Genomic DNA, 52,668 nt, shown 5'->3' on the forward strand with positions numbered 1-52,668 from the left:
GCTCATTATTTATCACGGATTGGATCTATATCAAAACATGGATAATTAAGTTAACGAGTAATTTTAATCGTCATAATAAAAACTTTTAATTGATCATTTAAATATTATTACATTCGATGATTGGCTGGGTAAATATTCGTATATTAATACCGAATCTAATAGCATTTAATTAATATTCGTTTACTATGCGCCCCCCCATAATTACGAATAAAATATAATCAATGCCAGTAAATGTTCTTTATACCGATCTTTCTCGTTACTATGATTTGATGTGCGAAGATATTGATTACCAATCGCAAAGTCATGCTATCCATCGTATGCACCAAATTTTTGGTAATGGTGGAAAGTTGCATCTTGATTTAGCTTGTGGAACAGGACCGCATGTTCGCTATTTTCTCGATAATGGTTATCAGAGTTCGGGCTTAGACATTAATCAACCTATGCTTGAACTTGCTAAAAAGCGTTGCCCTGAAGCTAAGTTCATCAAACAAGATATGAGCAACTTTACGGCAGAAACCCTGGTAGATTTGATTACCTGTTTTTTGTACTCCATCCACTACAATAGTGGGATAGATAAACTCATGGAGTGTATCCATAGTGCTCATCAAGCATTACAGGCTGGTGGTGTGTTTTGCTTTAATGTTGTTGATAAATCTAAAATAAAACGAGATTCATTTGTTCGACACTCTGTTAATCGAGAAGGTGCAGGTTTTACTTTTCAATCAGGTTGGCGCTATAGCGGTTCTGGTCAGAAACAATTTTTAGATCTTCAGATTGAAAAGACGACAGAAAACGGTTCTCAAAACTGGAAAGAGTCGCATCCAATGGTGGCTTTCTCATTCTTAGAATTGAAAGAGTTATTAGAAGATCGCTTTGACGTTCATATGTTTGAGCATGATTATCAAAAGATCATTCCTTGGGATGAACAGTCAGGTAATGCCATTTTTGTTTGCGTAAAAAAGTAGTCATCGACTAGTAATCAGTATTGGCAATCTGTATAAGGACTCCCTTAACAAAGTGAATGTAGGTGAGGTAATATTTTGGATTGTCCATCATGTGAAGAAACCCTTGGTTGGGACTGGGTTGAAGAGCAAGAGATCGAACCGAATGAAGAGTTTGATTGCCCTGAGTGTAACGAAACGCTGATGTATACTATCGATGAAGGCACTTATTACGGAGCCGAGCATAAAACGGTTGAAGTGGTTGATAAGTAAAGCTGCGGCTAATTAGATTAGCTTCATTAGCTTCGAGTCTACTATTATTTCTATTTGCTCTGTTCATTCTTTCTAGTGTTTGAATTTCATGAGCGTTATTTTCAATACGCATAACAACTGATAATGAATGGTTTATGAAAGCATGTAACCAGTGTGGAAAATGCTGCATTAAGTATGGTGATGGTGACTTAGCTGCCACGCAGGAAGAAATTGATCTGTGGGAATTATTTAACCCAGACATTTTTGAATTCGTTAAGGGCAACGAGATTTGGTTTGATCCTGAAACGGGTCAAAGGCTAACCTCATGCCCATTCTTAGGTATAGAACCAAAGAAAGATGAATCTGCACCTAATAAATATACATGCAGTATCTATCTAGATAGACCTGAAGATTGTCGACATTATCCAAGCCTCATTTCAGAGATGGTTAGGGATGAATGTGAGATGATTGAAGTGGTCGATCTACAAAACACGAAGAAAGCGCAAAGTAAGCTGGATTACTTAATGAGAGACAGTCGTCCCTCTAGCTATTCTTAATGTTAATCAGCTCTTTGGTTAATTACCATCTATAGGTTGTATTCAAAGGCTAAAGAGTTAATAGCTTCAGATACAGTAGGGAAGTGGATTTTAATAATACACATCTCTGCTTTACTGAATTCATGCTCTTGAATTAGTACTGTCACATCCTGAACATTCAGCCTCTTTCCGGTATCAGCTAATATCGGTTGGTTAGCTGATGAGCCTATGGTGTAACAAGCCCCTTCAGAATCCACTGCATAGTCATTATCGTCCAAAATAAGATCTTGGCATTCGGATATAAACGCTTGCTCATTTTGAAAGAACATCAACTCATTATCACCGTCGAGTTTTAAAATACAGGGCCATGAAATCATAGAAAGCCTTTAGTGTTGGTGTGTAGGCTATGCTGCTTAGAGCTAATAACCTGAAACGATTGGAATACAACTTAAAATAACTCAGCTAAACAACTTTGTTCAGCTGAATTGACATCTTCGAGCTTTTCTAAGGATGACGGTTTGTAGGCGTTACTTTGCTGATTTAAGCTTAACTCGATATAAATCATTGATTGGCTTGTCTACAAAATATGACCATACGTGATCATAAACTGCATGTTGATTTGGGAAGGGTGCTAAGTCTTTAGCTTCATCTAAAGTGCACCACTTATAGTCAGAATGTTCATGGTTCAGTTCGACGGCTTGATTTGGCGGGCATACCACCACAAATACAGGAATAAGCTCAATCACGTTAGAGTAGGCTTCATAAAATTGCTCAAGAAATTGAGCATTATAGAGGTCCGTGACTTCAATTTGTGTCTCTTCCTTAAACTCTCGAACAATGGCTTGCCAACCGGTTTCTTGCGCTTCAATTGAACCTGCAACATGGCACCAAAAGTTTCCTTTGGTACGATTCATAACTAACATTTTCATTTCACCATCTATTTCAGACAGTGCCACACCTGAAACAATAGAAGTATTTACTGGAATCATTTTTTATACCTATTAAAATTTTGTTGGCTGTTGGCTGTTGGCTGTTGGCTGTTGGCTGTTGGCTGTTGGCTGTTGGCTGTTGGCTGTTGGCTGTTGTTGGCGTGAATACTTATTGGCTACATGCGCTATTGACAGCGGGTATGTACTCTAATTTATTTGTTTGGAATAAAGAGGTACCTGTATTTAGGATGTTTATTACTTCATCTATTACAGCGCTATCTGTATTCACGTCTTGCGCGTTAACTTTATCGTCATGGATAGTTTGAGTTGTATTTAACGCTTCTTGAATGGAAGTGGTTAATGCTTGTTCAAATATCCAACCACCGCAACCGAACCCTACAAGTGGTAAATCTTGTGCGGTTAAATTAGGGTCTTCAGCTATTTCTAATATCATTGCTTTTGATGTGGACTTGAATAGCCAAGAGTGGCTGTTAATTGTCCCATGCCCAATGACTGTGTTACTTATCGTGATTGAGCCTTTGCAATCTTTATTATTTATCTGAATAGTCATCGATAAATCCTAATTAAGCGCTAGTGAATATTGCGCAACTTTAACATTATCAATACAAAACAACGAATAAATAGTAAATAATCAGTTACGTTATTTATGTTTTCTGAATGCATGGCTTCATTTAAGATGCTTTAGAAATATCTACAACACTATGAATGGGTAACTTTATGAAAAAATATATACCAGCAGCGATACTTGTGATGCTTTTAGCAGGGTGTGATGATGCATCAAAAGCTATCGACCAAGCTCAAGAAGCGGCAAATAAAGCGGTAGATAGTGTTCAAGACCAGATAGCTTCTATTGATTTGAATAGTATTGATATCAACCTAGAACAATTTGGTGATGCAGCAGACTCTGCAACAGAAGTCGCAGCTGCAGTACAAGAAGCTTTAGAGGCAGATTTCAGTGACCCTGAAGCTTTAATTGAGATAAAAGATCATATCGCTAATGCTTATAGCTGTTTGGTTGATGCTTCATCAGAATCGGTTGCTGAAAGGCTGATAAACAAAGTGACCTCATCGATCAATAATGATGAAGCTATGTCACTAATCGAAGATGGTATTGCCAAAGCTAATGAAGCAAAAGAGTGTGTAATGTAACTTCACCCATAAAAATTGTTGGTTAGCACAAGGAAGTGTATGAGTAAGGTAGTTTTACGAGGGTTCATTGTTGTTCCTGAAGCGGATTTAACTAAGGTTAAGGCTGAGTTAGTGAATCACATTGCACTTACTCAGGAAGAGGAAGGGTGCTTAACTTTTAATGTTCTTCAAAGTGCCGATAATCCATATCACTTTAGTGTTTATGAAGAGTTCACCGATAAGAAATCCTTTGAAGCTCATCAAGCGAGAGTGAAGCAATCCCACTGGGGAAAAGTAACGACTAATGTTGAGCGGCATTATAAGATTTCAGAAGAAAAGTGAAGCTTATACGCCGGCCAAAACACATTTCGATTATTAACAAAAAATTGAAACTCATTCGCTGGTTTACCTAATTATCATTTAAGTAAGTTTCTCTATACTACACAGAAGAGCCAAGCATTTGCTGGCTCTTCTCGTTTATGTATGGACACTTACTTAAGTTTTTCAGGTGACTATTGAAATGCCAATGATGTCTAAAACAATGAAACTTGTGATCAGCCGAACCATACCTCTCACGGTTGGCATGTTTGCTATCATGTTAGTCCAACTGGTAGATTCAATTTTTATTGGCATGTTAGGCACAGATGAACTGGCTGTGCATGGCATTACGCTTCCTTTCCAAGCCTTACTCATCGGTATTCAAGTTGGTATCGGAGTTGCGACAACCTCTATTATTTCTCAAGCTTGTGGTGCGAAGCTGGCGAGTAAGTCCACCGCTACTGCAACTATTTCGTTGGTGGCTGGCAGTATTTTTATCGCATTGATTTGCGTGACGCTTTGGTTAGCTAAATCCCCAATTTTCTGGTCTTTCACTTCTAGCGATACCAGCGTTGCTCAGCAGCAAATCTTACAGAGTTTATTTAATCAATATTGGCCATTTTGGTTGCTGAGTGCTCTTTCTGTCGCGGTGCTATACCTTACCTCTTGTATTTATCGAGCAAATGAAGACACCAAAGTGACAGGTAAAATGTTCATGCTCGCAAGTGTCATCAACCTTATCTTAGACCCTATTTTTATCTTTATGTTTGATCTGGGCTTAGTGGGTGCAGCTTTAGCGTCTACGTTGGGATACAGCGTGTGTGCTTTATACATGGTGATAAAAGCAAAACAAGCGGGTTGGCTGAGGGCGATTCGAAATGATCATGTTCATATTAAGTATTTTATTGAGCTTTTCAGAATGGTGGTTCCTACCACAATGAACCAAATGCTACCGTCTCTTAGTGCATTTATTTCTATGGTTTTGATTTCTCGTATGGGTACCGATGCTATTGCGTTTTGGAGCCTTTTGTCTCGAATGGAAAGCTTTTTATTGGTATTCACTTTGGCGTTAACTATGTCTATTCCGCCAATGATTGGGCGTTACCTTGGTGAAGGTAAATCTGCCGAGATTACTGATTTATTGTTGAGTACAGCCAAATTCTTACTTATTTTCCATATGGGGTTGGCAGTCTTATTGATGATTAGCTCTGATGCCCTTATTCCGCTCATCAGCCAAGACGAACATATTTCAGCATGGTTAAAATTCGCATTATTGGTTGTGCCATTTAGTTATGCGCCACTTGGTTTATGTATGCTACTGGTATCGGTATGTAATGCCTTGAGGCTACCTAAAGCGGCGTTGTTGATTTCGTTTGTTCGCTTGATAGTGCTGTATGTACCTGCGGTACTGATTGGTTCATTGTCTCACGATATCAAAATGACTATCGTTGCGGTGTCGGTCGCGCACGTTCTAGCGGGTTGTTACGCTTGGTTCAAATTGAAGCAGCACCTTAAAGCTGGTGAAAGCCAGTTCATGATCCCTGCAAATCAAAACTAAGTTTAGCTCTTATATCCCTTTCCATTCATTGTGTTTTACTTGTTATTTTTTATAATCAACAATAAATCGCATGATTGCATAAAAGGTCGTTGATAATAAGTTATGAATATTGAACACCTAAAACTCTTTGTACGTTTAGCTTCCACCAACAATATTAGCTTGGCTGGACAAGAATTAGGCTTGTCTCCTGCTGTTGCTAGCGCCCATATTGGTAAGTTAGAAAAAGCCTTGAATGTCAGGCTTGTGCACCGTACAACACGAAAAGTATCCTTAACGGAAGAAGGGCTAGCTTTCTTGCCTCATGCAGAAGAAGTGCTAGAAAGTGTAGAAGCCGCTCAAGCTGCGGTAGGGGCGGGTAATCAAATGCCGAAAGGCGTGTTACGTGTATCGGCTCCCGCATCATTTGGCAGAATGCACCTTATTCCTGCTATGCAAGCCTTCATGGATGCTCACCCTGGTTTAAAGGTGGATTATCGACTTTCGGATTCCATCATCGATCTTGTGGAAGGCGGGTTTGATATTGCGATTCGAAATGCGGCATTAAAAGACTCAACCTTGGTGGCTCGTAAGCTAGCTTTTGATCAACGCATTGTATGCACATCTCCAGACTATATTAAAAAGCATGGTCAGCCGACTCATCCTAATGAATTGCTTAACCATAATTTTGTTAATCTAAGTGGTTTTGATAATTGGACATTTGAAACACCTGAAGGGCACGTGACTATTAAGCCAAAAGGTGAATTTAAAGCAGACAATGGTGAAGCAGTACGCGATGCTTGCGCGCACGGTTTAGGCATAACAGTCAGTTCAACTTGGTGTTGCCATGAGCATTTAAAGCGAGGGGAGCTAGTACCAATATTGGAAGAGTATCCATTAGTTTCTGACAGCGCTATTTGGGCAGTGTACCCAAGCTCACGCCTACTTGCGCCAAAGGTCAGAGCCTTTATCGACTTTTTCACAGATTATTTTGGTAAGACACCTTACTGGGATAAAAAGTAAAACTGATAGTCATGACTTATCTTGAATCATTACTAATCTTTGGATCTTCTAAAACATATAAAAACGGCTTCTATCATAGAAGCCGTTTTTGTTCTTGGAACCCACTGCCTGAATAATGTACTACCAAGAAAAGGTTTGAATAACATTATCTTGCGCCATTGGGTTAGCAGCAATGGTTTGGTTTAATCTTGTTAAGAATTGATCTTTAGAATCAAGCAAAAAACCTTTCTGAGGGACAAGGTTATTACCGTGATCACCCCAGTAGAAAGTATCAATATTCAAGTTTTCAAGTAAGTACTTCTCTTCTTCAAGCACTTGCATCTGAGTTGGCATAATGAACTCACCACGTTGTACTTCTTGTTCCATTACGGTTCCCGGTTGAACCGCTAAAGCCATAGGAGCAATTTGCTCAGGCTTTGTAATATTCAGAATTTCCGTCGTTGCCATGATGTGTTCTTTAGAACGGTCACGTCCACCCAAACCAAATATGAACGAAAGTAAGGTTTCAATGCCTGCTTCTTTCGCTAACGCCATACCTTCAATGGCGTGTTCAGCAGTCATGCGTTTTTTGATTCGCTCTAACACTATTGGGTCACCAGACTCTAAGCCTGAGTAACACATATTCAAACCCGCATCTTTAATCTCTTTAAGCTCTGAAACCGTCTTACGACGGAAGTCATTTAAACCGCTATACATCGAAATTTTAGTCGCTTCAGGAAAAGTATGACGAAGCTTATCTAATATTTTCACTAAGTAATCAGTACGTGCAGCCATTACATTACCGTCAATCAAAAAGATCGACTCAACAAATGGGTAGATCTGACGTGCTTCTTCAATATCTTTGAATACGTCTTCTATATCACGGACCTTGAAGCGTTTGTCATCGAACATACTGCAAAAAGTACATGTATTAATGCTGCATCCAAGAGTCGTTTGAATAAGGATACTGCGCGTTTCAGTCCAAGGACGGTAAACCTTACCTTCATATTGCATTATCGTTTCTCCAGCTTTCAGCACTAATACTGTGCTATGTGCTAATTGATGGAGTGATCTTAACGGTTGTTGGTTTTGTTGATAATACGCCCATATGAATAATTACTTTATAGTTTTTGTATATAGTTGATATTGGTGAAAGGTGAATTTCATTGGTAGGAGTGTTTGACTGCAATGATGCTTAAACTGAAATTTAAAACCTAGATTTGATCACGACTCGGATAAAGTACGCTATTCAATTTGCTGTATATTATTATAATACAAATGTATTCAAATGTATTCAAATGTTTCGGAGCCTCAAATCGATGAATGACATTATTCTGAATAAACCGCATGTATTAAAGAATGGCAGACCAACGATTGCAGTACTTGTTGGGTCTATGACTTCGCCTTATCAAGAAGGGATCATGCGCGGTGCCGCTTATATAGCCACAAAGATGGACTACAACATCATTGGGTTTTGCGGTGGCGTTATTAATTCAGATGATCATTTAACGTTAGCGAGAGATAAAGTCTTCGAACTTGTTGATATGGATCTTATATCAGGGGTAATCAGCCCATTTAGCTCACATACTCGCTTTATGGATAAGCAAGCCAGTGCCGATTTCATTAATAAATTTGAACGTGTACCTGTGATTAATATTGGCAGTCATATAGAAGGCTACACCAATGTAATGACAGATTACGAGACCGGCTTTTCTGATTTATTTGAACACTTTTACCATGTTCACGGCTACCGAAAAATATTGCTTGTTAGAGGTCCGAAGCAACATGCTTCCTCTGAAAAACGTATGGATATTTATCAGTCACTCTTAAAGAAATATGATCTAGAGTTTGATGAAAGCATGGTGGTTTACTCGGACTTAAAAAGGCGGTCAGCGAAAAGTAAAATAGAAGAATACATCGAGTGCCATGGAAAAAAATTTGATGCAGTCATTACCATTAATGATAACCAAGCCTTGGGTATTGTGGATGCTTGCCTCGAACAAGGCATTCGAGTTCCAGAAGAGGTTGCGGTGGTTGGGTCAATGGATACGCTCGAAGGTGCATTTACTTCCCCAGCTTTAACCAGTATTCAAGAACCTTTATTTGAACTGGGGCGAGCCGCAGCTATTGAGTTAATTGCTCAAATTGAAGGTAAGCCTGCACGAAGTGAAGTGAAAATTCCCACCTCTTTGATTACAAGAGAATCTTGTGGCTGCAGGCCATCAGAAACAAGCAAGCTACAAAGTGCGTCTCTTGAATTGGATTTTAAAAACTTGAATGCAGATGAAGACCCTATCTTTAAAGAAGCTCAACAGTCTTTTGAAAAGGTCATCGTCCAGCATAAAGGTGGGATAATAAGGGATGACGTCACTTCGCTGCTCTTTTCTTATCAAGATGCCATTTATAAACAGAAGTACGCGGCGTTTCTTTCTAAGTTGAAGCAACAGCTAGAGAAAGAGTTAAAGTCTGAAGATATTATGCTGTGGCTTGGCTTAGCTTCCAAATTGCAAATATGCTCGCTGCAGTATCTGGAAACTAAAGAGAGCTCCGCATCTTTGGTTCAATTCATTTCTGATCTTACAGCGTTGAAAAGTGAAATTGAGCAGCTGACCATCAAATTCCAAAGCTTTGAAACTGAGTACTACTTAAATTACTTCAGAGCTATCGTAAATAACCTTAACTCTTCTTTCGATTTATCGACGATAAAGAAATACACCGTTGATATTTTACAGCTCTCTGAACTCTATATTTCGCTATTCAAAAACGTTAACGACGAGAATATTTTGGCTGAAAATATTGTATCGGTCAGGGACAACAAGTTCATAGAGTTAGACAACACCATATTCAATGCTTCTGATATTTTACCGAGTGGTATTGAGCCTTATAAAGACAGGTACTCATTAGTTGTATTTCCACTTTCGTTTGCTAATAAACCCATTGGTTTTATGACGGTGAACTTAAGTAATCGAAAGGGTACTGCTTTTGAAAACCTGAGAGCAATTATCAGTTCCGCCCTTAAAAATGAAATGCTTATCCAAGATTTAAAAAAGGCAGAAGAACGATTCAGCGATATTGCACACAGCACTTCAAACTGGCTTTGGGAAACGGATGTAGATAACAACTTCACTTATTGCTCAAACTCTTCCACAGACATTATTGGTTACGCTCCCGAGTACTTGCTAGGTAAGGGAGTGAACGCTCTTAATATCGATAATGGTGATTTCTACATCAATATCATGGCGAATCATGAAAATCTGTCGGACGTTGAATGCTGGTATCAACACCAAAATGGCAATGTCATTTGCTTACTCATTTCAGCTAAGCCTATTACTAAAGAAGGTAAATTCAGCGGGTATCGAGGCATTTTTGAGGACATTACCGAACAGAAGCTTCAAGATGAAAAAATAAGAAACTTAGCTTATTCCGATATTTTAACAGGCTTACCCAACCGAACACTTTTCCAAGATAAGTTGGCTGAAACCATCGAGATTTTTACCAAGAATGATAAAAAGTTCGCACTCATGTTTATCGACTTAGATCATTTTAAAAATATTAATGATTCTATGGGGCATGCGGCTGGTGACTTGCTGTTGATTGAACTGGCAAAACGCTTGAGCAGTTCAATTCGAAGCCGAGACATTCTTGCAAGGCTAGGGGGAGATGAGTTTGTCATTATTGTTTCAGACATTAGCGATGAAGCCGAAGTGATTGATATTGCTCAGCGCATTTTCAATAGCTTTAAAGAACCAATCAACCTTTATAATAAGCCTGTATATGTGACTTTAAGTTTAGGTATTAGTGTGTTTCCGAACGATGGGCTGGATGCGGAAGAGCTGCTTAAAAAAGGCGATAGCGCAATGTACCAAGCTAAGTCGCAAGGTCGAAATGGCTATGTTTTCTACGACAAAGTGCTAGAACAAAAGAATCACTTAAGAAATATTTATGAGCAGGTGCTAAGAGATGCGATAGCAAACCAAGGCTTTATGTTGAATTATCAGCCTCAAGTGTCAGTTCGTACTCAAGAAGTGCTTGGGTTTGAAGTCTTGCTCAGAATTATTGATCCCAAGCTTGGCGTTGTTGCCCCTAATCTATTTATCCCTTTAGCGGAAGAACTAGGGCTAATTAATATACTGGACGAGTGGGTATTTGAGCATGCTTGTAAACAATACGCACAGTGGCACCAGTCTGGTTTAGGGGGCGTTCGTCTATCTATTAATTTGTCGGCCGTACAATTGCGAGATGATGCGGTACTCAATAAGTACATTAAGATTATCGAAAAGCATCATGTGAATCCGAATGATCTGCAGCTTGAGATCACTGAGAATGCATTAATTGATAACGAAGAAGTTGCGCTGAAAATTCTGAAAGGCTTTAAGCAATACGGAGTCAGTATTGCACTGGATGATTTTGGAACCGGTTACTCGTCTTTAAGCTGCATTAACTTGTATCCAATCGATACGATAAAAATTGACCGTTCATTTGTAAAAGATGCCGTCACCAATCTAAGGAATAAAGCCATTATTCAAGGAACGGTGCTTATCGCTAACAATTTAAATCTGAAGATCATTGCTGAAGGGGTAGAAACGAATGAGCAGTGTGTGTTCATAAAGCAGCTTGGGTGCGACGAAATACAAGGCTTTTACTACTATAAACCTTGCAGTGCTTTACATGCGAAAGCACTTTTAGAAAAGCAACAATCAATGGTTCGAGAGATTGAGTTGGGTGAAAAATGCCTCGCTTAGCCTTACTAAACTAAGCGAGACATTACTAAACTAGGTGAGACAAAATTCGTGGGGTAGATTACTGGTCAGATAAATTGATAGCCGCTCTACATTGTTCATCCCAATATGATGGGGTTCCGTAGTATTCAGCTAAATGATCGATAAAGGCACGAACCTTCGGCGCAAGGAGTCGAGAGCTTGGGTAAACTGCCCAGATTGCAGCGTCATCAACGAGTGGATACTCATCTAGAATTTGTACTAACGTGCCGGCTTCTAAATGTTGGTAAGTCAGCCAAGTCGCACACATGGCAATACCCATCCCATTTACAGCCGCATCCCTCACAGCTTCACCATGGTCGACACGAATACTACCTTTTACCTTTATTGGCTGTATGCCATCAGGTGTTTTGAATACCCACGAATCCAGATCAGTCTGGTTAATGCATTGATGATTTTTAAGATCCTTTGGCGAATTGGGTTCCCCATACTCTGCAATGTAGTCAGGAGAGGCACACATAATTCGTTTATCCTTCGCTAATTTCTTAGCGATGAGGCTAGAGTCTTTAAGTTCAGCGTTTCTAATGGCAACATCAAATCCGCCTTCTACTAAATCCACCATAGAATCAGTTAAACGGATATCAACAAACAGATCTGGGTACTTCTTGAGAAAGCCTTTCAAAGCAGGCATGAGGTGCATTCGACCAAAAGAGGCGGGCGCGGTAATTCGCAATGTACCTTTTGGCTGAGCTTTACCTGTGCCTACCGTTGCTCTAGCCGCATCTACGCTTGCTAAAATTTCTTCTGCATAAGGTAAAAGCGCTTCCCCTTCTTCAGTGAGCGATACTTTACGAGTTGTGCGATGAACAAGCCTAGCGCCAATACTTTCCTCTAACTTGTTGATATGCATGCTAGCAACAGGTGGAGACAAATCTAATTCTTTACCCGCAAGGCTGATGTTGCGCGTTGAAGCAACTCTTACAAACAGTCGAAGATGGTCGATGTTCATGGTTCAACCCCTTATTTTAAAATTCTTTATTGTTATAGATAAACATAGAATAGGGCAGTATTCCATATGATTATTTAATTATTATTAATACTGATTTCATGTTTGTCTCCATTATCAAGCCTCTTGGTTAGCGTTAAAGCCACCCCATCAAAATTACACTAGGCTGAGGAGCTTAATATGCATTATGAAGGTAAAATTTATCGCCCTTGGATGGAAGCGGAAAGTGTTCTAATTCAAACCACATTAGGCTGCAGTAACAACCAGTGTACATTCTGTACTATGTTCGATGATAAGCGCTTTAAAGTGAGAGATATTGAAGACATTTTTAAGGACATTGAAGAAGCAAGAGTCATCTACCCACACGTAGAATCCATCTTTTTGGTTGATGGGAATGTGATGGCAATGAGAACTGAAAATTTACTTAAGATTCTGGATAAAGTGAAATCAACATTCCCAGAATTAAAGAACCTTGCGCTGTATTCTGGCTTTAATGATTTCCGTCGTAAGAGTCTTTCTGAGCTTAAAGAGATCAAATCAGCAGGGTTAACAACGGCTTATTCTGGTCTTGAGTCTGGTGACCCTATTGTTCTTGAAAGAATTAAAAAAGGCATGACAAGAGAACATGCAATCGCAGGTATGAACTTAGCAAGAGAAGCGGATATTAAAGTGTTAGCTTCGTTTATCTTTGGGCTTGGTGGTAGAGACCGTTCAATTGAGCATGCTAAAAATACCACTAGTTTGTTGAATATCATGCAGCCAGATGCGATTGCCCCTATGGCCCTTGCTATTCAACCAGGAAGCGAACTGGAAAGAGAAGTTCAGCGTGGTGAGTTTATCTTGCCGACACCATTACAAATCTTAGAAGAAGAGAAATATCTTCTAGAAAATATGGTTGATTTCCCTTGTTATTATTGGGGTTACCATGGCAACAATATCGCTTCAATGCGAGGAGCATGGCCAGAAGCGCGTGAACCGTTTTTGAAAAATATAAATAGACACATCGACCATGATCCAATGGCGAAAAAGAACGTCATTGAAACTTACGCTTGGTAAGCAGTAATAAGTCTATGCAGTAAAAGATAAAGCTCCCGCGATAGCAGGAGCTTTTTTATGTACAGAGCTTTTTATATACAGGATATTTTTATATACAAGAGCTTTTATGTGCTGAAGCTTATTGTCTTGGCTGTGTTAAATAAACAGGAAGACGCATCACCCCTAAGTTTTTATCTGCAATGAAGTGGTTGTAATGGTTGTAGTAAAACTCTAAACCTTGTACTCGCCCTCCTTCATTGAAGTTCTGGTTATGGTCCACATCTGCTGCAATTACGTGGTAATCATACAAGTATGATGGTTGCTCAAAAACGGTATGACCGATGATCACTTGTGATGACCCAAAAGCTGTGAGCCCTCGCTCTAATTGCGCTTGAGTGAGGTCACCATCAGGAACTGAGCGATCCCAGTACAGACGTGAAGGTAAATAGTAAGCGTCTTTGATTAGCGAACCATTGTCATCATAGCGAACATAACCCTCATCAAGATGCCTTCTTCCGTAGGTATTAATGTCTTCCAGCAATAGTGTTTGGTTCTCTAGTGCTTCTATTACATCAAGGTTAAAGCCAGCATGTACAAATAGTGTATCTCCGGCAATTTCCATCAGGTTTTTTGAACGTAACCATTGACCTAAAACCGTACCTTTACTGTGCAGGTCAAAGAAGTCTTTGCCCATTAGGCTTAAGTTCTCAAAATAGCGTTGATGTACGTAGCGGAAATCACCGTAAAAATTCATCATATCGTGATTGCCGAGAATGAAATGTACATCTCCGCCCGCAACTTTTGCTTGGTTCTCTAAATGATAAAATAGCCACAAACTTTCAGTGACATATGCCCCACGGTCGAATAAATCGCCTAGGTGGAAAAGGTGTCCGTTTCCGTATACCCAGTTGTAGTCTTTATCCATAATGCCAGCTTCAATGAGCATATAAACTAGGGCATTAATCTGACCTTCAAAGTCAGACGTTACAAAAAATTGTTCAGGCTTTTCATACTGGAATTCAGGCGGAGTGTAGGTATTTTGCAACTCGACTGAGAAGCTACCTAACTCACCTGGTAACTCAACCGTCACTTGAGCTTCGCTAATATTGGTATAAGTATCAGAATACAGACCGTCACGGTTTAGCCCATCAATGGTTACTTCACCTGTATCACCTATGGTGACATAAGGACCATCAGGTTCACCTGTGTAGTCAAAAGTAGCGTTTAACGCGACATTAAATTGCACATCATTAGTTCGGTGGTTCACTTGATTAAAAAGAGCAACGGCAATGACGTTTTCACCTTGTGAAAAAGACTCAGAAGGCAGAATAAAGGTGTGTTCTGCATCTTCTCCGTATTTCGAATAGCGCAGAGGAGAAGTGGTGTGAGTGAGCACTTCATCTTTAGGCAGTAATGGAGAACGCGCAATTTCTTGACCATTCACATAGATAGCAGCGGCATCATCTATTTTCATGTTCAAGTACACATCGTCTAATGTGCTGATATCCGCGATATTCACTTCTTTTCTAAAATAATAAGCACTTGGTGTAGCATCGACAAAGCCCATCGCTTTATAGTCAGCGAGTATCGTGTTGCCTTCTACTGCATGGTCATACCCGTAAAAGAATATCCCTTGTCCATTTTTCCATTCAGAATCATCAAACCCAACTTGGTTCCATTCATTTGATATAGCCAAACCTTGGTCGAGATAGGACCATTGTGAGCCGTAATCAAAAAATAAAGACGGGTTTCTGTCTTGAGGAGCAATACTATTTTTTGATTGTTCATCATTATCACAAGCGGCTAATGCCAATAATGCAGAGAGTGCGATGATGCTTCTGCTTGGAGTGAACCCTAAGCGATTTTTCACTTTAATTATCCTTAAAAGTAGGTGATATAGCGGTGAAAATATTAGGATTTGAATATTTAATTCATGTGACGAATTTATAGCATGGAATATATATCGATTTATTTGCGACGCAATGCGTAAATGCGAATAATAACTAATGAAAATATTGATGTATAAGCGGTGACTTGAACTTTTAATGCGGGATAGAACTGAGGTCTAACTGAATTAAAATAATAGAGTGGCGAGAGAAGTAGACTAGTTTGGTGTACTATTTACTGTATATATCGCCATTTCCTATCACATAAAAAGTGCTTGCTGTAAGTAATAGGAATGTAAGCCAAATTGGCTATTCAAAATAAAAGGAAGTGTTATCAATGCCCGTGCTGCAACGCATTAGTGTAACTGTATTTTTAATCGCTGTTCTTGCAGGGTGTGCCTCACTCCCTGAAGAAGTGAACCATCCAACTGAACCTGTGGAGCAACAGGTGAGCAGTACTTTATCTGAACTATCAGATGCCTTTAGCCTCAATAATGCGAGTAAAGAAACAAGCGCCGTTTTATTACAAGACACAGGTTGGGATGCGCTCGCGCAACGATTAGCATTAATTGAAACCGCAGAACAGAGTATTGATATTCAATACTATATCTGGAACTCCGATGTCACTGGGCATTACTTGGCGAACAGGCTACTTGCTGCTGCTGATCGCGGCGTGAAAGTTCGTGTGATGCTAGATGATATAAACTTGAATGAACGCGAAGATCTGCTTGTCACTTTAGACTCCCATCCTCAAGTGGAAATCCGCGTATTTAACCCAATCCCAAGCCGAAAAGGTGTGTCTAAATGGCTTAATGTCTTGAGTGACTTCTCTCGTCTTAATCGCCGAATGCACAACAAGTCATTTACGGTTGATGGCGCTTTATCGATTGTGGGTGGGCGTAATATTGGTGATGAATATTTTGATCTGTCTGAAGATATCAACTTTAGAGATAGAGACGTACTCGTTATGGGTAGCGTTGTACCTGAAATCCAAAAGAGTTTTATCAATTACTGGGATAGCACCTGGTCATATCCGGTAGAACTTTTGGGAGGGGAGCCATCGGATTCACTGATGCTTGGTGAAATCGCGACACCAACGTACAAGAACTACCCAGTGTTACCTGAAGGTGCAGAAACGTCGAAGCTATTCATGAAGCAAGCAATGAGCGAAATGACATGGGTAGAAGCGCATTTTATTTCTGATCGCCCAGTCCCATTGGATTCAGACAATACCAGTGAGCCGAAAGCGACGGCTAAGCTACTAGGGAAACTATCCACTGAATCTGAACAAGAGGTTCTGCTGGAGTCGGCTTATTTAATTTTCGATGATGGTCAATTAGAACAATGGCAGAGCTTAGCGGATTCAGGCGTGCAAATTAAAGCACTGACGAATTCTATGGCTTCTAATGACTTAGCTACCAACCACTCTGGTTATGCGGCTCGCCGCCAAGATATGCTGGAACATGGTATACAACTTTTTGAATTAAAGCCGGAAGCGCAAGTATGTGAAGAATCGACTCAAGATATGTCGAAGTGTGCACCAAACATGCCTTATGGTCTTCACGCTAAATCAGTGGTTTTTGATAACAAAATTGCCGCAATTGGCTCTTTCAATTTTAATTTACGATCAACATATCTGAATACCGAATCGCTGTTAATCATCAATAGTTCAAGTGTGGCTAACCAACTGGCACAAGATATTGAGCATGCAATGAATGATGATAATAGCTGGCGCTTAGGTTTAAATGACGGTGAAGTTCAGTGGTCTTCTGGCTCACAAACTTGGGATAGCGAACCTGATACTGGAAATTGGGAGCGTATTAAATCCCGTTTGTTGCAGCTGCTACCAATAGAGAAATACTTATAACGTCGTTTTTCTAACAGGTTTGAATTCCCCCTAATGGTCGGGTGAGCTCTAAAAGCTGTTTTTTAAAGATAAAAGACAATGGGCAAAGTAACGTTTCATCGCTACTTTGCCCATTTTTATGCTTGTTTATAATTTCACGCTTGTTTATAGACGTTGCTTACACACGCTGTTTATCTAAGCACAAGCTTTACGTTACTTAGATTTAAATGGCGTTAGCATTTGCTTGCCAAAGACATTGATCAAAGCGCCTGTCACAATTAGCCCGCCACCTAAGTAAGTCCAAATGGATGGGACTTCATTAAATATCCACACACCTAGTAAAGCTGAAAAAACGATTTGTACGTAAGAGTAGGCTGAAGCTTTGCCTGCCGCTTGGGTTTGCATGGCTTTGGTTAATCCATATTGACCAATTTGGGTGAATATCCCAACTAAAATCAGCATGATGGTCAGGAAGACGCTAGGCCATACAAAGTCGTCCCAAATAAGAAATGTTGAGATAGGTAAAGCGACCAATGGGAAATAGAAAATGATGACAGAGCTGTCTTCGGTTTGGCTGAGTTTTCTTACTATCACATACGCAATAGAGCTGCCTAAGGCTCCACAAAGCGCAATCACAATGCTCAAAACAGGAAGGTCATTGGCGACATCAGAACCAACATCACTGCCTGAATTGGCTTGAACCATAACAAAAAGGCCAGCTAAGCAGAAGGCGATGCAAATCATAGTGGATTGCTGAATTCGTTCTTTAAGAAAAAGCACGCCGAGCAAAGCGGTAAAAATGGGGTGCACGTATTGCAAAATGGTGGCTTCTGCCAAAGGTAAGGTGGTCACTGCATAATACACACACATCAAAGCGGCTGTGCCTACCGCACCGCGAACAAACAATAGTGGTTTGTTGTGTCCCCAAGGTGAAATACCTTTCCGTTTTACGTCTAAATAGCTGATGACCAGAGACACTAACGCCCTTGCTGCCACTATCTCAAATACAGGAATCCCATATTGGCTGATGTACTTTACACACGCCGACATGAGTGCAAACCCAAAAGCAGAAAGAAGCATGAATCTGACCCCTACGGGGATCGTTGAAAAAGAAAATGCAGGCATAATAGACGCAATAAAAACGAAAGGTAGGCAATCATAACGCAGTTTGTGACAACAGCCTTAAGCAATTTTCAAATCAAAAATTGCTTAAGGCATAGAGTGGAATGAGCATAGAGTGGAATAGGCATGGAGCAGAGCAGGTATAGAGTAGAGAAACGTATTTAAGAACAGGGTAGAGAAAAGCCGCTAACTCTTGAGCGTGTTAGCGGCTATTGATTGGATCTTATTGTTAGTCGTTCAGGTGTCTTACTTAATTCGAGACATTACATGTTGTAGGTAAAGGCTCGTTGAGCAAACATCATTGTGGTTATGGCTGAGGTTATTTTTGGTGATTCTATTGCCAGCCTGCCTACTTACAAAGCGATCAGCGTGGTTTTTCAAGACTATAATACCTCCGTTAATCCAAGGCTCACGATTCGAGAAATAATCAGTGAACCACTTATCCTAGAAAAGTTGGATACCACTGAGCACGAACGCACTTTAACTAGCCTTGTTGAAGAGGTTGGTTTGCCGGCTGAAATGCTAGATCGTTATCCTCATCAACTCAGTGGTGGTCAACTACAACGAGTTTGTATTGCACGTGCCATTGCACCTAATCCTAAATTTATTTTATTGGATGAGGCGGTTAGCTCGCTAGATGTTTCTGTGCAAGTACAGGTTTTAGACCTTTTGCAAAAGCTAAAACTAGAGCGTGGTATTTCGTATCTGTTTATTACTCATGATATTGCGGTTGCAAGCTTCTTATGTGACCGCTTAGTGTTTTTCAAAGAAGGACAAATTGTAGAGCGTGTGGATGACATGACGCAATTAACCCAAGTCCAAGACCCATATACCCAAGAATTATTGGAAGCTGCAGGCTATCTCGATATTCCATTTGATCTAGAACAGAAAGATGAACCTTACTCATAAAGATTACTTAAAAATTGCTTTTCCGTTTATTGTTTCTACGGTTACCCAGCCGCTTTTAGGAGCAGTGGATACTGCGGTTATCGGGAAGCTAGGCGTAGCAGAGTTGATTGGTGGTGTCGCCATTGGCACTGTCATAATGAATACCTTGTATTGGTTATTTGGCTTTTTCCGTGTGAGCACCACAGGGCAGAGCGCTATTGCTCTAGGTAAGAAAAATCATGTTGACCAAGCGAGTAGTCTGTTTAGACCTTTCATATTGGCACTGTTTGTTGGCGTAGTCTTTATCATGCTCCAGGCAGTCATTTGGAGTGGTGCAGAACGCATCATTAACCCAGAAGCCGTGGTAGGTCAAAACGCGAAAGTGTACTTTGATATTATGATTTATGGTGCGCCTTTTGTACTGCTCAACTACACCGTCATTGGTTGGTTAATGGGACAGGCTAAAGCCAAAGAAACCTTATTCACACAGGTTTTCGGTAATGTATTAAATATAGTGTTAGACATCATATTTGTTCTTTACTTGGATATGGGCATTGCGGGTGTAGCTATTGCTACCTTAATTGCACAAATCACCACATTCTTGATTGGTGTTTGCTTTGTATTGAAAACGTGTCAGTTCTCTTTGTTTGACCATATCAACACGGCAAAAATGTCTGGTAAAGACCTGAAAATAATTATGTCTTCGAACATGGATCTACTGTTACGTACTATTTGTATACTGGTTTTTTTCAATATGATGGCGCGTGTTGGTTCTCAATTAGGGTCAGATGTATTGGCGGCAAATGCGATTTTGATGCAAGTGACATTTATTGCTAGCTACATGTTTGATGGTGTCGCGAATGCTTCAAGTGTATTTGCAGGAAAAGCGGTTGGTCAGAAAGATCCGACATTATTGGATAGTGTTCTTAAGCTCAATATGCAATGGACAACAGGTTTTATCAATGCATTGACTGCTCTTATTTTCTTGTTCCAAAATCAGCTCGTACTGCTCTTTACTACGTTGCCTAACTTGGTCGAACTGTACTTGGAAATGAGCCCTTGGCTGCTTATTTTCCCGTTAGTTGCGGGTTACGGCTTAACGTTTTACGGAATCTTTACGGGAACAGGAACGACTAGACCCGTACGTAACTCTAGCTTTTTAACGGTTATAGTTTTCTTAGCTTTACAGTATTTAACTGTGCAGCATATCGGGAACCATGGCTTGTGGCTAAGCTTTACCGTCTTTTACGTGGGGTGATTTGTCTTCTTGTACCCATACATTGGTCAAGTGAAGCAGAAGTGCTTGTGATGAAATAAATGCGCAATTGATTTATTGATTGATATTAAATGAGCTCCTGCATCTAGTCAGGGGCTTTTTTATGCTGGTTAACCTAAACCTAAACCTAAATCGGTTTTCTACTCTTCAGATTCCGCTTCATTGATATCCCACCTTCATAACCTTCAAGCATTAAATTGGCGTAACTTGTATAGATATTGACGCTATTTGCACTGCACCAAATTCCTTTCTTATTTAATCTACACGCATAGATGGCAGCAAGGAATACAAGCTGAACTTGACCAATAACGTCTTGATACATGGATAGTTGCTAGCCGAAATTAGAGGATAGACACTATGAAAAATGGCGAGAATGAGAGAAGAAACTTCCTAAAAGTGGTAGGTAAAAGTGTAGTGTCTGCTGCTGCGTTAACCATACCAACTGTGGCTGCTGCAGAAACATTATCTAGACCAGCTTTAAAATCTACCTCTCAATCCAATTCAAATCTTCCACCTGACTACAAAGTCTCTAGCAAGGTACTTGATGCGACTGAAATGGCTGATCTTGTTAGGCAAAAGAAAATAAGCCCTAAAGAGTTAGTCCAAGAGTCGATATTTAAAATCAAACAAACGAACAATAGAGTGAATGCTGTTGTTTCGGAGTGCTTTGATCTTGCTTTAGATCGTGCTGACTCTATCAATCCTTACTCACCATTTGCTGGGGTTCCTTTTCTAGCAAAAGATTGTGTCGATGTTGAAGGTCTAGAGTGCACTATGGGATCACCTTTGAATAAAGGCAGAAGACCTCAATCGACATCTTGGTTTATACAGGCGGCGCACAATGCAGGGCTTAATACTATTGGCATGACAAACATCCCAGAGATGATGACATTCGGTTGTACGCAAAACCCGCTGTATGGCGCGACTCGTAACCCTTGGGATCTCCGCAAAGGTGTGCATGCTTCTACTGGTGGTGGAGCGGCAGCCATTGCTGCTGGATATGTTCCAATGGTTCATTCTACTGATGGTGGCGGGTCTTCTCGCATGCCAGCATCCGCAACGGGCATTTTTGGTTATAAGCCAAGCCGAGAACAGTTAATTACAGGTTTGGTCAACGGCTCAACTAATGAAGATTTTACCCACCAATCTTTTATGTCTCGAACGGTTCGCGATACAGCATTAGCCGTTTCTGTAACTGAAAACCACGTTAAAGATAGCTTTAAAACGGCATTCCCAAGAACGCCGTTAGGAATGGTACATACTGCTTTGAATCGCCCGATAAAGGTTGGTGTCACAATGCGTGACATATATGGAAGACTTCCGGATGAAGACACTCGCGCTGCCATTCTTTCAACCTGTAAGCTATTAGAAGAGTTAGGTCATATTGTGGTGGAGGTTGATCAACCCGTCACAAATGGTGAGCAGTTTATGTATGATTACATGGGCGTATCAAATCTCATCCTAATTTATATATTGACTCGAAAATAAGTTGCCATAAATTCGCTCTTCAGCATAACCATGAATTTTTTAGAACGATTGATGTTTGGTTGACGCCTTGCTCCAACCATATCCCTCAAGAAATTAGCTATTTTGACCAAAAAAAGCATTCCGGTAAGGCGATTTGGGAACGATCCGAAAAGCTTATGTCTTACACCCCTATAGAAAATGTTGCGGGAAACCCTGCAATGTCAGTTCCTTTGTATTGGAATCACCACAATATGCCTGTCGGAAGTCATTTCTCGGCAGCGCGAGGGAATGATCGGCTGTTATTTGAATTGGCTTATCAATTGGAGAATGCAAAGCCATGGAGTCAAAGGAAGCCATCCATCGCCCTTTGATTTTCAATTCCGCCACCCACTGATGAATACACACTCAAGCACAAGTGGGTGTATCTAAATACATGTATCTGAATGCTAAACATAGAAGTGTTCATGCAAGTTACCGCTATTCCAATTAGAGCTTAAAATGAAATACATAATTACGCTGGTCATCTCGTTAGTAACCTTCACTCCTCATGCAAAATCAGCTTTAGCACCAAACCAAGACCTCACAGGTAACATCACCTTTTTAACCGGGGTGTTGGCAAACTCAAACAACCTAGATGTGAGCCAAAGTTACACTCAAATGCAGTCAGATCTTTCCGCGTCTGGTTCGACAGAAACAAGTGGCATGCTAGGCCTGTTAGGTTCTTTAAAATATACCTTTGGCGATACGCTCAATAAGCAGCTTTTTTTAGGAACATCACAAGATGATGTCATAACCGGAACTCTCGCATTTGAAGTGGGTTACAGACAGCAGTTAGAAGATGGAACGTTGGTTGATGTTTCTTTTTTACCGACTTTAATCTCAGGTGAAGTATGGGATGATCCTTATGCAATTGGTCAAAAAAGAAAAGAAACGGATCTTTCCGGTAATGTAGCTCGAATCCAGTTATCGAGAATCATGGGCTCTAACTTTCATGTAGATATGGCAGCAGGTGAGTCTGATGTTGAAAATGAGCAATCTGGACTTAAAGGTTTAGGTTTAACGGATGCTCAAAGAGCATTAATGAAACGCGAGCGTAAGTACTATTATTTCAAAACAAGATACCAGCATATGCTTAATAATGGTTCTGGTTTGCTTACTCCGTCTTTGAATGTTTTCTCATCGGATTCAGAAGGTGATGCGCTTTCATTTTTCAGTATAGGGGCGGAAATCAGCCTAGCAAAAAGATTCAATAAGCATGGCATTGCTTTAACCGTTAATGCCGATAATCGAGAATATGACGCTGTGAACCCTATTTTTAATAAGAAGCGTGAAGACAAAGATTTAGGTGTTTTTCTAGCGTACGAGTATTCGGGGATATTGGGGTATAAAGACTGGTCTGCCGTCTCGTTCATTGGCGCAAGATCGACCGAATCCAACATTGAATATTACGACTACTCTCAATACATGATGTCTGTTGGTCTTGATTTTAAGTTTTGATACTGCTTTTTGTAAACTGATTTTAGTTTGCTTTGTAAATTGACGTGTAGATCGCCTGTAACCCTTCTTGTAACCTGAGCTGAGATACTTTAATTTGGGATTAGTACAAAGGCTCAAGACAGCAGGCAGTGATGACACAAAGCTATAACTCTCAGTTACCTATTTTTTGGTTTCATATTTTAGATTCTGCATTGAAAGCACGAATGGGGGACACGAGTGAGCTTTGGGAAGGAGAGGGTTCATACCAAGCTCTATTGTCTTCAAATTCAGTATCGGCTTACCAACTTCAAGATGCCATCACGAATATTTATCAGCGATTTGGCTATGAACTCATTGATATATTTAGTGAATCTGCAGAATACTTTGATGAGCTTGAGCTTGAGCTTGAGCTTGAGCTTGAACTTGGCCCTCCTGTTTTGGCTATTCTTACCGCGCCTTCGTTAACGAGCTTTTGTGAATTGCTTAGCCGATATTCTATTCATATTCATCCGCTTCTTAAAATCTTTAGCCGTGAGGTGGATAACGGCGGGTTAGAGTTGTGGGTAGTAACACCAGAATACGTTGATGAAATCACATTGATGACTCACATGAGCTTAGGGCTGTATTACGGTTTGATCCTTAAACTCATCAGACGTTACCTCAATGCCCCAGACCAGTTAATCGCTATCCACTTCAATCGCCATACTGTAGGTGAGGAGTTTTTACCTGTTTTTGAACGGGTTTTTAATGTGCAAATGAAGCAAGGCTACCCAATACGTTATTTTCTTTTCGATAAAGACGTCGTGAATAGGCAAGGTCGTTCATTTTTACCTGACTTCCATTCAGGCTTAAAACAGATGGCTGATAAACAACTGGAAGATGTACTGGAATCAAGCATGTTGTTTAAAGTGAATGAAGCATTTAAAACGATGCCAGTAAAGGATGTTAGCCAAGATAATATTGCCAGCGCCCTGTATATGAGCGCACGAACCTTGAATAGAAAATTGCAGCAAGAGGGCATTAACTTTCGACGATTATTTGATAAATATCGTCTGGAATTGAGCCTTACTATGCTCAACAGTCACGATGCTAACATCACTCTCATTGCCCATGAACTGGGTTTTTCAGATTCCAGTGCTTTTAGCCGAGCATTCAAAAAGTGGACGGGTCACTCGCCTAGGCAAGTTAGACAAAGCAAGCTTGATGCCGGCCTTTAAAGGCTGAACTCTCGATAACGTCACTTGGTATTTTTTATTGGAAATACCACTTATCTAGAATGCCTTCCTTTCTGCTTTAGTATTCATTATCAATAAAAACTAAATTCTGTCTTATCGTTAGTGTTATTTATCATTAATAACAATTGCAATAAAGTCACTTCATCGCCGTTGAACAACGGTTCATCAATAATAAAGATCGAGAGACAGAGAGGAAAATATGACTATTGCTCACACGTCAAAAAGCCAATTAGAGCGCGCTCGTGCCTTGACTTTACCTTCACGAGAAGCAGTTCTGCAACGTGAACCATCAGTGTATAAATTTTGGGATTCTAACCAAGAGCTACTTACTGAAGCATGGGCTGAGTGGGAAGTGGCAAACAAGGATAACCAAGTTGCTCCGAATACAGACTTACTGGATTCTCGATTGCGAGAAGCGGTGATGCAAGCATGGGAGAATCCATCAGCAGAATTAGCAGTCAGTGATTTATGGGAAGAAGTTGCACCAGGTGTTTATAAAGGTCAGTTTTTTGATCCTGAGCGTTTATCTGAATTCCGTACATATTTAGAAAACGTGGCTGATTCGAATATACCTGTTCGTGCACCTTACGGAATTGTACTTAATCGAAATGGAGCAATGCTGGATAAGCGTTCTGAAGGTTTTCTTGCCGCTCCAGATTTTCAGGCTTTTTACCGAGAACTATTAGATGTTTACATGCGTCCAATTGCTCGTTTATTGTTCCCTGAGGTTCAAGGTTACGATACACAAACCTTTGGTTTCTCAATTCAATATCAAGCGGGTATGGATACATCTTTACGTTTACATACTGATGCATCGTCAACGACATTGAATATCAATTTAAACCTTCCTGGAGAAGAGTTTACAGGTTCAGAACTGGATTATTACGATCCGAAAACCGGTAATGTGACAAGGTTGAACTTTGAACCTGGGGTAGCGATGATCCACCGCGGTAGTGTTCCACATGCTGCTCATTCGATTAAAAGTGGTACTCGTACGAACCTTGTGCTTTGGTTGTATGGTGATCGTGGGCAAACTCCGCTGCTTCACGCACCTAAAGTCAATTACACCCCAGATCAACGCTGGACAATCCCAGCTGCAATCGCGGATAACTCTGTGCCGTTCTAGGTAAGTGATAACGTATTGAGATAATAAGAAGCCAGTGTATTCGTGCATTGGCTTTTTTGTTTTCTGCTTTTTGGCATTACTGGTTACTGATTACTGATACAGGGTGAAAGCGGTATCAGAAAAATTTGCACTAATCCTCATTCTTACAAAACAAAAGCACAAAAGTGCATGTATGCTTTTGTTTGTGTGTATACTCCACCAAAGAATATCTAGCTTTGGAAAATTGAGATGGTGAAATCTGCGATACAGAGTATGAGTAAGTGGTGTGCATACAGCCATATGATTAAGGTATTTTCAGTATTAATCAGCGGGGGAGATATATCCCAACAAACCAAAGGTGGCCGAAATATCGCGCTTCTCGGGCTGTTTTGTCCGTTTTTCTGGTATGCACTATTTACTGGTGCAAGTAAGACTGAATTGGCTTTTCATGCTACTCATTCTGGTGTGGTTTTTCTGATTGGTATGACGATTATGTTTGTTAGCTTGAGACAAAAGAAACAGAAATAATCGAATGTCAGGACATAGCTTAGATTGAACTACTATCACTTAATCAGATGATAACTAACTTTATTTATCACATTACTTGAAGATAATTCGCTTCATCGTTTGTAAAAATAGAGTTTAACCATGAGCAATACGACTAAAACTGAAATGTCTGATACACAAAAAGAATTAGCAGAGCTGAGAGCACGCTTACAAGAAAGTACGAATGCCATCACTAATGCCACTAAGTCTTCTAATTCAACGGAGAAAATGTCTAGCGTACTTAAAGTGGTGGCAACCTTCGAAAAAGATTAGACGTTGATATAGTTATAACCCTACGAATTTCCTCTGAATGTCCGCCTCCATTCTGATGGGGAAACATTAAAGCGCTTTTTAAAATGTTTGCGCAGCAAGCTTTCAGCCCCAATGCCAGACAGTTCAGCTACTGTGGCTATTGAGTAATCTGTGGATTCAAGCAATTGCTGGGTACACTCTAATCGATGATTCAACAGCCATTCACCAAATGTACATCCATAAGATGCCTTAAATTGTCGAGTGAAGGTTCTTCTGCTCATGGCACATCGGGCGGCAAGGGTATCTAAATCGTATTTTTCCGATAAATTCTGAATAACCTCATCAAGCACATAGCCAAAACTGGTCTCAGCATGAGGTTTGTTTTGAATTGGACTTGGAATGTATTGCTGCTGTCCACCGCTGCGAAATGGAGCAGTAACCATTGAACGAGCGATATGAGAAGCGGTTTCATTGCCACATAGTTTTCGAACTAAGTGCAAACAGCAATCTAGGGAAGCAGCTGTGCCTGCGGAAGTCAGTACATTTCCCTGTTCAATAAACAGATGCTCGCAATCCATGGTGACATTGGGAAAGGTTTCTTGGAAAGCATCTTTAAAGTCCCAATGCGTTGTGGCTTTCTTGCCATCGAGTAAGCCTGCTTTGGCAACAACGTAAACACCAAGGCATAGACCAACAATAGTGGCATTTCGTTGATAAGCTCTCTGAAGCTTTTCGATCAACGCTATGCTTGGTTCGGGTAGCGTGTTTGGCCAACTAGGAATCACTACAATATCCGCTTCGTCTATTGCTGAAAGGTCAGAATTAATGGTTGCGTTAAACCCTGAGCTTAATGCCACATCGTGCGCGCCTTCACTACAAATCGTCATTTCAAATGCTGGCTCTAGGTCAATGAAAACGTCCTGAAAAACCAAACAAGGAACGGATAAATGAAAAGCGCTGATGTTATCAAACGCTACCAAAGCGATAGTATGTTTCTTCATTCTATTTGACCCAATATGAGCGGTAAGTGTCCTTTTGGCTAGTGTCGCATATTCTATGATCGACCGATACTAGTCATCAGACAGCGATTATTAATTGGAAAGGCAGGACGGAATTATGAAAATTCATCACCTCAGAAGCGCAACGTTTGTTATTGAATCTGGCAAGCACTTTATCTTGATTGATCCAATGCTAGGAGGCCAAGGATCGCTGCCTCCATTTTCTGTGTTTCGCTTTAAAGCGGCGAAAAATCCTACCGTTGATTTACCGTCAAATGCACAAGACCTATTAGCTAAGGTGACTCACTGTTTAGTCACTCATAGCCAAACATTTGGTTTCAAGCCTTTGCAGCATGGAGATCATCTTGACTCTGCTGGAGAAGAGTTTCTAATTAAACATTCCATTCCAGTTACGACGTTAACTAAAGATAAAACTTATTTAGAGAAGTACGGCATGTCAGTTGAAAACGGTTTAGAACCATGGATTTCAACTGAGTTTTTGGGTGGAAAGATTACTGCAGTACCTGCACAGCATGGTCATGGTTGGATTCATAAAGTAATGGCAAATGGATGCGGTTTTTTCCTAGAGCTGCCTAATGAACCGAGTATTTACATCAGTGGTGATACCGTTTTAACGGCTGATGTAGAACGAGCATTAAGTGAGCTAAAGCCTGACATTACCGTTGTTGCCACTGGACAAGCTCAAATGGATGTAGGGCAGCCATTATTGATGTCGACCAATGAGGCAATGGAGTTTATCCGTTTGTCCCCTGGTAAAGTTATTGCTAACCATATGGAAGCGTTGAACCATTGCCCAGTAGATAGAGCAACGTTAAAACGCTCTCTTGAAGCGCAAAGCTTACATGAGAAAGTCTCTATACCTGAAGATGGCGAGAGCTTAACGTTTTAGGTTTGAGTTTTTTGGATTCAGTATCATCGAGATTGCTTGTTTGAGTTAATTAGTTTGTTTGAGTTAGCTAGTTTGAATGAGCTTTGTCGGGCACCTTTAAAAAAGTGCCCACGATTGTCTTCTCACCATTACAAGCTTGCTTAGCTAACGTCGATTTAATCCGCTAAAGTTGGGCGGTAAGGTTCTTCTCTTACACCGTGCGACAACACTAACTTAATCATGAATATAGGCGCTATCCACTCAAGGCCGAGAGGTGATGTCATGATGTTAGATAGAATAATCGACAACATTACGATCAGTAACGCAATCGGGCGGTGTAGGTACATAGGCATGAAGTGGATGAATACAATAGATGACATCATCGCGCCATACCAAAAGAAGGCGTAAGACCATGCAATATCAAAGCAAAGTGGTATTGCAAAAAGCTGGAAATGAATCATAGGAAATAAGAACTTACTGCCCACTAATTTACCTAACCAAGTGAGTTCCAGTGATTGGTCTGTATGCAGAAAGCGTTTCATCGAACTCAGCGAATTACTCAATACGCCGCCAATCATATCTAGGGTTAGCACAGATGCCACAATCACTTGTAACCAACTCCAGCCAAGAGAATCCCAAGCAAAAAAGTAAAGGATCACAGGAACGATAAACGTTGCATAGCTAGCAATCATTATTTCAGTTTTGGTTGCGCCAAACCCAGTGGTGAAGTTGAACTTTCCTTCACAATTCCAGTTGATATGGGCACCTTTAATCGTCGTTTTATCTTGTGACATCATTATTCCTTTCTCTTTTATGAACGAGCAGTTCTCAATATTTTCATCGATTAGTAGTCTTTAGAAAATTTATAAAGACCACTTGGTCTAAAAAAATAATATGCGATCATTTATAAGCCTGTCAAATTTTTTAGACCGACTGTACTAAAATAAATTTTAATTAGACTTAAGCTGTTGAAATTAATATAGTCCACACGGACTTTTAAGGAGGGTGGAATGCCAAAGATTGTTGACCGAGAAGCGTATCGTCGTGAACTTGCGATAAAAGCGGTAGATATTTTTACTGAACACGGTGTAAATGGCTTGGGAATGCGTGGTATTGCAGAAGCTCTTGGTATTTCTAAAAGCGCTTTATATCATTACTTTACCAGCAAAGAAGAATTATTTAAGGCGAGCACCGAGGTGTTTTTAGAGCCGACTTCACTCTATGGGCTAGCTGAAGGTGAAGGTGTCCCGCAAGACAAAAAAGAAATGCTCACAAAGCTCGTGATTGCATTGGACAGTCGCTTTAGAGGTGAACTCACCTTAATGCTTGATTACACCAAGGATAGGAGCGCCCAGCAGGTAAGTGAAGATAGCTTACTAGCCATCGCTAATCAAAAGTTTAAGGGGGAGCTCGGCAATATCGTTGGAGACAGTCATGCAGATCAGGCTTACGCATTATTGTTTGGTGGGCTAACAATGCGACTTTTGAATGGTGAACAAACAAAAATTGAAGACATTGTTCAGTGGGTTTTGGATATACCAAACAAGAATGGTCATTGATTGAATATTAAGGTTTAATTTTTGATTGAATAAGTTGAATGGCAGAGTTTTGCTTAGCTAATTTTAATGAAATATCAGCTAAGCAAATTATTGTGAACCGCTAGATCCACTTGTTCATTAACTCAGTTAAAAACTGTTTGTAGTTCTCAACTGGGTGAGCACCAGTAACTGCGGATTCACGGTTAAAAACAACAGTAGGAACGCTAGATACTCCATGTTGTTGCCATTCAGCTTCTTGCATACGGATCCTTTCTTTAAGCTTAGGCTTGTTTAACCAAGACATACCTTCATCGGCATCTAACCCAACTTCGGCTAATTCATTTCTCAATACTTCATGGTTTGACACGTCTTTTTGTTCACTGAAAAAGGCAGTGAATAATCTAAGTTTAAACTCGGTTTGTTTACCCTTGGTTTTCGCATAATCAAGGAGTACATGCGCTTCTAATGTATTGACCATTTTCATGTCGTCGAAGTAATTAAATTCGAAACCGTGTTCTGCGCCAGCTTGTGCTATGCGAATGCGCGCTTGTGCGCTTTCTTCTGGGCTAGAACCGTATTTTCTTTGTATATGAGATCGTAAGCCTTCACCTTCAATTGGCATGTCGGGATTAAGCTCGAAGGGCAGCCATTCAATATCAATTTTATCAGCAATGTTGAGTTCTTGGATTGCGGCTTGGAGGTTGTTATAGCCAATGATGCACCAAGGGCAGACAACGTCAGAGATGATTTCTAGCTTTATTTTATTGTTCATAACACACCACATGTTTTTTGCTATATTTTGAACGATCGTTCTTGCTGGTGTAGTGTTTATTCTATTGAAGGGCTACACAGGCCCGAATTTTTACTAAAACAAACTGAATGACAGTGCTAAATAAAGGGACACATTATGCTTAATTTCTACTTCCACCAGACACCAAATCCAATGAAAATCGCTTTATTTCTAGAAGAAACAGGTTTGGATTTCCAACTTGTACCTGTCGATACACTAAAAGGTGACCAGCATACTGCTGAATACCGTTTGATTAACCCAAACGGAAAAACACCTGCGATTGAAGATGACGGTCAGCGTGTTTTCGATTCAAATGCCATTCTCCTTTACCTTTCAGAAAAAACAGGAAAACTAGGTGGTCAGCCTGAAGACCGAGCTGAATTGCTTTCTTGGTTGATGTTTATTGCTTCTGGTCTTGGTCCATTTTCTGGTCAATCTGTTCACTTTCGTCACGCGGCGCCTAAAGGTCAAGATTACGCAGTGAACCGTTACTTACGTGAAGCAGAGCGTCACTATGAAGTGCTTGAAACTCATATGGAAGGTCGCGAATTTATAGTGGGTAATGAATTTACTTTGGTTGATGTGGCTGCTTGGGGATGGCTAGATAAAGCCGCTGTGGTATTGGGTGAGGAAGGGTTGGCGCCTTATCCGAATCTAAATCGTTGGTTTGATGCAGTGAATAGCCGACCAGCAGCACTACGTGCTCGTGATATCGCAAAAGATGTTGAATTCAAAAGTGAATTTGATGAAGAAGCGCGACGTGCATTTTTCCCTTCAAACTACCCAAAGCATAATTGCGAGAGCAAGTCATCCAGCTAAACAGCCCGCATCTTAGCGATGATTTAAATCTGTTGCATGGTTATTAAGAAAGCCGTTAGATCTCTCATCTAACGGCTTTTTAGTAAAATCAGCGGTTGTCGAGGCTAGAATAGTAAGGTGATTTATAGCAAAGTAGAGGACAGTTTATTAAGTCAAAGGGACTAATCTATGTTGGTTGAATTGGAACAACTTATTGATTCAAAAGATGTCATTGTGCTTAGTACTCCTGAAGAAGCCGCTGTAACTTGGTTGCTCGAACCATATAAAAACAGTGCGAATATTCGAGTCATAGAAGATGCACATAAGCTGGATACAACGATGATTTTGGAAGCTTGCAGCTTAAATCTTACCGAAAGTAAAAAAGTAATCCTTACCGCCCAGTTTCGGAGTCAGCTACCCGTTATCAATATTGCTTCTTTGTGTAATGAAAAGCGGAAAAAATTGGTAAACATAGAGCTATTAGGCTGGAACGAAGAGAAAGCAGAACCGGCTTCTTATAGTTATTTCTAACTACATGAATATTCAAAATATTATAACTCTTCGGCGATGCGGAATATTCACTCTTGCCACAATGAATGGAAGCATCATATAGCTTCAGTTAGTTCTGATAAACGTGAGCTTATCTATTTGTTTGTTGAAATTACTGAATAGTAATATTGGTTTCTTGCTACGCTCAAAAGCAAAATTACAAAGACCATCCTGATTTAGCTGATTCTTGGCAACAACTTCTGAACCATCGGTGTACCGGATCATGTTGCTTAGATGGGTGCCAAAACATGCTGACTTCAATATCTACTTCTAAGAAATCTGCTTTGACTTTCCTAAGGTTAAAAAAATCACAATATGAGTCAGCGATAGTAACAGGGGAAATGCCTATATAATCCGAACTTGCGAGAATAGGCATCATATCAATCATACTAGACACCTCCCAAATAACATTTCTTTTCGCTAGGTCTCTAAGGTTCGGGGCATCACTTAGATAGCCTGGAGATAACCCTGATCGAGTATGCACTACGTGTTTTTCAGAATAGAATTCGCTTTCCGTGATGTTCTCGGAGAGTCTCGGGTGGCTCTTACTGTAAATAATACATAGTGAATCGCTGCATAGTTTTTTTTGACTTAATGCTGGATGTGCTTTTGAGGTGGCTTCAATAATTAGGTCAATTTTTTCAAAGCGAAGATCCGATTCAATATCGTTATAAATCGGAAGTATCTCAACCGAGCACAATGGCGCTTCATTTTTTATTATGGAAGATAGCTTGGGAAGAAAAGTATGGTTAAAGACACTAAGAGATGAGATGGAAAATTTTCTTTCACATGTTTTAGGTTCAAAGCGGAATTTGCTTGGTGTTGTTGACTCTATAACCTGCATAGATTGAGACAGAGCGGGGTATATTTCTTTTGCATACGCTGTAGGAGTGACGCCGTTTCCTTGTCGAATAAATAAATCATCGTTGTAAATGGCTCTTAATCTATTCAAGCATTGACTTACTGCGGGTTGGCTAATATTTAATCGTTTAGCTGCTCTCGACATGCTGAGTTCCTGCATCACCATGACAAAAACAGGAATTAAACTAAATTCTGAATGCTTCATTGTTATAACCTTAGCCAAATCCTCAATTAATATAAGTTATCTTATATGCTATAAAAGCAAAGTTACATATCTTTTTGTTAATTTAGTTGCACAATAAAACTCGAAGGTATGGTTATGAAAAAAGCAATGTTAGCGCTATCTGTGTTGGTAGCAACTTCAGCTCTTGCCGCAAATAATGATGTTGAACGTTATGACGGTGTGAAAGTAAATATTGATACTCTGTCCCACAGTTACTACCACGGTGAAAATTCGAAATTTACGCATTATTGGCACGGTAACGCTACTGACACTAAGTTCATTCCTACTGGCGGTAACGATGCATATTTCCAAACGTCGAACAAAGTACACCCAGAGCTTACCGCGCATTCCCAAAAAATGGTAAAAGGTATATTTGTACACAAAGACAAATACTTTCAAATTTATGGTTATGGCTTAACTTCACCAACTATTGTTGAAGGTAACGATGGCCTGCTCGTTCTTGACCCAGTTGAGTCTGTCGACAAGATGCAAGATGCGATGGCTGCATTCCGAAAAGCAACGGGAATTAATAAACCTGTTGTTGCCATTATGTACTCTCACTGGCACCCAGATCATTATGCTGGAGTAAAAGGTATTGAAGGTGCAGAAAATGCACAAATCATTGCACATGATACCTTTATGAAAAACGTAGTGAGTGGCTCTATGGGCGGAACTGGACCTGCTCTTGGTTTCCGTGTTGATTATTCTTTAGGTACTTTACTTGAAGTTGAAGAAGGTGGACGCATAAATGGTGGGCTTGGACCTGATTTTGAAATCAGAGAGCACAGCCTAATTGCACCAAATACCCTAGTAGAAGGTTACAAGGGTGTGCTTAACATGGTCATCGCTGGAATTAAGGTCGAATTCAAACACGTACCTTCAGAAGCGTCGGATGAAATTATTGCATATTTCCCTGAAGATGAATTCTTGTTCGCTTCAGAAGTTATCCAAGGTGAAAGTTTCCCTAACTTACATACAATTCGTGGTACTAAATACCGTGACCCAAGCATTTGGTACCCTGGTATTGATGCTCTCCTAGAGTATGATGCTGACGTGATGATGGCGTCACATGGTCGCCCTGTGATTGGCGAAGAGCATGTGGAAGATACACTTACTGCCTATCGTGATGCAATTCAATTCACTTATGATCAGTCCATAAAAGCGATAAATGATGGTGCTACTCAAGAAGATTTAATTCGTCAAATTCAGCTTCCTGAGCATCTAAGAAATCACCCTTGGTTGGGCGATTTTTATGGTTCAATCCGTCATGCAGCAAAGCAGATCTTCGTTGGTGAAATGGGGTGGTTCGATGGTGATCCTACAACACTTAACCCAACATATTCAGTGGAAGTATCTAAGCGATTAGTTGAAATGGTTGGCGGAAAAGACAAGATGATGTCATTTGCTCAAACCGCAATGGATGATGGTGATTTCCAATGGGCTGCAGAACTAGCAACACACGCAATCCGTCTTGATCTTAAAGATATGGAACCACGTTTACTTAAAGCTGAAGCACTTCGTGAGCTTGGTTACCGTGAAACAAACAATAACTGGCGTAACTGGTACCTAACTTCTGCTCAAGAATTGGATGGTACTATCGATTATTCTAAAAAAATTAATCTCCAAGCACCAGATTTGATGGCGGAATTTGAACCATCTCAACTTGTTGGTGCATTACGATTTAGTTTAAACGCAGAGCGCAGTGCTGATGCACATTTCACGGTCGCTTTTGAGTTTTCTGACTCTCAAGAGGTTCATGCCATTGAAATTCGTCGTAGTGTCGCTCAGTTCCACGAAAACTACGATGACGAGGCTAAGTCTACAGTTAAGCTAACTAAGCCGGTATTCCTAGGTCTTTTGGTTGGTAAAGTTGACTTTTCTACAGCGGTAGAAAATGGTTTCATCGTCATTGATGGTGACGCGTCTGCTGTACCAGAGTTCTTCGGATTGTTCGACAAGCCCGCTGAGAACCCAAAAATCACGCTTCGATAATAAGTGAAAATTGCCCGATCCGTCGGGCAATCCTTTAGGAGGAATTAATGAACATACAAATTTCAGTAACATTGTTGTGCTTCATTCCAACGGTAACATTCGCTTGTGCTAACCACGTGAATACAAGTATCCCTCATATATACGACAAAGATGCTTACTTTGAAGCTGTGGATATGCAAAGCAGCAATAAAGTAAAATCAATCAGCCTAGACGATATTCTCTCAGGAGAAATCGCACCATCTCAAAAGACCGTGCAGAAAAATAAATTTTTGGCATATTATCAAAAAAACGTACTCAGTAAGGATCCAACCGCCGACTAAGAGATAAAGGTGAGGGTATTTTTGTATTACACTGATGTAGTGTTAAATCGCCACTGAAATCGAGCATGATTGGCAAAAGAAGCTAGAAGGAGCGAGCCTTGTATCTTACGCGGTCATTAGTTCTAGTAAAATTAAATCCCCCAAAACAACTAACATTCTCATAAGAGCCAAATCCAATTGGCCTTTTCTAATCTAGAAAAGACCAACTGTAACGATTCTTGATAAAACTAAGATAAGGTTGAACCTACCTGTGCTTGTGGATATGAGAACAAGAGCAAGAACCAAAACCTCAACGCTATTGGTTTGAAGGCTTACATTGAGTTAGGAAAACCCAAGCGAAGAACAACATAAACACGAAGTCATTTAATCCATAAATGCTGTAAAAAATGCCAGCAAATAGGTCTTGTTCATAAACAGTATTAAGGCTGTTATCTTTAAACCACTGTAACCAAGCAAGCACATATACAAGCTTCTCGATAGTAAATGCGCCAGCTAACCATTTAACACCAGATGTAATTGAGGCAGCTCCAAGATAAGCAAAACCCCATACAACGATCATCAATAAGCCAAAGTTTGACATAACTATAGGGTCAAACTCATTAATTACCGGATTATTAAATCCACGAGAGAAGGTAAGTACTCCACCAATATTCATCATCGCAGCAGCGATAAAACCTAACTTAACAGCATCATATTTCATCATTTACCCATCACTGAACACAATTACCTTTAGGGTAATTATTAACCTAAACATAAGCACTAGCATAGCGGATAGATAAACTCGCTAATGGAATAACGGATATAGCTTTTAGTTATTCATGGTTTTGTGGTGCTTAGCTCGAAATTGCTCAATCAGATGAGTGGGCTGGCTTTCCTTGTGGAGTTACAGTACAACAAGCATCGTTTTGTTCGAAAGCTTGGTAAAAGAACAACTGAATATCGACGTTTTCTATTTATCGATTGTAAGTGTTCTTATCATCTCGAATATGCATACGAAGTAAGTTTCTGGGCATTTCTGTATTACACGCCCGCTAGCACACCTTTGGACATTTATGAGTTATGAGGGACTAGATATGAAAGCTCGGACTAGAAGCTCATTTACTGAAAATTGCACATCGCTTACGTTAATTTACAGTACATAGCCTAATATATGCGTCAACTATTTATGTAGCTCAACATATTGATTTGTTGAGGCTGAAAACTACACTTAAACTTCATACTTGCTACTGGATTTTTATTGATGGGTACTACAAACAATCAAGTTTTCGCTCTTTCGTCTATCGCCTTGCTGCTGGCTGGCTGCTCTCCATCCTCCGACCTAACAGTAACTGGAGCAATTAGTGATTACAAAGGCTCAGCTAGCATTACCCAAGGTCTTGCAAAAACAGTAGAAGTAAACCTTTTTGAGTGTGCGAATGGTCGAAGCCGTGTTGCAGGCATCGGTGAAATTGCTGACGCTGATGGAAAAGTGTGGACAGTCCCTGCTCAAAACCATTTTACAACTGCGCCAAAAGCGGTCGATCTTTATGAAGAGTGCGCCAACATCACACCCGAAAGCATAGCCGATGTGGATGAAGCCTCTGTGCCTGTAGCTGTTATTGATCCTGATGGTGAAGAGATTACTGGTTACATCTTTGCTGACAACTATTTCGAGCTATATATTAATGGCCAGCTCGTTGCAGTAGACACTGTACCTTTCACACCGTTTAACTCTAGTATTGTAAAATTCAAAGTAAATAAGCCATACACTATTGCTGTAAAAGTAATTGATTGGGAAGAAAACTTAGGTTTAGGTACAGAAGACAACCGTGGTAAGGCATTCCACCCAGGTGATGGTGGCTTTATCGCCAGCTTTAGTGACGGTACTGTGACAGATTCTGATTGGCAAGCTCAAACATTTTATACTGCACCAATCTATGATTTAAGTTGCCTGAGTGAAGTTGGTGGTAAGCGATTATCGGAGAACTGTACAACACAAGGTACAGATAACGGTGAAAATGCTTATGCAGCTCACTGGGAAACTCCAAGTAACTGGATGGCAAAAGATTTTGACGCAGTTTCATGGCCGCGAGCAACTGAATACTCAGAAGATGAAATTGGTGTGAATAACAAGAAATCTTACATGAATTTTATTGAGAAATTCAGTGGTGCTGGAGCGAGCTTCATTTGGTCAACAAATGTTGTTTTAGATAATGAAGTTCTACTTAGATACGAAGTGAAATAGCGTTATCCTCTCAACATAAGAAGCAGTTATATCTCATCAGAGCCGATATAGCTGCTTACCTTTCTTTGTTCGTTACTTCTACAACTTCTTTCCCCTATCTAACAAACTTTAGGGAAAAATTGAGCCCAACTAAGGTAAATGCTGGGCTGCCAAGTTGCTTTAAATCTATGGCTTTTAACTGAACTGAGAGCAATTGGGTAATAAGGTGACTTAATAAAACGTCACCTTACAACGTAATTAAACTTAATAAGAGAAAGGATCGAGCATTCAATAGCTCTTATTTAAAGGTTAACGAAAACTCGGGATAATCGCCGGTATCCCTGGCAGAAGACCAACCAACGCCATCACACCACTCAGCACAATAAACATAATGCCAGGTAATACCCAACGGCTCATTCTACTCAGTTCACTGCTACGTTCTTTACAACCGACTAAGCCTAAGTTATCTAACAGCATGGTGAGAGCCCAGCCAAATGCTGGGTTAACGAGCGCTGAAGAAAATACAACAATCGCTGCCGACTGTGTGGTTTTCCCTTCACGCGTCATTTCCATCCCAGCTTCTAGCAATGGAACAAATACCCCAACAATTAGCGCAACACACAGTACAGGTTGCCATATAGCTAGATCCATTGGGTAGCCCCAAACCGCAGCGATAATACAGAATAAAGCTGTCAGCAAAGCGCCGGCAGGAATAGGGCGCTTAGCAATTGCCGCAGGTACGATATAAGTACCCCATGAAGAAGTAAAATTAGTACCACCAAGCAGAGAGCCGAACGTTTGACGAATTGACGCTGTGGTCATGGTATCGTCAATGTTCATATGTACCTTTTCTGTACGTTTTGGATAGCTGATTTTTTGAAACACTTGATGCCCTAAGAAATCTGGCGACCACATAGCTACGGCTAAAATAGCGAAGGGCAATACCACCATGAAATGTTCAATCGTAGGTAAGCCCAGCATCCAGCCTGTATCTTCTCCCCACCAATACATAGGGTTCATATTGGGTAAACCTGGCTCGGTTTGGAAAGAAAACGGGGCGCCCATGGCAAAAGCTAACGTACCACCCAGCAAACAGCTAAGAGGTACAGCTAGCCAACGCTTACGAAAGTGTTCCAATAAAGCGTATAAAATAATGGTGCAAAAGATCACGACAAAAGCAATATGACTCATGCCTATTCCCTCAGCCCAAGCGAACAGCTTTTTAACTTGAGAAGCGGTTCCAACAAAGCCAAGGTAAAGTAGTAAACCGCCACACACGCCTTTACTGGTGAGGTTAGCCAACATGCTGCCACCTTTACTGATGGCTAAGATTAAGCCAAAAGCGCCAATCAGCAACCCAAAAGCCATAGGGTGTCCGCCTGCTGCAACCACAATAGGGATTAATGGGATGAGTGGGCCGTGTGTACCTGCGAGGTTAGCGGTAGGCAATAAAAAACCAGAAAAAAGAATAATGAAAACAGAGGCGATGAGTAACTCATAACGAACATTTTCTAAAATGAAGCCTTCATTTAGCCCAAGAGCCCCGGCAAAGGTGGCTGCAATGGCGCCCACCATAACAATTTTACCAATGGTCGCTGCCATCGCTGGGATGGTATCTTCTATCTCAAATCGATAGTCTTTAAACGGCAAATTGGGACGCCAGCGTTTAGGCGCCATGATTTGTAATTCGTGTTCTAAATACTGTTCTCGGGAATCAAATTCCGAGCTTGGTTTATGTTGTTGTTCATAAGTGAGTTCATCCTCATTGGCTTGAGGCTTATCTGCTTGTATATGTACGGACTCTAAAGTACTGCTCATTTTGATTCCTTTCGTTCACACTCTAAGGCGTGTTTTTCCAACAGACGTTCTTTCTATGAAACTCTTGAAATTTACTATTAAATTAAAAGAGCCAATCAACCTGTTATTAAAAATAATGATTAAAATTCATTTGCTAGTACCTTATATCAAACCAAAAAAAACAAATAGTCTCAGGTGGTTAGACATTAGTCGTAGAGTACGGCTACTAGTATAAGAAAGTGTAGACAGTATTTATCAAGGGATTTATAGGTCATTCATTTCAGGTGTAATAAAGTAACGTTCAGCGAGAAATTGCTCGACTTAAAAGACCCTGAGAAAGACCATCGAACAGTGCTTTTTGCGTTCTTGATGTTATTTAATAGTGGACATCTGCTCCCGTTTTTTTCTGGATACATTGCACTCTGGTATTTGCAGGTTTTGGTAGCGTTAGTGCCATGCCTAATGAATCTATTAATAGGTGCGGCAAACCAAGTGAGTGAGCTTTCAAAGCAGTACCTACTATCTCTTTTATCAGTAGTAACAGCATATTGTGGTAGCATGTGCGAGGTATGCTGAACTCAGTTTTCATGGAAAATAAATGCAATTACAAACCTTAGGTAAAGGACGTTTCGAAGCAGAATGGAAAGAAGATAAACAGCTGATTGAACAGGCTATTCGTGATTGTATCTGCACACGTCGTATTTTCGATGAGAACGAAAAGCTCCTGACTCAAGGTGAGCATGTCGATAATCTTTACCTTGTTGAATCGGGCAGAATCTCTATGGGCGTGACAGCTCGCAATGGCAAGACATTTTTGCTTGGAACACTAGAGTGTGAACAGCAAGTATTCGGAGAGATGGAGTTTTTTACTGGCTATCGCTGCCAGATGGACATAGTACCCATTGAACCCGTTGAAGTGGCGATCATCGACTCACAAAAGTTGCAGCGTTGTTTGCTAGAACAACCACGTATCTCACTTTATTTCGCCAGTGCTATCGCGATTGATTATCAAGACACAGTGGAGATCCTTTCTCGAAGGTTGCTTCATCCTATCAGCGTCAATGTGGCGTATGACATTTACCATCAGTATCTAAATGATCTTCCTGTTGATGGCTTTCAAAAGAACTACCTTGAAGCGGAGCGATTTGCCACATCTGATCGTGTTTACAGGCGTGCAGTAAAAGATCTTGAGGCAAAAGGATTTATTGCTAAAGAAAAACATGGTTTTCGCATCCTAGATTTAGATGGTTTGCGGAAGTTCGTAGAAGACTAGTGCAAGATTGTAGAGAAAAGAGAAAAGAAGTCGTAATAGCTTCTAAAAAGCAGTGAAAGATTATTAGAGCGATTTAAGTAAAGGTCTACAACGTGTAGACCTTTCTCTTTTAACAAGCTGAATTATGGCGGGTTATGCCGCTTGCGTTTGATTCGCAACTGCTGGTTTGTATTTCATTGAAAAAACCAACATCACGAGAACCACTGCGTAAATAACAGGTATCGCATACATGACCGTTTGCAAGCCAACAATGCTTTTCATTACAGAGCTGATTGCTGGGCTAAACATCGCACCTGCGCTACCACTGATCAGAATGTAAGAAACGTTTTTACTGGTTGCATTGCGTACAAAAGACACACCATAAGCGATAAATGCGTTGTACAACGCGGCACAAGCGAATCCGTAACCATAGGTCAGATAGGATAACCATTCTAACTTACCCGTCGTCACGATAACGCTGGTGACAATCATTGCCAGTGAAATTATCGTCAATAGAAAGTATTGAATCTTCATGCGAGATACGATCACGGTCGAAATTAATGCACCAATCAGCGCAGCTGACCAATACTGTGTGATGATGTTACCCGCTTGCTCAAATGGGATATCGAACTTCTCTTTTACGAATATAGGTGCCCACGTTAGGAAGGTATACAATGCCAACATACCTAGAAATAGACCGACACCACCGCTGATAATACCGAAGTTCCACTCTGATTTAACTTCTTGTTCAGCGCCATTCTCACCATTGCATTGGTTAAAATTAGTCAGCAGTGCAACAAACATGGTTGCCAATGCCACAATACCTACGCTTAGGTAACTGATACTCCAGTTCATTGAGTTCGTGAGTACATAAGTGGTGATCATTGGGAACACCACACCTGCAATGTTAAAGGTCGCGTCTTGTACTACCAACATGGTGCTCTGGATTTTTTCTTTCCACAGTGCAACAACTAGGGTGCCCGCGATACAAAGACCTACACCGCCACAGAAGCCGATCACAGTCATGCATAGCATTACGATAAATAATGAAGGTGCTATGTACAGGCTAAAAGCAGACACAGCGATTGCGCCGTAACAAAGCACGGTCATGCGTTTGATGCCAACTTTTTCTATTAGGAAGAAAGCAGCAATGGTACCCGCGAGTGCGCCGCCATTTAATAGTGAGAAAATCGATGCCACTTCGTTAATGTTGGCATTGAAAGCATTAGCAATTGGCTCAACTAGCATGCCAAATTGGGTCGCAAAACCTGCCATAATGAAGTTGGCAAGAAAGCTTATTGCAGTGAGTATCATTTTGTTGTTCATTGATTACTCCAAGGGCTCATAGGGTAAGATGTTATTAGAATAATGGAGAGCCAAATCTGTTGGCTCTCAATGTAGGGTTAGGCTTTAATTGCAGTTTCTAACGCTATCTCAATCATGTTATTGAATGAAAGTTGACGTTCTTCTGCAGTGGTTTCTTCGCCCGTTATGCAGTGGTCAGATACGGTTAAAATCGCTAAAGACTCGATACCAAATTGGTGGGCTAGCCCGTACAAACCAGCCACTTCCATATCTACACCTAATACGCCAAAACGTTCTAGGGCAGGGATCAAATCTTCATCTGGATCGTAGTAAAGATCGCCAGTAAACACGTTGCCAACTTTGACATCAATGTTCTTCTCTTTCGCCGACATATACGCGTTATGTAGTAATTCAAAGCTTGCAGATGTCGCCATATGGTAACCACTACTGCGCTTTGCATTCGTTGGCGAATCGGTACCAGCCGCTTGAGCCAGAATTACATCACGCATGTGCACGTCTTTTTGTGTAGCCCCCACACTGCCAATACGAATAATACGTTTCACGTTGAAATCATTAATTAATTCGTGTCCGTAAAGCACCATGGATGGAATACCCATACCGTGGCCCATTACTGAAATTCGCCGACCTTTGTAGTAACCGGTATATCCGAGCATGTTACGGATATCTGTCACCAACTTAGCGTCTTCAAGGTAAGTTTCAGCGATGTATTTTGCACGTAGTGGGTCGCCCGGCATAATGACGGTAGAAGCAAAATCTTCCACAGAACCTGCGATGTGAGCTGTCATATTAGTTTCCTTGTTCGTTCTAATGGAGCAATCATAATTAGAAGAGTAGGAAAAGTTTCAGGACAAAAGTCCGGTTTAAAAGCCTAGTATCACAAATTTGAATGGCTATTTTGAACACAATACAAAGCCTGATAATCAAGGTTCATAAAGCCGGATTTGAAATGTATATCCTGCTCATTAGATATCAGATACCAGACATGAAAGATGAAAGATGACATATGAGAGATTAGAGCTGAGCGGAAAGTGTAGATGAGCAGTGACATTGATAAATAAAACCAAGGTCTCACGTGTGCGAGACCTTTTTGTGTTTTTGGGATAATGACAATAAACCGATTTCTATATGATTACATTGAAGAGTGAGAGCTGTTTCTGATGCTAGAACCGCTAGAACCGCTAGAACCGCTAGAACACTTTAGATGCCAGAGTAATCAGAGCAGTTCAGTACTACTCTGATACGAGTGGTTATGTCAGTAGAGCAGGGCTGTAATTGCTCGATAGATAAATCTAAAAGTGCTTTCAAAGCTGTGATTCGGGTGAAATTTCAATCTCTATTATTTCAAGAACCCTAAATCTTGTACCGAGAAATTAGCTAAGTTTGGAAAGATGTAATCCATTGCACTATCCGTTCTCACTCCCATCCATTTCGCTATTGTCGCACCAATTTGCTCGACGGAAGTCGTCGGAATCATCCGTCCTTTATTGAAATCATTTTCCCCATCAAGGATTAGCGATGGCCACTGTCCGTATAGCTGTCGGCCATTGAGTGCGCCACCCATCACAAGGTGATTGCTTGCCCAACCATGATCGGTTCCTGAACCATTGCTTGCTAAGCGTCGACCAAAATCAGACATTGTCATGGTGGTTACTTTATCGCTCAGCCCTGATGCTTCCATTGACTGATTGAACGCGGCAAGCGATTGGCTCAAAGCGCTCATTAATTCTGCATGGTCATTCAATTGGTTAGCGTGCGTATCAAAGCCACCTAGTCCGACAAAATAGACTTGCCTTTGATGCCCTAGTTGATCACTCGATTTGATCAGTCTCGCAACCGTATGTAGCTGGTGACTTAAAGATATATCCGGAAAATGGCTTTCTTCCGGTATGGAATCAATCGCCGTTGCAAGTGTGTCTCGTATGGAAATTGAATCACCCTTCACGCGATCAAACTCTCGCCCAAATGCTGTTAAAGGAGACAAACTCATCACCTGATCAAAGCTTTTTCGGCGTTGAGTGTTATTGATGGCATTCACTTTAGGCAACGAGGATGCATTAATAAGGTTCGCACTATGGTCGCTACCGTTCAGTAACTGAGCATATCCATTAAGGCTAAAAGTTGGGCTAATTACATCAGTCTCGCTACTAAGTACATCCATCAATCGCCCAGCCCAACCTAACGTTGTTGTACTCCCAGACCAACCGCGTTGCCATTCAGTTTGTTGGGAATTGTGAGAGAACAAAAAGGGTGGCATAGCATGCGTTCCGTCCTTTAAACCCGTTTTTGTTGAAGGTTCAATTAAGACTCCGCTGTTTGCAATGGCAACCATGTGTCCACTATCAAACAGACTTTGAACATCAACCATTGATGGGTGTAAACCTAATGTCAGGTCAGACCCTGTATTCAATGCTAAAGGCAGTAGTGATGCTTGAGGAATAGCAATGTCTGGACGCGCCGCCGCGTATTCATCATAGTGTGCATTATCGTTGGGCATTAACATATTAAAGCCATCATTCCCGCCAAACAAAAACACACAAACCAGGGCTTTATAATCGTTATTTGGCAGCGCATGTGCCGAGCCGGTACCCATCATCGAAACCAGTGGTGTCGATGCCATAGCCGCTAACAATTGACGACGTGAAATCATTGGGCTAACTCCTCAATGTGGAACTCTTGGCTCGTCACGACAATATAAAGTGCATTGCGGACTTTTAAGCTTTGCTGTGTATCGCGAAGACTTTCTAATGCTTCCAATACGATGGATCTAAGTGGCTCACTCATTCTTTGAGAAAGTAAACGTCTCTCAAGTTCTTCGATCAATGCTGTGTGGTCATTGGCGATAGTCTCTAAAGGCGCTGTATTTATGACAATGCGTTTAGGATTATCTTCACCCTCGTAATTTGTTCTGCCCGTTGCATTCCAAAGTTGGTTATTAGTGAGAATGAAATTATTCCAGCTCAGTATCTCAAACTCTGGCGCAACATCATTTGCGGCAGCGATTTCACCATTTGGGGCGTAATCTGGGGAGAAGAAATTGAACACGCTGGGCGAACCAAGTGGAGACTGCCCATATGATCTAAACATGTCGATGGAGTTATGGAAGCGCCCTGAAGGATCGGCTGATTTGGCTTCAAATGCGCGGAAAAAATTGGTCATGGCTATCAAGGGTTCTTTCATCTTAACGGGCGAACGATCACCACCGCTAAGTGCTTCGCTGTCCGTTAGAATCCCACGAATGACGGCTTTAAGATCACCTCTAACACCTTCACCATTATCGGCAAATAGTGCACTAGTTCGACCAACATAAGCTGGAGAAGGGTTTGAAGTAACCAGTCTTTGTATAAGGTGCTTACTGATCAACGGACCGGTATTCGGGTGATTAAGCAACAAATCCATCGCTTGCGCCATATCTTGCTCGGCAGTTTGTCCTTGTGCAAATACTTCGCCTATCACCACCTTTTCTTCATCATCATGACGTTCAGGATAAGCGACCATTGGCAAGAACCAGTTTCCGTCCTTAGAGCCCCACGATGAATTAGCTTTTTCAGTGATGTGCCAACCGGTAAATACACGAGCAAGGTTTTCTATGTCATCTTGCGAATACGTTGGAATCAGTTGTCCTTGGCTGTCATGTCTCTCTGTACCATCAGAATTTAGTTCATAAAGTCCGATGCTAAACAATTGCATGACTTCACGTGCATAGTTTTCATCAGGGTAGCGATTACTATCTGGATCAGCCTTTTGATTAGCCATCATTGATAGGTAATCGCCCATTGCTGCATGAAGCGTCACTGATTCAATTAGGTCTCGATAATTGCCAAAAGCATGTGTGACGAGCATGTCGTAGTAGTCGGTCATTTCCAGTGAACGACCGCCCAAGCTGGCGCCATATCGTGATATTACGAAAATTTCACTCAATGCAAACGCGACACGCTGTCGTAATTGATCCGGCGCATTCAGGCTGACATCCCACCAAACTGCTACGCGATCCGCTTGGTTGTAGCTGTCTCTGCCTTCTTCCAGTGGATAATCTTTCAGGCGCGTTGAGTGCAAACTAGGGGACATGGAAAACTGTTTATCTAGCCAAGTGATATAGCCTAAGCTTGCTAATTCTTGATAGGAGTTAGGTTGAGGACCAAATGTTGATCGATAGAGAAGGTCATAACGCTGATCTTGTGTCAGGGAGACAGGCTCAGGCGTACCACCACTTCCGGAAGTACTATCGCCGCCACATGCCGAAAGCAGTGAGAGGCTAACGAAACATGCACTTAATTTGAAGCTAGAACGCTTTAACATAGAAAACAACTCAGAAACCTTATACTGCGGGTGACTTTTCCGCACACTAGCTAAGATCATCATTAACAGCAATCTAACCTAATTTAAACTGTGCGACGGGTTCATATTTGACAATGAGGTATCAAAATAACTTAAACCATAGCATTGAATGCCTATACGTATATTCAACTAGCCTGACAAAAGAAAATGGCTGTTTGAACTCGCTCCCTTAAGTACAGTCTTTCTTGAGCTAATTATCAAACTATCATTAATCGCTAATCGCTTATAGGCTATAGGCTATAGGCTATAGGCTTAAGCCATACTAGAGAATCTAGATTACTTAGCGATACAAAAATTTGGATGTGCAAAGTTCGATAACTTTTATCAGGTCAAAGCTAAATTAACAAAATGTTAGTGAGTAAAGGTCTAACGTGAGAAGGGGTAATTGTTTATCTAATAATTTGATAATTATAAAATCGCCAGCGAGAGTCGTCGCTGGCGTTGTTTGTGTGCTCAATTTTTTATCGAAACAGCTTATATTGAAATAGTTAACGGCGGTTCTGGTACTTCAAGGAAACAGGCAACTACTCGGTACAACTCACCCTCCGCAACCGTGATCTTTCCATCTGATTCAATAGCCAAGCGGCATGCCTTTACGAACTGGTATCTTTGATTTGGTTTCAGTTGGAGTAGCAATTCCAATGCTGTTCGGCTCAATAGCCAGTTGTTGTTGGCATCTTCCAATGTCGCTTCTGCAAGCCCCAAAGAGGTGAGGGCTTCATTAAATGCGCGTTGCGCTGCTTCTCGGTCAGAGTGAGTGACCCACGCCAATTCACGCAGTAACCAATGCACGCTTTCTTTAAGCTGTTTAAAGGTTTTGTTTTGGCGAATAGAGCCAAATGGTGCAATAAGTTGCTTCTCCAACAAGTTAATCACGCACCATTCACCTAACGAGTAATGGTTATCTGTTTGAGATAGCTCTCGTAGTACTTGGCAAAGCCTGTTCTTTTGCCCTTCGCTTAGCGATTTTAGAGCAGGAATGGCTAATTCTAGGAGAGGAAGCCTTAAGTGCAGTGGTAATTCGTAATCCAACCAAGGTAATAGCTTTGCGTGTGACGCCATAGCAATGTGTCCTTTGACCATCCCACGCTGCATATCACTGCCGTCAAAGATCAGTAGCAAAGCGATAAAGCGGGAACTGTAGGGTTCACGCGCAATGTCTATCAAATCTTGAGGTAATTGGCTGATAAGCTGTTTACCTGTTTCACATAATTCAGCGGAAGTAGCGGCTGTCTCCTGAGGTGAAAAATCGGCATCAGAAGTAAACCCACTCACTTGTTCATTACCGAAGGTTGAACCATTGCTCTGATTCTTGTGAGAAAAGCTGCCATCCCAGCTTGGTTCGATACGACGAATTCGATCTTCAAGAGGCGGGTGAGTAGCAAAAAAACCATTAAAGCCAGACAGGTTACTTTGGCCAAACATCATGTGACTCATTTGACTGCTCGCTTTGGCATTCAAGCTAGAACCTGATGTGTGACCGCCAATCTTTTTCAGCGCTCCTGAAATACCTTGGTCATTGCGAGTAAACTGAACGGCACTCGCATCGGCTAAAAACTCACGCTGGCGAGAGATCGCCGCTTTAATCATGGACCCAAATAAGGTACCGACCCAACCGAGTATTAAACAGGCAATAGCAATCAGCATGATTACCATGAAACCCTTATCTGAATCGGAAGAGCTTCTTGATGCACGTCTAGTGTGGTGCGTGTTGTCTAAGACCAAGTGACCGAAATGTGCGATACAAGTAATGCCGAATAGCACGCCAATCAACCGAGTGTTCAAGCGCATATCACCATTAAAGACATGGCTAAATTCATGGGCGATAACACCTTGTAGCTCGTCACGTGTGAAGCTATCTAACGCGCCTTGTGTTACGCCAATAACGGCATCATCAATGCTCATACCTGCGGCAAATGCATTAATACCACGTTCTTGCTGCATGATATAAACAGGAGGAACGGGAATCCCTGAAGCGATAGCCATTTCTTCAACAACGTTTAGTAACTGCCTATGCTTTGCGTCTGACGTATTTGAAGAAATGAGTTTGCCCCCGATGCTTTCTGCGACGCCTCTGCCACCATTGGAAGATAGCTCGGAAAGACGAATCATTGAACTAATTGCTACTACTAAAATGACACCTGCAAAGCACAGTAGTGTGTAGGTAATAGCAGTTTGTTGATCAAAAGGTTCGCCGGTAACACTGTAATAGATACCAATCGACAACACGCTGACCAAACCAGTGATGATGAAGACTGCTAAGGCGAACAGAGACACCAAAAGCCCAGTGCGTTGACGCGCGGTATCTTGATGGTCAAAAAAATTCATCAGAACTCAACCTTTGGTGCTTCTTGAATGGCTTCAGTATCTGCAAATTCAAGTAATTTACCGTCTTGGAAACCAAACATATTAGCGAATATAACCGGTGGGAAAGTTTGCTTGTACGTATTGTAACTGGTCACAGAATCGTTAAATGCTTGGCGAGCGAAGGCAACTTTATTCTCTGTACTGGTTAACTCTTCTTGTAGCTGGCTTATGGTTTCATTGGCTTTTAGTTCTGGATAAGCTTCAACAACCACATTTAATTTGCCTAGGGCACTTTGTAACATGCCTTCAGCTTGAGCCAGCTGGCTGATCGCAGCACCGCTTTCTGGAGCGTCACTTGCTGCTTTCAAGCCTGAAATAGCTTGATTACGAGCTTGAATCACACGCTCAAACGTTTCCTTTTCATGTTCCATGTAGCCTTTAGCGGTGCTCACAAGGTTTGGGATAAGGTCATAACGACGTTTTAACTGAACCTCAATTTGAGCAAAGCTATTTTTAAAGCGATTACGTAGCGTTACTAGCTTGTTGTAAATGCTGACTGCGAACACCGCGATAAGCAAAATGATGACGATAAAAATAATAAGTGAAGTCATAGCAAGTTCCATTTTGTAGATGTATTCAAACTTTATATAAGTAATTGAGATATTTAGCAAATTAGACCGTCTATTCCGCCATTTTATCGTGTTGAGTGTCCCACTAGGCGGGTACGCATTAATTATTATTGAACTCAGGCTAAGTTTTTAACTAGAGAAAGTCACTGTTTAAGCCACCTTTCATCCATCCAGAAAAATAGGGATAAAGTGTGTGTGGGGGTAGGGAGGAGAAGTTTATTATTTTCAGTATATTGCGAGAGGTCGTAGACGTTTTTGAGGGCTCAAAAACGGTGAAACCCCGATGTTGGTAGCATCGGGGTTTCGAATTTCTAGATTTCACGACTGGTAAGATCGTTTATCTTTTCTATGCAGAAGGCTGGATTAATCCAATCTTTATTCCTTGGTAGGGAATTAGATACGGATGAAGTCCATGTGCTCAACTTTAGGCTTGAACGCGTGACGTTGAACGTCTTGCGGCTTAACCTTAACTTCAGCGCCGTCAATCACAAGAGTGATTACTTCGTAGAATTCAGGCTTATCCATTTGGTTGATCACGTCAGAGTGAACAAGTTCGATAGATACTGCTGCTGCTTCACCACCGTAAATTACAGCTGGGAATTTACCAGTGTGACGTAGGCGGCGGCTCGCACCTTTACCTAGTTCAGTACGTACTACTGCTTCAAATTTCATAGTTTTACTCTCAAATTAGTAAAATTTTAATTTCACACGACAATGCGACCTTGTCAGTGTAGTAAAACTCACACAAGAAGTTCCTGTCTGAGCGAGCGCGGATACTAACACTCTCAGATAAATGGAGCAAGAGTGGTAGAGCGTTAAATCTCTAAGCACACATTTTAAAAGAGTGTTTGCTGTTATTTTGCCCAATCTTAGAACAACTCTAGCTCAAAATCGATTCAAGGTATTTATCATGATGCGTCAAACGTATGTTTAGTGAATGGAATATGAACATTTTGCTAAGCATTCATTAAGGCTAGTGTCGTTAATCTACACCTACATTAAATGAACAGATAGATAGGTGAAGTTATGGAACCGGTAAGCATTGTAGTCATTACATTAAATGAAGAAAAACGGATTGGACGATTGATGGAAGAGCTTAGCCAGCAAACACACCAAGAGTTCGAAGTGATAGTGGTCGATTCAAATAGTGAAGACAATACTAGAGAAGTCGCACTGGCTTATGAAAGCGCTCTGCCGTCTTTAACGGTACATAAAATGGAAACACGCGGTGTCAGCTTAGGTCGTAACACCGGCGCATCACTAGCTAAGTATTCTCGAATTCTATTCCTCGATGCCGATGTTAGCTTGAATAAGAATTTCTTAGCGAGAGCGTTGGGTGAACTGGTAGAAAGAAAGTTAGAAGTGGCTGGCGTGTATATGAGCTCTAAAGACCTACCTTTGGTTCACAAAATGGGATATGGCCTTTTTAATATCGGTCTGTTTACTACGCAATTCGTATTCCCAACCGCAATAGGAGCATGCATATTTTCAACGAAACGTGCGCATGATGAAATTGGTGGCTTTGATGAAGAAATCGTTTTATGTGAAGACTGTGACTATGTAAAGCGAGCCAGTAAAACATGGCGTTTTCGCTTCTTAAAAATGACATTTGGATTTGATCCTAGAAGGTTAGATCAAGATGGTGTGCTAAAAACGGGCAGTACCTATTTAAAAGCGAATGTGAGACGCATGTTTTTTGGTGAAATGCGTAATAACGAAATGGACTACAAGTTCGGTCACTATAACGAACAGTAATAATAGGACGAACTATGTTTGAGGGGTTCAGTTTATTTCTGGGTGCGTTGGCTGATGCGCTAATTGGACCCAACCTATTTGTTCCTGGCGAACCGTTTTTTATAGCTGCTGGTTATCAGCTGTATCAAGGCGTTTGGTCTGCGGTAATATTCGTCATGATAGGTGGTTTGGTTGGTGACCAATTAAGTTATCTTATCGGCTTACATTGGGGGCAGCGAGTCCAACGGAAAATTATACAATTTCAGCCGAAAACAAAGCGCCTGATTGCTCGGTGTCGCTATTTGATGGCAAGGCGAGGCAATTATATCATCATGTTTGCGCGCTTATTAGGTCCTATCGCTTGGATTGTGCCTTTTATCGCAGGTTCTCATAAAGTGAAGTGGCGCAGTTATAGTGTGTTTTCCATCGTTGGTTTAATACTGGGTGGCGGGCAGTTCATAATATGGGGTTTGATTTTAGCGCATGGTGTTGAACACTTTCCGATACTGAATGATGCAAAAGTATTTGTAGTCGAACATCAAACTACCTTGATAGCATTAACACTTGTGACCTTGATGGGTATCCTTGGCTATAAATATCGTTGGCGCTATCTATTTGTAAAGGTCAGCATCGTATTAGTCACATCAATTGTGTATTGCAATTATGCTCATTTTTTCTGGTACTCGGATGACTTCAATACCGCTGTAGATAGCGTTACTCATACCCCAGGGATTAGTACCGAATTAAGCTATAAAGCGTTTCCTGGGAAGTCGGCATACTATGATGCTCAAGCGATTAACATTCGTTATGTCGGAGAAACACCCAAGCCATTAATGGATACACTTGGCTGGATAGAAAATAAAACATTCTCTAGAAATGAAATTGAATTTGCCGGTTATGTTTCATTGTTAAGAAGCCAAACACCACCTGTTTCTGATTTGTATTGGCAAGAAAAACCTCAAGACATGGCTTTCCAACTGCCTGGCACTTTAATGAAAAGAAGCCATATACGCTGGTGGAGAGTGGGTGTGGACTCTGAAACTAAACAACCACTATGGCTAGGTGCGATTAGCTATGACGACGGATTAAAACTAACGTCATATTCTGGAATTATGACTATTCTTCATAGTATTGATCCTAACGTAGACAAAGAGCGAGATAAGCTAGAGCAGCAAATCAAGCAACAACGCCCAGACATCCGCATCGAAAAACAGCAGTTAGTACAGCAAGAGGTGATGGATGAAGAACATGACTATTATACAGATGGTAACATCCTAATCATCAGTGGATGAATGAGTTATCTTCAGTAAAGCGACTTTAAAAAGTGATGATAAAAATGGCAGCGATTATTCGCTGCCATTTTTTAGGTTTATGTTTTATAAAAGGTATTTTATGAACCTTGAACTACGAACCATAAGCGCGTGTACTGGACGTAAGCTTACGTAATTAGAGACAGCCGGAAGAAAGTTATCAACATTGCCAGTACTTGTATGCAGACTTCCCTTGCTAGATGCTAGATGCTAGATGCTAGATGCTAGATGCTAGATGCTAGATGCTAGATGCTAGATGCTAGATGCTAGATGCTAGATGCTAGATGCTAGATGCTAG

At 40.9% G+C, this 52,668-nt stretch carries 48 protein-coding genes and 1 pseudogene; 28 read left to right on the forward strand and 21 right to left on the reverse strand.

Annotated features, from left to right (window positions below):
- Positions 1 to 221 precede the first annotated feature (221 nt).
- The 3 genes from F0226_RS18235 (at position 222) to F0226_RS18245 (ending at position 1,750) form a co-directional block, all read left to right on the forward strand.
- Entirely contained in the window at positions 222 to 965 is a 744-nt protein-coding gene (locus F0226_RS18235) for a class I SAM-dependent methyltransferase (RefSeq protein WP_171736974.1), read from the forward strand.
- A 75-nt stretch (positions 966 to 1,040) separates the two neighbouring features.
- Positions 1,041 to 1,214 carry a hypothetical protein gene (locus tag F0226_RS18240; protein WP_171736975.1) on the forward strand — a complete coding sequence of 58 codons (174 nt, stop codon included), beginning with the start codon at positions 1,041 to 1,043 and terminating at the stop codon, positions 1,212 to 1,214.
- Positions 1,215 to 1,348: 134 nt separating this feature from the next.
- Positions 1,349 to 1,750 carry a YkgJ family cysteine cluster protein gene (locus F0226_RS18245; RefSeq protein ID WP_171736976.1) on the forward strand — a complete coding sequence of 134 codons (402 nt, stop codon included), beginning with the start codon at positions 1,349 to 1,351 and terminating at the stop codon, positions 1,748 to 1,750.
- Between the two features lie 29 nt (positions 1,751 to 1,779).
- On the opposite strand, the gene F0226_RS18250 is transcribed toward F0226_RS18245, so the two are convergent.
- The 3 genes from F0226_RS18250 to F0226_RS18260 form a co-directional block, all read right to left on the reverse strand.
- Positions 1,780 to 2,106, reverse strand: a complete 327-nt coding sequence (locus F0226_RS18250; protein WP_171736977.1) for a DUF4144 domain-containing protein — start codon at positions 2,104 to 2,106, stop codon at positions 1,780 to 1,782.
- A 150-nt stretch (positions 2,107 to 2,256) separates the two neighbouring features.
- Complete coding sequence (locus tag F0226_RS18255) at positions 2,257 to 2,718, reverse strand: NUDIX domain-containing protein (protein ID WP_171736978.1); 462 nt, start codon at positions 2,716 to 2,718, stop codon at positions 2,257 to 2,259.
- Positions 2,719 to 2,827: 109 nt separating this feature from the next.
- The gene (locus tag F0226_RS18260; RefSeq protein ID WP_171736979.1) at positions 2,828 to 3,229 is read right to left on the reverse strand and encodes a hypothetical protein; all 402 of its coding nucleotides are present in this window, start codon (positions 3,227 to 3,229) and stop codon (positions 2,828 to 2,830) included.
- A 167-nt stretch (positions 3,230 to 3,396) separates the two neighbouring features.
- On the opposite strand from F0226_RS18260, the gene F0226_RS18265 reads away from it, so the two are divergent.
- The 4 genes from F0226_RS18265 (at position 3,397) to F0226_RS18280 (ending at position 6,682) form a co-directional block, all read left to right on the forward strand.
- Complete coding sequence (locus F0226_RS18265; protein ID WP_171736980.1) at positions 3,397 to 3,828, forward strand: hypothetical protein; 432 nt, start codon at positions 3,397 to 3,399, stop codon at positions 3,826 to 3,828.
- 39 nt (positions 3,829 to 3,867) lie between these two features.
- The gene (locus F0226_RS18270) at positions 3,868 to 4,149 is read left to right on the forward strand and encodes an antibiotic biosynthesis monooxygenase (RefSeq protein WP_171736981.1); all 282 of its coding nucleotides are present in this window, start codon (positions 3,868 to 3,870) and stop codon (positions 4,147 to 4,149) included.
- 178 nt (positions 4,150 to 4,327) lie between these two features.
- Positions 4,328 to 5,683, forward strand: a complete 1,356-nt coding sequence (locus tag F0226_RS18275) for an MATE family efflux transporter (protein WP_171737018.1) — start codon at positions 4,328 to 4,330, stop codon at positions 5,681 to 5,683.
- Positions 5,684 to 5,785: 102 nt separating this feature from the next.
- Positions 5,786 to 6,682 carry a LysR family transcriptional regulator gene (locus F0226_RS18280; protein WP_171736982.1) on the forward strand — a complete coding sequence of 299 codons (897 nt, stop codon included), beginning with the start codon at positions 5,786 to 5,788 and terminating at the stop codon, positions 6,680 to 6,682.
- Between the two features lie 120 nt (positions 6,683 to 6,802).
- Here F0226_RS18280 and F0226_RS18285 read toward each other — a convergent pair whose 3' ends face one another.
- Positions 6,803 to 7,675 carry a radical SAM protein gene (locus tag F0226_RS18285; protein ID WP_171736983.1) on the reverse strand — a complete coding sequence of 291 codons (873 nt, stop codon included), beginning with the start codon at positions 7,673 to 7,675 and terminating at the stop codon, positions 6,803 to 6,805.
- A 305-nt stretch (positions 7,676 to 7,980) separates the two neighbouring features.
- On the opposite strand from F0226_RS18285, the gene F0226_RS18290 reads away from it, so the two are divergent.
- The gene (locus F0226_RS18290) at positions 7,981 to 11,403 is read left to right on the forward strand and encodes an EAL domain-containing protein (protein ID WP_171736984.1); all 3,423 of its coding nucleotides are present in this window, start codon (positions 7,981 to 7,983) and stop codon (positions 11,401 to 11,403) included.
- Positions 11,404 to 11,461: 58 nt separating this feature from the next.
- Here the strand turns inward: F0226_RS18290 and F0226_RS18295 are convergent, their stop codons facing one another.
- The gene (locus F0226_RS18295) at positions 11,462 to 12,388 is read right to left on the reverse strand and encodes a LysR family transcriptional regulator (protein WP_171736985.1); all 927 of its coding nucleotides are present in this window, start codon (positions 12,386 to 12,388) and stop codon (positions 11,462 to 11,464) included.
- 177 nt (positions 12,389 to 12,565) lie between these two features.
- On the opposite strand from F0226_RS18295, the gene F0226_RS18300 reads away from it, so the two are divergent.
- A complete protein-coding gene (locus tag F0226_RS18300; RefSeq protein ID WP_171736986.1) occupies positions 12,566 to 13,441 on the forward strand; it encodes a radical SAM protein in 876 nt (291 codons plus the stop codon).
- A gap of 118 nt (positions 13,442 to 13,559) precedes the next feature.
- Here the strand turns inward: F0226_RS18300 and F0226_RS18305 are convergent, their stop codons facing one another.
- Positions 13,560 to 15,290, reverse strand: a complete 1,731-nt coding sequence (locus tag F0226_RS18305) for a metallophosphoesterase (protein ID WP_345776531.1) — start codon at positions 15,288 to 15,290, stop codon at positions 13,560 to 13,562.
- Positions 15,291 to 15,643: 353 nt separating this feature from the next.
- On the opposite strand from F0226_RS18305, the gene F0226_RS18310 reads away from it, so the two are divergent.
- Positions 15,644 to 17,173 (forward strand): phospholipase D family protein, encoded by a 1,530-nt coding sequence (locus tag F0226_RS18310; RefSeq protein ID WP_171736987.1) that lies wholly within the window; start codon positions 15,644 to 15,646, stop codon positions 17,171 to 17,173.
- Positions 17,174 to 17,365: 192 nt separating this feature from the next.
- Here the strand turns inward: F0226_RS18310 and F0226_RS18315 are convergent, their stop codons facing one another.
- Positions 17,366 to 18,277, reverse strand: coding sequence for a DMT family transporter (locus F0226_RS18315; RefSeq protein WP_171736988.1), 912 nt, complete (start codon positions 18,275 to 18,277; stop codon positions 17,366 to 17,368).
- Positions 18,278 to 18,583: 306 nt separating this feature from the next.
- Between F0226_RS18315 and F0226_RS18320 the strand changes: the two genes are divergently transcribed.
- Positions 18,584 to 19,183 (forward strand): dipeptide/oligopeptide/nickel ABC transporter ATP-binding protein, encoded by a 600-nt coding sequence (locus F0226_RS18320; RefSeq protein WP_171736989.1) that lies wholly within the window; start codon positions 18,584 to 18,586, stop codon positions 19,181 to 19,183.
- A complete protein-coding gene (locus F0226_RS18325; RefSeq protein ID WP_171736990.1) occupies positions 19,167 to 20,420 on the forward strand; it encodes an MATE family efflux transporter in 1,254 nt (417 codons plus the stop codon). The genes F0226_RS18320 and F0226_RS18325 overlap by 17 nt, the downstream gene beginning before the upstream one ends.
- Before the next feature lie 145 nt (positions 20,421 to 20,565).
- Here F0226_RS18325 and F0226_RS18330 read toward each other — a convergent pair whose 3' ends face one another.
- The gene (locus F0226_RS18330; RefSeq protein WP_171736991.1) at positions 20,566 to 20,760 is read right to left on the reverse strand and encodes a hypothetical protein; all 195 of its coding nucleotides are present in this window, start codon (positions 20,758 to 20,760) and stop codon (positions 20,566 to 20,568) included.
- A 35-nt stretch (positions 20,761 to 20,795) separates the two neighbouring features.
- Here F0226_RS18330 and F0226_RS18335 point away from each other — a divergent pair.
- The 6 genes and pseudogenes from F0226_RS18335 to F0226_RS18360 all read left to right on the forward strand — a co-directional run bounded on the left by F0226_RS18335 (position 20,796) and on the right by F0226_RS18360 (position 26,540).
- Positions 20,796 to 22,276: pseudogene (locus F0226_RS18335) on the forward strand (amidase family protein).
- A 127-nt stretch (positions 22,277 to 22,403) separates the two neighbouring features.
- Positions 22,404 to 23,402: a DUF2860 family protein gene (locus F0226_RS18340; protein WP_171736992.1), complete on the forward strand. Its 999-nt coding sequence runs from the start codon at positions 22,404 to 22,406 to the stop codon at positions 23,400 to 23,402.
- Between the two features lie 131 nt (positions 23,403 to 23,533).
- Entirely contained in the window at positions 23,534 to 24,598 is a 1,065-nt protein-coding gene (locus tag F0226_RS18345) for an AraC family transcriptional regulator (protein ID WP_171736993.1), read from the forward strand.
- Between the two features lie 217 nt (positions 24,599 to 24,815).
- Positions 24,816 to 25,742 carry a 2OG-Fe(II) oxygenase family protein gene (locus tag F0226_RS18350; RefSeq protein ID WP_171736994.1) on the forward strand — a complete coding sequence of 309 codons (927 nt, stop codon included), beginning with the start codon at positions 24,816 to 24,818 and terminating at the stop codon, positions 25,740 to 25,742.
- A 252-nt stretch (positions 25,743 to 25,994) separates the two neighbouring features.
- On the forward strand, positions 25,995 to 26,249 hold the full coding sequence (locus tag F0226_RS18355) for a hypothetical protein (RefSeq protein WP_171736995.1): 255 nt from the start codon (positions 25,995 to 25,997) through the stop codon (positions 26,247 to 26,249).
- Positions 26,250 to 26,369: 120 nt separating this feature from the next.
- Entirely contained in the window at positions 26,370 to 26,540 is a 171-nt protein-coding gene (locus F0226_RS18360) for a hypothetical protein (RefSeq protein ID WP_171736996.1), read from the forward strand.
- Positions 26,541 to 26,560: 20 nt separating this feature from the next.
- Here F0226_RS18360 and F0226_RS18365 read toward each other — a convergent pair whose 3' ends face one another.
- Positions 26,561 to 27,520, reverse strand: a complete 960-nt coding sequence (locus F0226_RS18365; protein ID WP_171736997.1) for a helix-turn-helix domain-containing protein — start codon at positions 27,518 to 27,520, stop codon at positions 26,561 to 26,563.
- Between the two features lie 115 nt (positions 27,521 to 27,635).
- Here F0226_RS18365 and F0226_RS18370 point away from each other — a divergent pair, with 115 nt between their 5' ends.
- Complete coding sequence (locus F0226_RS18370) at positions 27,636 to 28,427, forward strand: MBL fold metallo-hydrolase (RefSeq protein ID WP_171736998.1); 792 nt, start codon at positions 27,636 to 27,638, stop codon at positions 28,425 to 28,427.
- Between the two features lie 155 nt (positions 28,428 to 28,582).
- On the opposite strand, the gene F0226_RS18375 is transcribed toward F0226_RS18370, so the two are convergent.
- A complete protein-coding gene (locus F0226_RS18375; RefSeq protein ID WP_171737020.1) occupies positions 28,583 to 29,200 on the reverse strand; it encodes a hypothetical protein in 618 nt (205 codons plus the stop codon).
- Positions 29,201 to 29,416: 216 nt separating this feature from the next.
- On the opposite strand from F0226_RS18375, the gene F0226_RS18380 reads away from it, so the two are divergent.
- Positions 29,417 to 29,965, forward strand: coding sequence for a TetR/AcrR family transcriptional regulator (locus tag F0226_RS18380; protein WP_171736999.1), 549 nt, complete (start codon positions 29,417 to 29,419; stop codon positions 29,963 to 29,965).
- Between the two features lie 100 nt (positions 29,966 to 30,065).
- Here the strand turns inward: F0226_RS18380 and F0226_RS18385 are convergent, their stop codons facing one another.
- Positions 30,066 to 30,716, reverse strand: coding sequence for a DsbA family oxidoreductase (locus F0226_RS18385; RefSeq protein ID WP_171737000.1), 651 nt, complete (start codon positions 30,714 to 30,716; stop codon positions 30,066 to 30,068).
- A 135-nt stretch (positions 30,717 to 30,851) separates the two neighbouring features.
- On the opposite strand from F0226_RS18385, the gene F0226_RS18390 reads away from it, so the two are divergent.
- Complete coding sequence (locus F0226_RS18390; RefSeq protein WP_171737001.1) at positions 30,852 to 31,553, forward strand: glutathione S-transferase family protein; 702 nt, start codon at positions 30,852 to 30,854, stop codon at positions 31,551 to 31,553.
- Between the two features lie 168 nt (positions 31,554 to 31,721).
- Positions 31,722 to 32,063 carry a hypothetical protein gene (locus F0226_RS18395; RefSeq protein WP_171737002.1) on the forward strand — a complete coding sequence of 114 codons (342 nt, stop codon included), beginning with the start codon at positions 31,722 to 31,724 and terminating at the stop codon, positions 32,061 to 32,063.
- 175 nt (positions 32,064 to 32,238) lie between these two features.
- On the opposite strand, the gene F0226_RS18400 is transcribed toward F0226_RS18395, so the two are convergent.
- Positions 32,239 to 33,147: a LysR family transcriptional regulator gene (locus tag F0226_RS18400; protein ID WP_171737003.1), complete on the reverse strand. Its 909-nt coding sequence runs from the start codon at positions 33,145 to 33,147 to the stop codon at positions 32,239 to 32,241.
- Positions 33,148 to 33,261: 114 nt separating this feature from the next.
- Here F0226_RS18400 and F0226_RS18405 point away from each other — a divergent pair, with 114 nt between their 5' ends.
- Positions 33,262 to 35,157 (forward strand): alkyl sulfatase dimerization domain-containing protein, encoded by a 1,896-nt coding sequence (locus tag F0226_RS18405; protein WP_171737004.1) that lies wholly within the window; start codon positions 33,262 to 33,264, stop codon positions 35,155 to 35,157.
- A 47-nt stretch (positions 35,158 to 35,204) separates the two neighbouring features.
- Positions 35,205 to 35,477, forward strand: a complete 273-nt coding sequence (locus tag F0226_RS18410) for a hypothetical protein (protein WP_171737005.1) — start codon at positions 35,205 to 35,207, stop codon at positions 35,475 to 35,477.
- A 295-nt stretch (positions 35,478 to 35,772) separates the two neighbouring features.
- On the opposite strand, the gene F0226_RS18415 is transcribed toward F0226_RS18410, so the two are convergent.
- Complete coding sequence (locus F0226_RS18415; RefSeq protein ID WP_253820858.1) at positions 35,773 to 36,180, reverse strand: hypothetical protein; 408 nt, start codon at positions 36,178 to 36,180, stop codon at positions 35,773 to 35,775.
- A 537-nt stretch (positions 36,181 to 36,717) separates the two neighbouring features.
- Here F0226_RS18415 and F0226_RS18420 point away from each other — a divergent pair.
- On the forward strand, positions 36,718 to 37,701 hold the full coding sequence (locus F0226_RS18420) for a hypothetical protein (protein WP_171737006.1): 984 nt from the start codon (positions 36,718 to 36,720) through the stop codon (positions 37,699 to 37,701).
- 288 nt (positions 37,702 to 37,989) lie between these two features.
- Here the strand turns inward: F0226_RS18420 and F0226_RS18425 are convergent, their stop codons facing one another.
- On the reverse strand, positions 37,990 to 39,498 hold the full coding sequence (locus F0226_RS18425) for a DUF3360 domain-containing protein (RefSeq protein WP_171737007.1): 1,509 nt from the start codon (positions 39,496 to 39,498) through the stop codon (positions 37,990 to 37,992).
- A 577-nt stretch (positions 39,499 to 40,075) separates the two neighbouring features.
- On the opposite strand from F0226_RS18425, the gene F0226_RS18430 reads away from it, so the two are divergent.
- Positions 40,076 to 40,750, forward strand: coding sequence for a Crp/Fnr family transcriptional regulator (locus F0226_RS18430; protein WP_171737008.1), 675 nt, complete (start codon positions 40,076 to 40,078; stop codon positions 40,748 to 40,750).
- Positions 40,751 to 40,882: 132 nt separating this feature from the next.
- Here the strand turns inward: F0226_RS18430 and tsgA are convergent, their stop codons facing one another.
- The 7 genes from tsgA to rplY form a co-directional block, all read right to left on the reverse strand.
- Positions 40,883 to 42,055, reverse strand: coding sequence for an MFS transporter TsgA (gene tsgA, locus F0226_RS18435; RefSeq protein WP_171737009.1), 1,173 nt, complete (start codon positions 42,053 to 42,055; stop codon positions 40,883 to 40,885).
- Positions 42,056 to 42,132: 77 nt separating this feature from the next.
- Entirely contained in the window at positions 42,133 to 42,840 is a 708-nt protein-coding gene (deoD, locus tag F0226_RS18440) for a purine-nucleoside phosphorylase (RefSeq protein WP_171737010.1), read from the reverse strand.
- 551 nt (positions 42,841 to 43,391) lie between these two features.
- Complete coding sequence (locus tag F0226_RS18445) at positions 43,392 to 44,702, reverse strand: DUF1501 domain-containing protein (RefSeq protein WP_171737011.1); 1,311 nt, start codon at positions 44,700 to 44,702, stop codon at positions 43,392 to 43,394.
- Positions 44,699 to 46,351 carry a DUF1800 domain-containing protein gene (locus tag F0226_RS18450; RefSeq protein WP_253820859.1) on the reverse strand — a complete coding sequence of 551 codons (1,653 nt, stop codon included), beginning with the start codon at positions 46,349 to 46,351 and terminating at the stop codon, positions 44,699 to 44,701. Before F0226_RS18450 ends, F0226_RS18445 begins: the two co-directional genes overlap by 4 nt.
- A 513-nt stretch (positions 46,352 to 46,864) precedes the next feature.
- Positions 46,865 to 48,718 carry a M48 family metallopeptidase gene (locus F0226_RS18455; RefSeq protein WP_171737013.1) on the reverse strand — a complete coding sequence of 618 codons (1,854 nt, stop codon included), beginning with the start codon at positions 48,716 to 48,718 and terminating at the stop codon, positions 46,865 to 46,867.
- Positions 48,718 to 49,308: a LemA family protein gene (locus F0226_RS18460; RefSeq protein WP_171737014.1), complete on the reverse strand. Its 591-nt coding sequence runs from the start codon at positions 49,306 to 49,308 to the stop codon at positions 48,718 to 48,720. Before F0226_RS18460 ends, F0226_RS18455 begins: the two co-directional genes overlap by 1 nt.
- Before the next feature lie 411 nt (positions 49,309 to 49,719).
- Positions 49,720 to 49,998: a 50S ribosomal protein L25 gene (rplY, locus tag F0226_RS18465; protein WP_171737015.1), complete on the reverse strand. Its 279-nt coding sequence runs from the start codon at positions 49,996 to 49,998 to the stop codon at positions 49,720 to 49,722.
- Positions 49,999 to 50,352: 354 nt separating this feature from the next.
- On the opposite strand from rplY, the gene F0226_RS18470 reads away from it, so the two are divergent.
- Entirely contained in the window at positions 50,353 to 51,081 is a 729-nt protein-coding gene (locus F0226_RS18470; RefSeq protein ID WP_171737016.1) for a glycosyltransferase, read from the forward strand.
- Between the two features lie 14 nt (positions 51,082 to 51,095).
- The gene (locus F0226_RS18475; protein ID WP_171737017.1) at positions 51,096 to 52,352 is read left to right on the forward strand and encodes an LssY C-terminal domain-containing protein; all 1,257 of its coding nucleotides are present in this window, start codon (positions 51,096 to 51,098) and stop codon (positions 52,350 to 52,352) included.
- Positions 52,353 to 52,668 lie beyond the last annotated feature (316 nt).

This window comes from Vibrio sp. 99-70-13A1 (assembly GCF_013114625.1).
Classification (GTDB): Bacteria; Pseudomonadota; Gammaproteobacteria; order Enterobacterales; family Vibrionaceae; genus Vibrio.

Excerpts from the sequence above, each read along its gene's own strand:
- F0226_RS18410 (WP_171737005.1), top strand. The coding sequence starts at position 35,205 with ATGAACATACAAATTTCAGTAACATTGTTGTGCTTCATTCCAACGGTA.
- F0226_RS18265 (WP_171736980.1), top strand. The coding sequence starts at position 3,397 with ATGAAAAAATATATACCAGCAGCGATACTTGTGATGCTTTTAGCAGGG.
- F0226_RS18255 (WP_171736978.1), bottom strand. The coding sequence starts at position 2,718 with ATGATTCCAGTAAATACTTCTATTGTTTCAGGTGTGGCACTGTCTGAA.
- tsgA (WP_171737009.1), bottom strand. The coding sequence starts at position 42,055 with ATGAACAACAAAATGATACTCACTGCAATAAGCTTTCTTGCCAACTTC.
- F0226_RS18370 (WP_171736998.1), top strand. The coding sequence starts at position 27,636 with ATGAAAATTCATCACCTCAGAAGCGCAACGTTTGTTATTGAATCTGGC.
- F0226_RS18390 (WP_171737001.1), top strand. The coding sequence starts at position 30,852 with ATGCTTAATTTCTACTTCCACCAGACACCAAATCCAATGAAAATCGCT.
- F0226_RS18290 (WP_171736984.1), top strand. The coding sequence starts at position 7,981 with ATGAATGACATTATTCTGAATAAACCGCATGTATTAAAGAATGGCAGA.
- F0226_RS18320 (WP_171736989.1), top strand. The coding sequence starts at position 18,584 with ATGGCTGAGGTTATTTTTGGTGATTCTATTGCCAGCCTGCCTACTTAC.
- F0226_RS18365 (WP_171736997.1), bottom strand. The coding sequence starts at position 27,520 with ATGAAGAAACATACTATCGCTTTGGTAGCGTTTGATAACATCAGCGCT.
- F0226_RS18445 (WP_171737011.1), bottom strand. The coding sequence starts at position 44,702 with ATGATTTCACGTCGTCAATTGTTAGCGGCTATGGCATCGACACCACTG.
- F0226_RS18300 (WP_171736986.1), top strand. The coding sequence starts at position 12,566 with ATGCATTATGAAGGTAAAATTTATCGCCCTTGGATGGAAGCGGAAAGT.
- F0226_RS18330 (WP_171736991.1), bottom strand. The coding sequence starts at position 20,760 with ATGTATCAAGACGTTATTGGTCAAGTTCAGCTTGTATTCCTTGCTGCC.
- F0226_RS18385 (WP_171737000.1), bottom strand. The coding sequence starts at position 30,716 with ATGAACAATAAAATAAAGCTAGAAATCATCTCTGACGTTGTCTGCCCT.
- F0226_RS18355 (WP_171736995.1), top strand. The coding sequence starts at position 25,995 with ATGAGTAAGTGGTGTGCATACAGCCATATGATTAAGGTATTTTCAGTA.
- F0226_RS18345 (WP_171736993.1), top strand. The coding sequence starts at position 23,534 with ATGACACAAAGCTATAACTCTCAGTTACCTATTTTTTGGTTTCATATT.
- F0226_RS18245 (WP_171736976.1), top strand. The coding sequence starts at position 1,349 with ATGAAAGCATGTAACCAGTGTGGAAAATGCTGCATTAAGTATGGTGAT.
- F0226_RS18275 (WP_171737018.1), top strand. The coding sequence starts at position 4,328 with ATGCCAATGATGTCTAAAACAATGAAACTTGTGATCAGCCGAACCATA.
- F0226_RS18405 (WP_171737004.1), top strand. The coding sequence starts at position 33,262 with ATGAAAAAAGCAATGTTAGCGCTATCTGTGTTGGTAGCAACTTCAGCT.
- rplY (WP_171737015.1), bottom strand. The coding sequence starts at position 49,998 with ATGAAATTTGAAGCAGTAGTACGTACTGAACTAGGTAAAGGTGCGAGC.
- F0226_RS18235 (WP_171736974.1), top strand. The coding sequence starts at position 222 with ATGCCAGTAAATGTTCTTTATACCGATCTTTCTCGTTACTATGATTTG.
- F0226_RS18460 (WP_171737014.1), bottom strand. The coding sequence starts at position 49,308 with ATGACTTCACTTATTATTTTTATCGTCATCATTTTGCTTATCGCGGTG.
- F0226_RS18270 (WP_171736981.1), top strand. The coding sequence starts at position 3,868 with ATGAGTAAGGTAGTTTTACGAGGGTTCATTGTTGTTCCTGAAGCGGAT.
- F0226_RS18400 (WP_171737003.1), bottom strand. The coding sequence starts at position 33,147 with ATGAAGCATTCAGAATTTAGTTTAATTCCTGTTTTTGTCATGGTGATG.
- F0226_RS18360 (WP_171736996.1), top strand. The coding sequence starts at position 26,370 with ATGAGCAATACGACTAAAACTGAAATGTCTGATACACAAAAAGAATTA.
- deoD (WP_171737010.1), bottom strand. The coding sequence starts at position 42,840 with ATGACAGCTCACATCGCAGGTTCTGTGGAAGATTTTGCTTCTACCGTC.
- F0226_RS18380 (WP_171736999.1), top strand. The coding sequence starts at position 29,417 with ATGCCAAAGATTGTTGACCGAGAAGCGTATCGTCGTGAACTTGCGATA.
- F0226_RS18470 (WP_171737016.1), top strand. The coding sequence starts at position 50,353 with ATGGAACCGGTAAGCATTGTAGTCATTACATTAAATGAAGAAAAACGG.
- F0226_RS18430 (WP_171737008.1), top strand. The coding sequence starts at position 40,076 with ATGCAATTACAAACCTTAGGTAAAGGACGTTTCGAAGCAGAATGGAAA.
- F0226_RS18340 (WP_171736992.1), top strand. The coding sequence starts at position 22,404 with ATGAAATACATAATTACGCTGGTCATCTCGTTAGTAACCTTCACTCCT.
- F0226_RS18250 (WP_171736977.1), bottom strand. The coding sequence starts at position 2,106 with ATGATTTCATGGCCCTGTATTTTAAAACTCGACGGTGATAATGAGTTG.
- F0226_RS18260 (WP_171736979.1), bottom strand. The coding sequence starts at position 3,229 with ATGACTATTCAGATAAATAATAAAGATTGCAAAGGCTCAATCACGATA.
- F0226_RS18455 (WP_171737013.1), bottom strand. The coding sequence starts at position 48,718 with ATGAATTTTTTTGACCATCAAGATACCGCGCGTCAACGCACTGGGCTT.
- F0226_RS18315 (WP_171736988.1), bottom strand. The coding sequence starts at position 18,277 with ATGCCTGCATTTTCTTTTTCAACGATCCCCGTAGGGGTCAGATTCATG.
- F0226_RS18375 (WP_171737020.1), bottom strand. The coding sequence starts at position 29,200 with ATGTCACAAGATAAAACGACGATTAAAGGTGCCCATATCAACTGGAAT.
- F0226_RS18395 (WP_171737002.1), top strand. The coding sequence starts at position 31,722 with ATGTTGGTTGAATTGGAACAACTTATTGATTCAAAAGATGTCATTGTG.
- F0226_RS18415 (WP_253820858.1), bottom strand. The coding sequence starts at position 36,180 with ATGATGAAATATGATGCTGTTAAGTTAGGTTTTATCGCTGCTGCGATG.
- F0226_RS18310 (WP_171736987.1), top strand. The coding sequence starts at position 15,644 with ATGCCCGTGCTGCAACGCATTAGTGTAACTGTATTTTTAATCGCTGTT.
- F0226_RS18280 (WP_171736982.1), top strand. The coding sequence starts at position 5,786 with ATGAATATTGAACACCTAAAACTCTTTGTACGTTTAGCTTCCACCAAC.
- F0226_RS18475 (WP_171737017.1), top strand. The coding sequence starts at position 51,096 with ATGTTTGAGGGGTTCAGTTTATTTCTGGGTGCGTTGGCTGATGCGCTA.
- F0226_RS18425 (WP_171737007.1), bottom strand. The coding sequence starts at position 39,498 with ATGAGCAGTACTTTAGAGTCCGTACATATACAAGCAGATAAGCCTCAA.
- F0226_RS18295 (WP_171736985.1), bottom strand. The coding sequence starts at position 12,388 with ATGAACATCGACCATCTTCGACTGTTTGTAAGAGTTGCTTCAACGCGC.
- F0226_RS18325 (WP_171736990.1), top strand. The coding sequence starts at position 19,167 with ATGAACCTTACTCATAAAGATTACTTAAAAATTGCTTTTCCGTTTATT.
- F0226_RS18350 (WP_171736994.1), top strand. The coding sequence starts at position 24,816 with ATGACTATTGCTCACACGTCAAAAAGCCAATTAGAGCGCGCTCGTGCC.
- F0226_RS18420 (WP_171737006.1), top strand. The coding sequence starts at position 36,718 with ATGGGTACTACAAACAATCAAGTTTTCGCTCTTTCGTCTATCGCCTTG.
- F0226_RS18450 (WP_253820859.1), bottom strand. The coding sequence starts at position 46,351 with ATGTTAAAGCGTTCTAGCTTCAAATTAAGTGCATGTTTCGTTAGCCTC.
- F0226_RS18285 (WP_171736983.1), bottom strand. The coding sequence starts at position 7,675 with ATGCAATATGAAGGTAAGGTTTACCGTCCTTGGACTGAAACGCGCAGT.